This is a genomic window from Achromobacter sp. 1011811831 (genome assembly GCF_059760905.1).
Map to the genome: position 1 here is coordinate 1 of NZ_JCBANG010000048.1, position 46272 is coordinate 46272.

The window sequence follows — 46272 nt, forward strand, 5'->3', positions numbered from 1 at the left end:
TCAGTTTAATCGCCGGAAAGGTCAGAGCTGTAAAAGAAACGGCGCGTCCCTCTCCGCCCGCCTCCAGGTAGCCGCGCCGCCACTCGCTGGGCGACATGCCCAGCCAGCGGTGAAAGGCGCGGGAAAACGCGCTGATCTCGGAATAGCCGAGCAGGAAGGCCAGTTCGGAAATCTGGATCTCGCGATCCTTCAGGTAATTGAGCGCCAGCTCGCGGCGCACCTCGAGCAGCAGCTCCTGGTAGGTGCAGCCGTGATTGCGCAGGCGCCGCTGCAGCGTCCAGTTCGGGATGTTCAGCGCCCGCGCCACGTCATCGAGCGAAGGCTCGCCGTCGGCCAGCTGGCGGCGGATGGCGGCTGCGGCGCGCTCGACCAGCGATTCGCCCGGCATGCCCGCCAGCCCCAGCTGGGCCAGGTTGTGCCGCAGCAGCGCCAGCAGATGCGCATCGGCGCCGGGCATGGGTGCGTCCAGCTGCCGCGTCGGCAGCACGATGGCGTTGCAGGGCTGGGCGAACAGCGCCGGCGCGCCGAAGCTGCGCTCGTGCTCGGGCCAGGACTCCGGACGCGCGTGCTCGAACAGCACGGCCTCGGGCGACCATCGGCTGCCCAGCGCGTGGCGCAGGATGTTGAAGAACATGCCCAGCGACAGCTCGGCGTCCTGGCGCCTCGCGGCGATGCTGCGATCCAGGATCTGGTATTCGATGCGGCTCAGCTCGGGTTGTCGCACCACGCGCAGGATGGAGCGCTGCTGATGGTGATGGAACAGTCCGCTGATGTTCTCGAAGGCCGCGCCCACTGTCGGCGAGGCCAGCGCGACATAGCCCAGCAGGCCCAGCTGGCCCGGCTCGAACTGCTGCCCGTAGCGCAGGCCGAAGTTGCCGTTACAGGTATCGGCTGCCGCCTGCTCCATGACCCGGCAATATAGGTCGAGTCCGAGGCTGCTGGCGGGCTGCCCCAGCGCCGTGGCGCTCACGCCGGCCAGCCCGAGCACGCGGTCCGGATCGCCGCCCTCGAGCAGGATGAAGCTCACCAGGCCGGTCGCGGCCGCCGAGAGGATGCTCGACGCCTGCGGCCGCGCCGCGGGCGTGGCGCGCAAGCGCGGGGACGTGTCACGCATGCTCCAATTCCTCGATTCCGGTAAGGCTGGAGGTCTTCCAATTCCGGCGGATCATCTCCCCGGACGCACGGGCCGTCAACCCATCTTCCGGATGTAGTCCGCCCCCAATTCCGCCGTCGCCGCGACCCAGGCGCCGCCCAGGCTGCGGGCCAGGTCGGTCTCGCTGTGAGAGCCCATCCAGGCCAATAGCTGCAGGCGGCGCTGCATCAGGAACGTCGGAAACTCGTCACGCTCCGCCTGGGACAGGCTGCCGGCCTGGCAGTAGCCCTCGGCCCAGGCATCCATCAGCCGGTCCCGGTCGTCGCGGTGCTCGATGAAGCTGAGCGTCGAAGCCATATCATGCAGAAACCAGCCCAGGCCGCAATCATCGAAATCGATAACATGGGTGCGCTCGCCGTCCACCAGCAGGTTGGCGCTGCGCAGGTCGGCATGGATCAGGCCGAAGCGCTCCGGTCCCGTGCCGAAGGCGTCCAGCCGCAGGCCCAGCAGGCGCTCGGTGCGGCCCAGCGTCTCGCGCTGCGCCGGCGTCAGGCCCGGCGCGCATTCCCACTGTCCCCAATGCGCGGCCGGGCCCACTGTGCCTGCGTGGTCCCAGACCATGCGCTCGAAATGGCCGGGACGCTGCCAGGCGCGCGACTGCGCGTGCATGCGGGCGCTGAGCCAGCCCAGGTGGCGCTGCGAGGCGTCCAGCCTGTCCGGGTCGGGAAAGCCGCCGTCGATCCAGCGGAACAGCGCCACATAGCGCGTGCCCGCCGGCTCGCGCGTGACGCGCTGCAGCACCGTGCCGTCCAGCGCGGGCAAGGCTTGCGGCGTGCCGATGCCGGCCTCGTTCAGCGCGCGCATCCAGTCCAGCTCGGTCTGGATGGCGTTGCGCGTCTGGTAGTTCGGACGGTGGATCCGCATCGCGGCCTTCAAGCCGGCGCGCCGGTCCTCGATCCGGAACACCGTGTTCTCGGAATGGCTGAGCAGGCCGATATCGGCGCGGGCGTCCATGCCATACAGCGGCAGCGCGCTGCGCGCCAGGTCGGACAGCTGATCGATGTATCGCCGATAGGCGGCGTCGTTGCGTTCTGCCATAGGGGGCTCCGGGCTGGGCTGCGTGGTGGCCCCATCTTCAGCCGGGCCGGGCGCCGGCCGTTAGGCCGTGGCGCGCAGAACTTTGACCGAGGACGGCAAGGCGGCTCAGGGTCAACCCGGGGACCGCGACGATCGCCATGGCCGCGCCCCATGGCCGCTCAGGGTAGACCCTAGGCGTCGCGCCCGATCAAGCAACTGTCCCGGCAGGTCAAGCGCGCGCGGCGGCGCCGGCGCAAGATGGGGCTCCATCCAACAAGGAGCCCGCCATGTTTGCTTCCATCCAGGGAAAAGTCGCCGTGGTGACCGGCGCCAGCCGGGGCATCGGCAAGGGCATCGCCGAAGTCCTGGCCGAACATGGCGCCCGCGTGGCCGTGATGGCGCGCTCGCGCGACGCGGCCCAGGCCTGCGCCGACGCGCTCGTCGCCGCCGGCGGCCAGGCGCGCGGCTATGCCGCGGACGTCGGCGACCGCACCTCGATGGATGCCGCCGCGCGCGCCGTGGCGCAGGACCATGGCGGCATCGACATCGTCTGCGCCAACGCCGGCATCTTCCCCAGCGCGTCGCTGGAAGAGATCGACGGGCCGGCCTGGGACCTGGTGCTGAACACCAATGCGCGCGGCGCGCTCTACACCGTGCAGGCCTGTCTGCCCTGGCTGAAGCAGGCCGAAGCGGGCCGCGTGATCCTGACCTCGTCGATCACCGGCCCCGTCACCGGCTATCCGGGCTGGGCGCACTACGCAGCCAGCAAGGCGGCGCAGCTGGGTTTCATGCGCACCGCCGCGCTGGAACTGGCGCGCCACGGCATCACGATCAACGCGGTCCTGCCCGGCAACGTACTCACCGAGGGCCTGAACGAGATGGGCGCGGACTACCTGGAACAGATGACGCGCTCGGTGCCGCTGCGGCGCCTGGGCAGCGTGCGCGACATCGGCTGGGCGACGCTGTTCCTGGCCTCGAGCGAGGCCGGTTTCATCACCGGGCAGACGCTGGTGGTCGATGGCGGCCAGACCCTGCCCGAAAGCGTGGCGGCGCTGTAGCCCGCCGTCCTTGCCAGACCCGGCAGCCGCTCATCGCCCCCTGGCGCCCTCCCTATCCGCATCCGCACGGAGATCCCATGCCGCCCACCATGGATCCGGCGTCCGCCGACGCCGAGCACGATGTCTCGAAGTACGGTTATGTGCAAGAGCTGGACCGCAGCATGAACGTCTGGCAGCTCACCGCGTTCGGCCTGAACTACATGGTGCCGATCGCGCCGGCGATCATATTCGGCATCCTGCTCAAGCTGTCCGGCGGCACCGTCGCCCTGCCCTATCTGCTGGCCGGCGTGGCCATGCTGTTCACCGCCTTCAGCTACGCGGTGATGGTGCGCAACTTCCCGCTGGCCGGCTCGGTCTACAACTACGTCGGCCGGGGCTGCAACCCGTACTTCGGCTTCCTGTCCGGCTGGGTGCTGACGCTGGACTACATCCTCATCCCCACCGTCACCGCGTCCAGCTCCGCCTATTTCGCACAGCAGTACCTGCCGGGCGTGCCCTACTGGGTGCTGCTGGGCGTGTTCTCCGTCGGCACCGGCATGGTCAACCTGTTCGGCGTGCAGCTCATGTCCCGGCTCGGACTGGGGCTGCTGGTGTTCGGCGAACTGGTGGTCTGGTCCTCCATCGTGGTGTGGGGCCGCGCGGTGGCCGTGGACGGCGCCGGCGCGGGCACGCTGCTGAGCGCGCAGCCGTTCCAGTTCGACAGCGTCTCCAGCCTGGCGGCCGCCACCTCGCTGGCCATCTTCAGCTTCCTGGGCTTTGACGCCATCACCACGCTGGCCGAGGAAACCCGTCGGCCCAAGCGCGACATTCCCCGCGCCATCTACTGGTGCGTGGGCATCGGCACGCTGACGATGTTCGCCTGCGGCTACGTGGCCATGCTGGCCATCCCCGACTGGCGCCAGCACATCGGCGACGAGGCCTGGCTCAATACCACGCTGTTCCAGGTGTCGCGCGCCACCGGCGGCGAAGCGTTCAGCGTGTTCTTCACGGTCGGCTACCTGACCGCGCTGGGCGTGTTCAACGTGGTCGCCACCGCCGCCGGCGCCCGCCTGCTGTTTGGCATGGGCCGGGACGAGCTGCTGCCGCGCGCGGTCTTCGCCCGCGTCAACCGGCGCTGGCGCACGCCGCACTGGAGCATCCTGCTGATCTGCGCCATCGAGTTCGCGCTCGGCAACTTCGCCAACATGGAAACGCTGTCCAACCTGGTCAACTACGGCGCGATGTTCGCCTTTGCCGCGCTCAACATCTCGGTCGTCTGGCTGTACTACGTGCGCGGCGGCGGCGAGCTGGCCGACGGCAGCCGCGTCCGGCCGCAAGGCGCGCAGCACCTGCGCTACCTGCTGCTGCCCGCCGTCGGGCTGGTCATCATCCTCTACGTGTGGGCGCACATGGACACGCTGGCCCAGATCCTCGGCACCGTCTGGCTGGCCGCCGGCATCGCTTACCTGCTGGCCAAGACGCGCGTCTTCCAGCGGCTGCCTCCGGCGCTCGACCTGTGAACCCCCGCCCTTCTTCCCCGCTGCTTCCCCTCATTGTGGAGACCTGGCATGTCCGCTGACAGCATGCTCGCGCTGAACACCTACGACCCCGCCTCGGCCGCCGTCGCCGACCCGACCATCCGAGGCCTGATCGAACGCCGCCAGCGGATCTTCGGCGCCGCGGTGCCGCTCTTCTACGAAGACCCGGTCCACATCACCCGCGCCGAAGGCGTCTGGCTGTACGACCACGAAGGCCGCGCCTACCTGGACGCCTACAACAACGTGCCCTCGGTCGGACATTGCCATCCGCGCGTCGTCGACGCCGTGGCGCGCCAGGCCGCGCAGCTGAACACGCACACGCGCTACCTGTCCGAAGTGGTCTACGCCTATGCCGAAAGGCTGCTGGCGACCTTTCCCGAGGCCCTGTCCAACCTGCTCTTCACCAGCAGCGGCACCGAAAGCGTGGACCTGGCCCTGCGCATGGCGCGCTATCACACGGGCGGCGCCGGCTTCATCGTGACGCGTTTCGCCTATCACGGCCATTCCACCGCCGTGGCCGAGATCACGCCCGCCTTCGGCCCCGGCGTGCCGCTGGGCATCCATGTGCGCACGGTGCCCGCGCCCCTGCCGGGCCGCAACGGCGAAGACGTGGGCCAGGCCTTCGCCGCCGGCATCGAGCAGGCCATCGCCGACCTGCGCCGGCACGGCATCCGCTTCGCCGGCGCGATCTTCGATTCGATCTTTTCCAGCGACGGGCTGTACGCCGACCCGCCCGGCTTCCTGCGCGCGGCGGCCGAGACCGTGCGGCGCCATGGCGGCGTCTACATCGCCGACGAAGTGCAGCCGGGCTTCGGCCGCACCGGCGCCGGCATGTGGGGCTTCAGCCGCCACGGCATCACGCCCGACCTGGTGGTGATGGGCAAGCCCATGGGCAACGGCATGCCGATAGCGGCCGTGGTCGCGCGGCCCGAGCTGATGGCCTCGTTCTCCGAGCGCTCGGGCTACTTCAACACCTTCGGCGGCAACACGGTCTGCTGCGCCGCCGCCTCGGCGGTGCTGGATGTGCTCCGGGACGAGCGGCTGGTCGAGCGTTCCGCCCAGGTCGGCCAGTATTTGAAAGACGGCTTCGAACGCTTGCAACGCGCCGACGCGCGCATTGGCGACGTGCGCGGCGCGGGCCTGTACCTGGGCGTCGAAATCGTCGACCAGGCGGGCGCGCCCGACACGCGCGAGGCGCTGCGCCTGGTGAACGGCCTGCGCCAGCGCCGCATCCTGGTCAGCACCTGCGCCGCCGCCGGCAACGTGCTGAAGATCCGCCCGCCCCTGCCGTTCTCGACCGAGCATTGCGACCTGCTGCTGGACGCGGCCGGACAGCTGCTGGCCGCCGGCTGAACCCTCACGCAATGGCGCCGGGCGGCCACACGCGCGGACGCCAGACACCAGGAGATCGGACATGAAGCACGCCACCGCCCGCGACAGCGGCCCCGATGCAGTCCCGGCCTCGCCCGCCGGCGCCAGCGCGGCGCAGGCACTGATCGCGCCCGCGCCCCGCGTCGCGGCCGCCGCCAACGTCGCCGGCATGGATGCCTACCACGCGCTGGTCGACGAGGCCGAACGGGACAACCAGGGATTCTGGGCGCGCCTGGCGCGCGAGACGCTGGCTTGGCGCAAGCCGTTCACCCAGGTGCTGGACGATACCCATGCGCCCTTCTACCGCTGGTTCGGCGACGGCCGGCTCAATGCGTCCTTCAATTGCCTGGATCGGCACGTCGCCAGCGGCCTGGGCGAGCGCGTCGCCATACGCTTCGAGGCCGACGACGGCGCGGTCACCCCGATCAGCTACCGCGCCCTGCTGGCGCGCGTCTGCCAGTTGGCCAACGCCATGAAGGCCTGCGGCATCCAGCGCGGCGACCGGGTGGCGATCTACCTGCCCATGTCGGTCGAGGCCATCGTCGCGATGCAGGCCTGCAACCGGATCGGCGCGATCCACTCGGTGGTCTTCGGCGGCTTCTCGGCCAAGTCGCTGAACGAGCGCATCGTCGACATCGGCGCCAGCCTGCTGATCACCGCGGACGAGCAGGTGCGCGGCGGCAAGACGCTGCCGCTCAAGCGCATCGCCGACGAAGCCCTGGCCCTGGGCGGCTGCGATGGCGTGCGCCGCGTGTTCGTGTACCGCCGCACCGGCGCCGGGATCGACTGGGACGCGGCGCGCGACGCCTGGCTGCACGAGGCCGCCGGCGCCCAGCCCGAACACTGCGAGCCCGAATGGGTGGACGCGGAGCATCCGCTGTTCGTGCTCTATACCTCCGGCTCCACCGGCAAGCCCAAGGGCGTGCAGCACGCCACGGCCGGCTATCTGCTGTGGGCCGCGCAGACCTTGCGCTGGACCTTCGACCTGAAGCCCGACGACGTATTCTGGTGCACCGCCGACATCGGCTGGATTACCGGCCACACCTACGTCGCCTACGCCCCGCTGCTCTGCGGCACGACCCAGGTCGTCTATGAAGGCCTGCCCACGCACCCCGATCCGGGCCGCTTCTGGCGCATGATCGACCGGCACCGGGTGTCCATCTTCTACACCGCGCCGACCGCGATCCGCGCGCTGATCAAGGGCGCGCACGAACATCCGCAGGCGCATCCCCGGCACTACAGCCTGGACACATTGCGCGTGCTCGGCACGGCCGGCGAGCCCATCAATCCGACGGTCTGGCGCTGGTATCACGAGGAAGTCGGCAAGGGCCGCTGCGCGGTCGTCGACACCTGGTGGCAGACCGAGACCGGCGGCCCGCTGATCGCCCCGCTACCCGGCGCCACCCCGCTCGCGCCCGGATCCTGCACGCTGCCCCTGCCCGGCATCGGCGCGCGCATCGTCGACGAGACCGGCCGCGAGACGCCGGACGGACAAGGCGGCTCGCTGGTATTCACGCGTCCCTGGCCCTCCATGCTGCGCACCCTCTGGGGCGACGACGCGCGTTTCCTGCAGACCTACTTCCCGGCCGAGCTCGGCGGCAAGACCTACCTGGCCGGCGACGGCGCGCTGCGAGACCCGGCCACCGGCTACTACACGATCACGGGCCGGATCGACGACGTGCTGAACGTGTCCGGGCACCGCCTGGGCACCATGGCGGTCGAGTCGGCGCTGGTCGCGCACCCTGAAGTGGCCGAGGCCGCCGTGGTCGGCCGCCACGACGAGCTGACCGGCGAGGCCATCGTCGCCTTCGTCGTGCCCAAGGGCGGCCCGCCCGACGACGCGGCCGCCGCGCGGATCTCCGCCGAGCTGCGCGCCTGGATCGCGCGCGAGATCGGCCCCATCGCCAAGCCCAGGGAGATCCGCTACGCCGGCAGCCTGCCCAAGACGCGCTCCGGCAAGATCATGCGCCGCCTGCTGCGCGCGATCGCCAACGGCGATCCGATCACGCAGGACATTTCCACGCTGGAGAATCCGGCGGCGATCGAACAGCTCAGGAGGATCGGATAGGGGCGCGTCAGTAAATAGAGACGCGTCAGGAAAGTTCGTCCGGCCCCGGCAAATCTGCCAGCAGCGCCGGCAACGCCGTCCGCACGGTTTCCCAGACCACATCCAGATTGATATCGAAATAACCGTGCGCGATACGGTTGCGCATCCCACGCATGCTGCGCCAAGGCACATCCGGCTGGGCCAGGACGAAATCGGCGTGACGGTCCATGATCTTCGTGGCCGCCTCGCCAATGATGACCAGGCTCATGATGACGGCTTGCTGGGTGCGTCTGTCCGCAAGGAAATCGCTCTTGGTCATTCCCTGTACGAAACTACGGGCGTCGACCGCAGCCTGGCGGATATGTTCCAGGTAGTCGGACAGGCGATTCACGCTCATACCGGCCGCGCTTCCGCAAGCACCTGTTCGCGGAATGCCACAGGCAAATCCGCCGGCGTCAGGAGATCGACGTGGATGCCGAGCAACATCTCCAGCTCATCCTGCAGGCCGCCCAGGTCAAACAGCGTGGCGCCGGGCAACGCGTCGACCAGTAAATCCAGATCGCTGCCTTCCTGGTCGGTGCCGTACAACGCCGAGCCGAAGACGCGCACGTTCTCGGTGCGGTAGCGGCTTGCCGCCTCGCGTACCGCGCTTCGCTTCAAATCGAGCACTAGGGATGGTCGCATGGTCTGTTACTCGTCGGATTCCTAGGGATCATAGGCAATCGGCCATCCAGATTCAATCGCATCAGGTTACGTCTGGCCGGCGCCATATGCTGTATATTTATACAGTAATAAACAGCAACCCGCCACGCCCCCTCGGCCACCCCGCCATGCAGTCCCCCGAACGCATCCATCCCGCCCTGTGGCGCGCCACCCAGCTGGCGCGCGGGGCGGCGCGCTGCCTGCCAACCGGACATGCGGCGCTGTCGGCCGAGTTGCCGGATGGCGGCTGGCCGATGGGCAGCCTGGTCGAACTGCTGTCCCCGCATCCCGGCGTGGGAGAGATCCGCCTGCTGCGCCCGGCCCTGTCCCAGCTGGAGACGCGGCGTCCGATCGCGCTGGTGCAGCCGCCGCACGCGCCCAATATCGTCAGCTGGATGAGCTGGCGGCTGGATCCCCGGCAACTGCTCTGGGTCTGTCCTGAAAAGCCGGCGGACGCGCTCTGGGCCGCCGAGCAGATCCTCAGGAACGGCAGCTGCGGCGCCCTGCTCTGCTGGCTGCCCCAGGTCCGCCCCGAATCGCTGCGCCGGCTGCACCTGGCGGCCCAGGCCAGCGACCTGCTGTTCGTCGCCCTGCGTCCGTCCGCCGCCGCCGCCCACGCCACGCCCGCCCCCTTGCGGCTGGCGCTGGCGCCCGCGCCGGGCGGGCTGTCCGTCCATATCCTCAAGCGCCGGGGGCCTGCCTGCGACACGCCGCTGCACGTGGGCCTGGAGCCCGGCGCCTTCGAAACACCCGCCCGCCATGCGCCTCTGGATCGCCGTCTGCCTGCGCTGCCTGCCGCTGGACGCCATACGCCCGCACTGGCCTGACGACGCCCAGGCGTACGCCGTGCTGGAGCAGGAGCGCGTGATCGCCCTGACCCCGGCCGCGCGCCTTGCGGGCGTGCGGATGGACATGCGCCGCGCCGGCGCCGCCGCCATCGCGCCCCAGGTCGAGCTGCTGCCGCGCAGTCCGCAGGCCGAGGCCGACGCGCTGCAGGGCGCCTCGCTGGCCCTGCTGCAATACACGCCCGAGGTCGCGCTGGCCGACGAGGCCACCGTGCTGCTGGGCGTGGGCGCCAGCCTGCAATTCTTCCGGGGCCCGCGCGCGCTGGCGCGCCGGGTCGCCGCCACGTTGCGGGCGCTGGACTTGCGGGTCTCGCTGGGCATGGCGCCCACCGCCGCCGGCGCCTGGCTGCTGGCGCAGCGCCGCGAACGGCGCGCCTGCAGGCGGGTGCTGACCCTGCCCACGCTCGTTCGCAGGCTCGACGCGCTGCCGCTGGCCCTGCTGCCTCCGGCGCGGCCGCGCCTGGACTGGCTGCAGGACATCGGCTGCGCCACGCTGGGCGACCTGCGCGCCCTGCCGCGCGCCGGCCTGCAGCGGCGCAGCGCGCCCGAACTGCTGGCGGCGCTGGACGCCGCCTATGGCCTGGCGCCCGAGCCGCAACGCTGGATCGAGCCGCCGGCGCGCTTCGCCCGCCGCATCGAGCTGATGGAATACCTGGAGCACACCGACGCGGTGCTGGCCGTGGCCCGCCGGCTGGCCGAACAGCTGGGCGGCTGGCTGGCCGCGAGCCAGCTGGCGGTGCGCAAGATCACGCTCAGCCTGGAACACGAGCGCGGCCGCCGCGCGCGCCCGCCCACCGAGCTGGAACTGGCGCTATCGCAACCGGCCTGGCAGCCGGCGCAGATCCTCGGCCTGCTGCGCGAGAAGCTGGGCCGCATGACGCTGACCGATCCCGTCATCGCCGTGGCCCTGCTGGCGCCCGAGACCGTGGCCCAGCCCGCCGCCAGCGCCACGCTGTTTCCCGAACCCGGCGGCACCGCCGAGGACCAGGCGCGGCTGCTGGACCTGCTCAGTGCGCGGCTGGGCCGCGAGCGCGTGCGCCGCGCCCGGCCCCAGGCCGATCACCGGCCCGAAGCCGCCAATGCCTGGGGCGACGCGCTGCAAGCGCCCGCCGGCGCCGAGCCGCTGCCGGCGCAGCTGGACCGTCCCTTCTGGCTGCTGGATCCGCCGCAGCCGCTGCGCCTGGCCGGCGACCGCCCGCAGTATCGGGGCCAGGCGCTGCGGCTGATGCGCGGCCCCGAGCGCATCGAAAGCGGCTGGTGGGATCCGCAGCTGACCGTGCGCGACTACTTCGTCGCCGAGGACGAGGCCGCCGCGCGCTACTGGATCTACCGCGAGCGCGACGCCGAGCACGCGCGCTGGTTCCTGCACGGGCTGTACGCCTGACGCCGGCCCGCGGCTCCGCCCCACCGTTACCCCATCATGCGCCCGCCCGACGATCCCGCCGACGCCCCGGAACTCCTGGCCCTGCTGCCCGGCTACGCCGAGCTGCACTGCCAGAGCAATTTCTCGTTCCTGCAAGGCGCCTCGCACCCGGAAGAGCTGGCCGCCCGCGCCGCCGAACTGGGCTACGCCGCCCTGGCCATCACCGACGAGTGCAGCCTGGCCGGCGTGGTGCGCGCGCACATGGAGGCCAAGAAGCTCAACCTGCCGCTGCTCATCGGCGCCTGCTTCCAGCTGCGCGCCGCGCCCGACGCCGCGCCGCTGGGCCTGACCCTGCTGGCGCAGACGCGCGAGGGCTACGGCAACCTGTCCGAGCTGATCACGCTGGCGCGCTCGCGCGCGCCCAAGGGCGAGTACCGGCTGGCGCCCGAGGACTTCACCGATCCGCCGCCCGGCTGCGAACATCTGCGCGGCCTGCCCGAATGCCTGGCCATCCTGACGCCCGAGTACGGCGCCGACGCCGCCCGCGTCGCCGAGCAGGCGCGCTGGCTGGCGCGCGTGTTCCCGCGCCGCGCCTGGGTCGGCCTGACCCTGCTGCACCGTTCCCGCGAGGACCTGCACCGCGACGCCACCGTGGCGGCCGCGCGGGAAGCCGGGCTGCCGCTGGTGGCGCTGGGCCAGGTCCAGATGCACCTGCGCTCGCGCCAGCCCCTGCACGACACGCTGGCCGGCATCCGCAGTCACCAGCCGGTGTCGCGCTGCGGCTATGCGCTGGCCGGCAACGCCGAGCGCCACCTGCGCACGCGCATGCGCCTGGCCAGCCTGTACCCGCCCGAGGCGCTGGCGCAGACGCTGGCGGTGGCGCGGCGCTGCGGCTTCTCGCTGGACGAGCTGCGCTACGAATATCCGGACGAGATCGTGCCTCCGGGCCACACGCCCGCCACCTACCTGCGCCAGGAGACGCAGGCCGGCGCCGCGCGCCGCTTCCCGCAGGGCGTGCCCGAGGCGATCGCCGCGCAGATCGAGAAAGAGCTGGGCCTGATCCGCGACCTGCAATACGAGGCATATTTCCTGACCGTCTACGACATCGTCCAGTTCGCGCGCGGCCAGGGCATCCTGTGCCAGGGCCGCGGCTCGGCCGCCAACTCGGCCGTCTGCTATTGCCTGGGCATCACCGAGGTCGACCCGATACGCGGCCACGCGCTGTTCGAGCGCTTCATCAGCAAGGAACGCAACGAGCCGCCCGACATCGACGTGGACTTCGAGCACCAGCGCCGCGAGGAAGTGATCCAGTACATCTACGACAAGTACGGCCGCGACCGCGCCGCGCTGACCGCGGTGGTCATCTCCTATCGACCGCGCAGCGTGCTGCGCGACACCGGCCGCGCGCTGGGCGTGGACAACGGCGTGATCGACGCGGTGGCGCGCGCGCACCAGTGGTGGGATGGCAAGAAGGAAATGCTGCGCACGCTGGGCGCCTGCGGGTTGGACCCGGACTCGCGCGTGGCGCGGCAATGGGCCTGGCTGGCGCAGACGCTGATGGGCTTTCCGCGCCACCTGTCGCAGCACCCGGGCGGCTTCGTGATCTCGCGCGGCAAGCTCTCGCGCCTGGTGCCGATCGAGAACGCCGCCATGCCCGACCGCAGCGTGGTGCAGTGGGACAAGGACGACCTGGACGCGCTCAAGCTGCTGAAGGTCGACGTGCTGGCGCTGGGCATGCTGTCGGCGCTGCGCCGCACGCTGGAGCTGGCCGGCCAGCGTCGCGGCGCGCCGCTGCGGCTGCAGGACATCCCGCCGGGCGACGATCCTACCTACGACATGATCTGCGACGCCGACACCATCGGCGTATTCCAGATCGAGTCGCGCGCGCAGATGAGCATGCTGCCCAGGCTGCGGCCGCGCAAGTACTACGACCTGGTGGTGCAGGTGGCCATCGTGCGGCCGGGGCCGATCCAGGGCGGCATGGTGCATCCCTACCTGCGCCGGCGCCAGGGCAAGGAAGACGAAACCTATCCCAGCGAAAAGGTGCGCGACGTGCTCTCGCGCACCATGGGCGTGCCGATCTTCCAGGAACAGGTCATGCAGATCGCCGTGGTGGCGGCCGGCTTCACGCCCGGCGACGCGGATCAGCTGCGCCGCTCCATGGCCGCCTGGAAGCGCAAGGGCGGCGTCGACAAATACCGCGTCAAGCTGGTCGGCGGCCTGCTGGCCCACGGCTACACGCTGGACTTCGCCGAAGCGCTGTTCCGCCAGATCGAAGGCTTCGGCGAATACGGCTTTCCCGAAAGCCACGCCGCCAGCTTCGCGCTGCTGGCCTACGCCAGCTCCTGGCTCAAGCGCCACGAGCCCGAGGCCTTCCTGGCCGCCCTGCTCAATTCCCAGCCCATGGGCTTCTACGCGCCGGCCCAGCTGGTGCAGGACGCCCGCCGCCACGGCGTGCGCGTGCTGCCGCCCGACGTGGTGCACAGCGGCTGGGACTCGGCGCTGGAAGCGCCACCGCCCGAGGCCCTCGCCACCCCGCGCCGGGCCCATCCCCACGCGCCGCCCGCCGGCGAGCCGCGCCCCGCCGTGCGCCTGGGCCTGAGCCTGGTCCAGGGCCTGCGCGAGGAAGCAGCCCGGCGCATCGAGGCCGCGCGCGCGCAGGCGCCCTATGCCGACACCGGCGACCTGGCGCGCCGCGCCGCGCTCACGCGCCACGAGCTGAACGCGCTGGCCGCCGGCGACGCGCTGCGCACGCTGGCCGGCCACCGCCGCCAGGCCAGCTGGGAAGCCGCCGCCAGCGCCAGCAGCCGCGACCTGCTCAGGCACGCCGCCATCCATGACGTACAGGCCCCGGCGCTCAACGCGCCGGACGAAGGCCAATCGGTGGCCGCCGACTACCGCAGCGTCGGACTGACCCTGCGCAGCCATCCGGTGGCCCTGCTGCGCCCGCAACTGGCCGCGCGCAACTTCCAGCCCGCCGCCGTGCTCAACACCTATCCGCACCGGCGCGTGGCGCGCGCCTGCGGCATCGTCACCGTGCGGCAGCGGCCGCAGACCGCCAAGGGCGTGATCTTCGTGACGCTGGAGGACGAGACCGGCCCGGTCAACGTGGTGGTGCGCACCGAGCTGATCGAACGCCAGCGCCGCGAGCTGCTCGGCTCCAGCCTGCTGGGCGTCTATGGCGCCTGGCAGAACGTGGACGGCGTGCGCCACCTGATCGCGCAGCGGCTGGTGGATATGTCCGAGCTGCTGGGCGGGTTGAGCACGCAGAGCCGGAACTTCCATTGAGGCCCGCTTGCGGCCGGCCTCTCAACCGCACACGGCGAGCACCAGGTTCCGGTAGATATCGCGGGCGCCTTCCAGCTGCTCCAACGCAATCGACTCATCGATCGTGTGGGCGTCCTCTTCGTTGCCCGGCCCCAGGCCGATCGTTGGAATGCCGCGCCGTCCGGCGGATTCCGAGCCGTTGGTGCAGAACGGCCAGGCGCCCACCAGCGGCTCCCTGCCACTGGCGCTGACGGCCGCGCGCGCGGCGGCCAGCAGTGCCGTATCGCCATCGCAGCGCCACCCCGGCAACCAGCGCGGCGGCGTGGCATGCTGGCCCGTATAGGTTTCCACCCGGCCCTCGCTCACCGCCAGGGTGAAATCAAACAGGCCATGCCCGGCCAGGTGCCCGCGGATCTGCGCCAGCACGTCCTCCAGGCACTCGCCCGAGACGGTGCGCCGGTCGAAGCGGATCGTCACCGCACCCGGGATCATGGAAATCGACGGATAGGGATCAGACACGATGTCGGTAGGAACCAGCAGCGCCTGCCCCAGCACATCGTCATGCGGCAGGGGCAGCGTTTCCAGCACGGTCAGCGCCTTGGCGGCCGCATGCAGGGGATTGACGCCAACATGCGGCGTCGCGGCGTGCGCCGGCTTGCCGTGGAAGGTCAGCAGCAGTTCCACCCGCCCTTTCTGCCCAGCCTTGATCTGGAGTTTCGACGGCTCGCAGATCACGACGGCCTGCGGCGTGCAGACGTCGAGCACCGAGGCCAGCGCATGGCCTTCGATGATCTCTTCCAGCACGCTGGCCGACACGGCCACGCGGCGTTTCAAGCCCGAGCGCGCCGCCGCCACGACGCCACAGATCGCCGCGGCAATGCCGCCCTTCATGTCGGTGCTGCCGCGCCCATGCAGCCGGCCGTCGCGGATCTCGCCGCCGAACGGATCCGAGCGCCAGCTGCCCGTGACCGGCACCACATCCATGTGCCCGTCGAACAGCAAGGCCACTTCCGCATCGCGCGGACCGATCAGGCCCAGCACCGATCCATTTCGGTCGATCGTGACCGGGTCGAACCCCGCCTCGCGCATGACCGCGCCCATCAAGGCCGCCATCTCGCTTTCCTGGCCGGAAAGGCTGGGAATGCGCACCATCGCCTGCGTCAACGCCACTACATCCAATGTCATCATGATTCCTGTCGAAGTAGCGGATGGGCCAACCGCGCCCATCCTTGAGAAAACAGCACACTAGCGATTCACCAGCGCCTTGGGCACGCGATACACCAGCACCGCGCCGATCAGCGTGAAACTGGCCAGGAAGTACATGCCACAGTCGGTGGAGCCGGTCAGATCCTTGATCCAGCCGATCGCATAGGGACTGACGAAAGCCGCCAGTCCGGCGAACGAATTGATGCCGGCGATGCCCGCGGCGGCGCTCTTGCCTTCCAGAAAGGCGGTCGGCAGGCTCCAGAACAGCGGCGAACACACCATGCAGCCGGCGGCCGCCACGGACAGCATCACCACCGCCAGCATCGGGTTGTGACTGAACAGCGTGCTCAGCGCCAGGCCGGTCCCGCCGATCAGGAAGGGCACGATCATGTGCCAGCGGCGCTCCCGCGTCGCGTCCGAATGGCGGCACACCAGCACCATGGAAATCACCGCGCACACGTTCGGCACCGCCGTCAGCAGCCCCACATCCAGCAGGGACACGACGCCGGTGGAGCGGATTACCGACGGCACCCAGAACGCCAGGCCGGACAGGCTGGACACGGTGCAATAGCAGATCAGCGCCATATGAACCACCCGCCGGTCCCGCAACAGCCGCAGCAGCGATACATGCTCGCCACGGGCGGCCTGCTCGCTCGACAGGTTATGGTTCAGCCGCGCCTTCTCCGCCTCCGACAGCCAGCGCGCATCGCCGATGCGATCGTCCAGGTACCAGAGCACCGCCACGCCCAGCAGCACGGACGGAATCGCCTCGATGATGAACATCCATTGCCAGCCGGCCAGGCCGCTGGTCTGGTGGAATGCCTCCATGACCCAGCCGGACAACGGCCCGCCCAGGATGCCCGCGAACGGCACCGCCGTCATGAACACGGCCACGATCTGGCCGCGCCGGCTCGACGGAAACCAATAGGTCAGATAGAGAATGATGCCCGGATAGAAGCCGGCCTCGGCCGCGCCCAACAGGAAACGCAGCAGGTAGAACTGCGTAGGTGTCTGCGTCAGCGCCATGGCCGCGGAAATCAGGCCCCACAGGATCATGATGCGCGCCAGCGTCTTCCTGGCGCCGATGCGGTGCATCAGCACATTGCTTGGCACTTCGAACAGGAAGTAGCCGATGAAGAAAATTCCCGCGCCCAACCCATATACGGCCTCGCTGAACTTGAGGTCGTCCAGCATCTGCAACTTGGCGAAACCGACATTCACGCGGTCCAGGAATGCCGCGATGTAGCACACCATCAAGAACGGCAGCAAGCGCCACGCCACCTTCCGATACAGCGCATTGTCCCGCTCCGCCGCCGGGGACGCGCCCCCGGCAACCGGGGAAGCCGCGACGGGCTTGATTGACTGATCCATGTTTTCCACCTTGGGGTCTGTATTTTCAGGCCGCACGCTCCCCTGCAGGCGCGCGTGGCGCCCGCATGTTTTTGTGTGGGAAGGAAACGTCCGGCCGGGTCTTGCGGACGGCCCTGGGGCTGTCCGCGTTGGCCGCGCCGCGGGCTAGGCGATAATCGCCGCCCCCGGCGCGGGTTCCATCGCGCCTCTGCGTTGCGTGATCAGGCCGTACGCCTCGGGACGCCGGTGCCGATCGAAGTTGAAGGTCGTTTTCTTGTAGGACAGGCAAAGATCCAGGTCGCAACGCGCGATCGCCAGCTCATCGCCCTTGGTCGAGCAGGCGGCCACGATCTCGCCCGACGGCGCGATGATGCAGCTGCCGCCGATCATTTCGCAGCCCTCTTCCTTGCCTGCCTTGGCCACGCCAACCACCCAGGTGCCGTTCTGATAGGCGCCCGACTGCATGACCAGGTGGTTGTGGAACATGGACAGGTCGTCATGTTCTGGCGCGGGGGGGTTGTGCACCGGCGTGTTGTAGCCGAGCAGGATCATCTCGGCCCCTTGCAGGCCCATCACACGATAGGTTTCCGACCAGCGGCGGTCATTGCACAAGGCCATGCCCATCACACCGCCAAAGCCCCGCCAGACGCCGAATTCGCCGCCCGGCTCGAAGTAGCGCTTCTCCAGATGCTGGAAGGCGCGCCACGGCTCATGCTCGTCATGTCCGGGCAGATGGACCTTGCGGTACTTCCCGATCATGGCGCCGTCCTGCCCCACCAGGATCGAGGTATTGAAACGGCGCTTGACGCCGCCCTGGACCACCAGCTCGGCATAGCCCAGGTAGAACCCGATGCCCAGCTTGCGCGCCGTGTCGAACAAGACCTGGGTCTGCGGACCCGGCATCTCGCTTTCATAGAAGGCATCCAGTTCGGCCGGATCCTCCATGTACCAGCGCGGAAAGAAAGTCGTGAGCGCCAACTCAGGAAAGACCACCAGCTGACACCCCATGGCGTGCGCCTGGCGCAGATGCGCCAGCAAACGCTCGACGACATCGCGGCGGCTATCGCTGCGCTGGATCGGCCCGAGTTGCGCGGCCGCGACGTTGATGATGCGTGACATGTTGCTTCTCCTACGGTTTCATTGTTCTGCGAGTTCGAGCATCATGGCCAGCAACACGCCGGCGCCCGCCTCGATATCGTGGTCATGGGTGAATTCCGCGACGTTGTGCGACAGGCCGCCGACGCTGGGCACGAACACCATGCCTGTCGGGCACATGCGCGCCAGCATCTGGGCATCGTGGCCCGCGCCGCTGGGCAGCCGCCGCACGCGGTGGCCGTGCTCGCGCGCGATCGACTCGACCCGGCCGACGATGGCCGGGTCGAACGCGACCGGCTCGAAATCCGCCAGCACCCGATGGGTCAGCGCCACGCCCTCCTCGGCCGCGGCCTGCTCCGCATACGCCATGCAGCGGTCAATCGCTTGCCGCAAGGCTGTCCCGTCCGTGTTGCGCAGATCCAGCGTGAAGGTCGCGCGATTGGGAATGACGTTGATCAGATTGGGGAACAGCTCCACCTGCCCGACCGTCGCCAGCTGCCCCTCGCCCATCTCGCGCGTCAGGTCGCGGGCGAAGCAGGCGATGCGGGCGGCCACGATGCCGGCATCGTGGCGCAAGGCCATCGGCGTGGTCCCGGCATGATTGGACACGCCGCGCAGCGTGAACTCGATCCAGTGGATGCCCTGCACTCCCGTCACCGCGCCGATGGTGTATTCCTCATGCTCCAGCACCGGCCCCTGCTCCACATGCAGCTCGACAAAGGCATGCACGCGGTTGTTGCCGGTGGCCGCCGTGCCGGCGTAGCCGATGCGCGCCAGGTTCTCGCCCACCGAAGTGCCGTCGATGCCCACGGTGGCCAGCGCCTGCGCCAGCGGCAGGTCACCCTGAAAGACCAGGCTGCCCATCATGTCGGGCGCGAAGCGCGCGCCTTCCTCGTTGGTGAAGAAGGCCACCGCGACCGGCCGTCGCGTCACCACGCCGGCATCGTTCAAGGCCGCGATCACTTCCAGCCCGGCCAGCACGCCCAGGTTGCCGTCGTAGCGGCCGCCAGTACGCACCGTGTCGATATGCGAGCCGGTCATCACGGGCGGCCCGTCCTGCTGGCCGGCGCGCAGGCCCACCACGTTGCCGATCCCGTCTATCGTCACGGCCAGGCCTGCCTCGCGCATCCATCGCACCACCAGATCGCGCCCTTGCCGATCGGCCTCGGTCAGCGCCAGGCGGCACACGCCGCCGCCCTCGATGGCGCCGACCTGCGCCAGCTCGGCGATGCGTCCGAGCAGGCGGGGCGCGTTGATGCGCGCCGCGCCACCGCCCGTCGCCCCCGCCGCGCCCGTCACGCTGCGGCTCCAGCGGCGACCTGCTCGGCGCTGCGGCCCACGATGCGCTGGTAGAGTTCCGGGTCGGTCGCGCCCTCGCTGCCGAACACCAGCACACGGCTGCCGGCGTCCAGACCCAGCGCATCACGCAAGGCCGGATCGGCCAGCGCCGCCAGGCAACCGGTCAGCCCCGCGACCGCCGACTCGCCGGCCACGACCGGCCCGTCGCCGTAGCGCCCGCTGGCCAGCAGGCGCACGGTCTGGAGCGCGGCCTCGTCGTCGACCGTCAGGAAAGCCTGCGCGCCCGGATGCAGCACTTCCCATGCCAGCAGCGAGACTTCGCCGCAGGCCAGGCCAGCCATCACGGTGTCCAGATCGCCATGCACCGCCACCGGCTCGCCGGCGCGGGCGCTCTCGTACAGGCAGGCCGCCTTGTCCGGCTCCACCACGATGAAACGCGGACGGCGCTCGCCCAGCTGCTCCCAGAAATGCGCGCATACCGCGGCCGCCAAGCCGCCCACGCCCCCTTGCAGGAAGACATGCGTCGGCAGCTCGCCGGCTTCGCGGCATTGGCGCAGCGCTTCGTCGGCCATCACCGCATAGCCCTGCATCACATCCTTGGGCACTTCCATATAGCCCGGATAGGACGTGTCCGACACCACATGACGCCCGAACCGCGCGGCGTCTTCAGCGGCCTGCCGCACTGAATCGTCATAATTGCCGGCGGTGCGTACGACTTGCGCGCCGTACTGCTCGATCGCGTGCTTGCGACCTTCGCTGACGGTGGCGTGGATGTAGATCACGCACTGGCAGCCGAAACGCTGCGCGCCCCAGGCCACCGAACGGCCATGGTTGCCGTCGGTGGCGCAGGTCACTGTGATCGACTGTGTCAGTTCGCGATAGCGGCCGGACAGCAGATCGTCCACGGACAGGTCGTCCCGGCCCAGCCGGGCCGCCAGCTCTCGCAGCAACTGCCGGCTGACCGCGTAGGCGCCGCCCAGGGCCTTGAAGCTGCCCAGTCCGAAGCGGCCGCCCTCATCCTTGTAGCGGATGCCGGCCACGCCGACGGCCCGCGCCAGACCGGACAGATCGCGCAGCGGCGTGGGCTGGTAGCCGGGCCAGTTGCGGATCTGCGCCTCGGCGCTCGCGTAGGCCTGCCCGCCCAGCACGTCGAGCTGACGCTGGCCATAGGGCGCAGCCGCCTCGAAGGCGGGGTTGAGCGCGTATCGCAACCGGATATTCGAAATCGGGGGGGTCAAGTCAGTCTCCTCTTGAGGTTCAGCGATGCAAGTCGCCGTAGTGTTCATGTAGTTGTTCGATGTGCTGCAGGCGTTCGCGCGCGGCCGGTCCGAGCTTGCGGGCCAGGGCCGAGCACAGATGATTGATCAGGCTGATGGCGGCGACGTAGGAGTCGAACACCGCTGAGCCGTTGTTGACGCAGCGCAGGACCAGGTCCGAACGCGCCGGCAGTTCGGTCGCGGTGGGATCGGTCAGCACCACGACCTTTGCGTCCACCCGGTTGGCGTGTTCGACGATGGGTTTGAGCAAGGTGACGCGGCGGCGGAAATCCATCACCAGCAACACGTCGTCCGGTCCCAGGTCGGCCAGATCCTCGGCAAGGTTCAGCCCCGCACCGGGCACCAGCACGACGCCGTCGCGCAACTGCGTCAGTAACGCCCAGGCATACTGCGCCAGCACCCGGCCATTGCGAAATCCCGCGATGCAGATGCGACGCCCGCCAGCAAGCAGGGACAGCGCGCGCTCGACGTCCCGGCTGTCCAGCCGCTCGAACGTCTGCGCCAGGTTCTGCAGGTCCATGGCCAGATGCGCGGCGAGCGCATCGCCGGTGGCGTCGGGCGGACGCACGCCGGCCATTTCGTACAGCGGCGATCCGCGCGCGCCCTCGTCGCGCGCCTGGGCGCGCACCTCATTGAAATTCTCGTAGCCCAGGCGCCGGAAGAAGCGCCCCGCCGTGGCCTTGGACACGCCGGCCTTCTGCGCCAGCTCGGCGCCCGAATAGGCCGCGATATTGCCCAGGCATTCGAGGGTGACATGGGCGAGGCGCTGCTCGCTGTCCGTGAAAGTATCCTGCTGCGCCAGGATCCGCTCTTGCAACGTCGAGCTCATGGTGATCAGATCTATGAAACTATGGTTTCACAAATATATTCTCATGAAACTTTAGTGTCAACGATTCAAAGCACCATGGAAACCCGCATTGGCGCCTGCCCGGCCAGATCAACGCCGGTCCTCACCGAGCCAGCCGGATCGCCAACTCTCCCCTCATCGCCCCGGGACCGAGGAGTCGCCCCGCGCGGCGCTGTCCCTCCCGCTCTGGTCTATCATGTTTTCCTGCGCGCGACGGGCAGGCGTCCCAGCCCGCGCGGCATTTTCATGTAGTCCACGTAGTAGCAAGGAGCCCTCTATGATCCGCAAGCTGATTCCCGTCCTGCTGGCCGCCACGCTGAGCGCCTGCGCCAATACCGGCGCGCCCCGCTCGTCCAGCCCGTCCTCGGATACCAGCTCAAGCGCGCCCGCCGCCAGCAGCGGAACCTCGTCCGGCTCCAGCTACAGCCCGACGGCCAGCGGCCCGTCCGGCAAGACCTGCGACGCCAGCGCCCTGCAATCCGAGATCGGCAAGAAAGCCACCCCCGCCGTGCTGGAAGACCTGCGCTCGCGCAGCGGCAGCCAGACCGCCCGCATGCTGCGGCCCGGCCAGCTGGTCACGATGGAATACAACGACACCCGGTTGAACCTGATCGTCGATGGCAAGGATGTGATGACGGCGATCCGTTGTGGGTGAGATGCCGGGGATGGTCATGCCGAGGAACAGCCGTTACTCGGCATGACTGAACTGCCTGTTCGGCGGAGGACAATTGGGACTCAAAACCCCCTGCCGCAAGGCCCGCCGGTTCGATTCCGGCCCCGAGCACCATCTCTAAAGATCACCGTTGCTTACAAGCATCGAGTTTGGTTCTTTGCCTTGCCCCCGCACCCCAAGGGGTTTTCCAAATCGATAGATAAATGCCGCACCCGTCCAATGGCGAAGTCCCGGCGGCCAGCCCACGTCCGCCCAAGACATGGCGTCGTCCCGACGCCAATAACCCTCAAGGGTGCGATTCGATAGATCGGGCAAGCGTTCTCATACGGGGCATTTCAACAAATGACTCGCCATAAGTGCAACTGAACGCCAAGCCGTCTATCATGCATTCCAACAATCCCACGTCCGCAAAGACAAGAAATGGAAGAAGTCATTCAGCGGTTGCGCCAATTCCGCGACGAACGAAACTGGCAGCAGTTCCATAACCCTAAAGACCTGGCGCTGGCCCTCAGCATAGAAGCCAGCGAGCTGCTGGAGGTTTTCCTATGGAAGCCCCCGGAAGCCGCCGATCGCGAAAAGGTGAAAGAAGAGCTTGCCGATGTCCTGGCTTATGCGTTGCTGCTGTCCGACGCGTACAACTTCGACGTAAAGAAAATCGTCCTGGAAAAGATCGAAAAGAACAAACAGAAGTACCCCGTCCACAAGGCAAAGGGAACCGCGAAAAAATACAACGAGCTATGACCCAGCCGCACCTCGTCGAAGTGAACCGCTACCGGTTCTCCACAGAAACACTGACCGACATCGAGACCAACTCATACGCAGCGGGCAATTGGCCGCTCGTCTATATCCTCAGCGATGGAACGACACGTTGCGCCTATATCGGCGAGACAACAGACACGCTGACCCGTCTGAGTACGCATCTCAAACACCCTCAGAAGAAATCGTTGACGACGGTACACCTCGTCAGCAGTGAACGCTTCAACAAGTCGGCGACGCTCGATATAGAGTCCTCCCTCATAAAGTACATGTCTGCCGACGGTCGTTTCAGCATCTTGAACGGCAACCTCGGCCTGAGCGACCACAACTACTATCAGCGGAATGAACTCTATTCCAGGATATTCCGCGAGACCTGGGACAGGCTGCGCGAGCACGGAATCGCCCAAAGATCAATCGAGGCCATCGACAATTCCGATGTTTTCAAATACTCGCCGTACAAATCTCTGTCGGCGGATCAACGACAAGGCCTGATCGAGATAATGCGGTCGCTAGTCGACCCCGGGTTGAAAAACGTCGTGGTCCAAGGGGGCGCCGGAACCGGAAAGTCAATCTTGGCGACATTCCTTTTCAAGCTCGTTCATTCCGACCTTGAAGAACTGGATCTGCGCGATTTTTCCGACGAAGAAAAGCAAGTCCGGGAGCTGCTGCAGCAGATAAAGCAATCGTTTCCAAACCCGCGCATGGCCTTGGTAGTACCTATGAACTCGTTCAGGAGTACGCTGAAGAACGCGTTCAAGAACGTGGCAGGCCTGCGTCCCAATATGGTCATCAGCCCATCCGAGCTGACGAAGCAGCGCTACGACATCGTCTTGGTCGATGAGTCACACCGACTGCGCAAGCGCGTCAACCTGGGAGCCTATTACAGAAGCTTCGACACAGCTTGTGCGGCTCTTGGAATGGACAAGAATACGTGCAGCGAGGTGGACTGGGTCACGCGCCAATCGGATAAGGCTGTCTTCTTCTACGACCCTGACCAGAGCATCAAACCATCCGATGCCAACGCATCCGACTTCAAGAAGATCAAGTCTTCGGCGGACAGCACGGTCATAACACTGACGTCCCAGTTCCGGGCCCGCGGCGGGCAGCACTACGTGCGGTTCGTCGATGATCTACTGCATTTGCGGCTATCGGCTGACCAGAAGTTCAGTTCTGGCAAGTACGAGTTTCTTGTGTTTGATGAACTCCCCAACATGATAAGGGAGATACAGCAGAGAAACGCCAGCTTTGGTTTGACGCGACTTGTCGCCGGTTATGCCTGGCCCTGGATTTCCAAGAAATCCCCCGAACTGCATGACATCGAAATCGGTGACGTTCGACTGCGGTGGAACAGCACGAACGCAGATTGGATCAACACGAAGGGCGCCGAGGACGAGGTGGGCTGCATTCACACCACCCAAGGCTATGACCTGAACTACACCGGTGTAATCTTCGGCCGCGAAATCCGCTATGACGAAAAACTCGACCAAATCGTCATTGACCGGCACAACTACCATGACCGGAACGGAAAGCAGACCATCGAAGATCCGAATGAACTCAAGAAGTTCATACTGAATATCTACCGGACCATGATGCTGCGCGGCATACGCGGTACGTTTCTCTATGCGTGCGACGACAGTTTGAGGCGTTATCTGAAGCGACATGTGGAGAGCTATAGATCCAACGTCATCGCGTTCCCGACGCCTGGCAAGCCTTTGGAACCTTACGTCAACGCAGTGCCTCTCTATGACCTGCGAGCAGCGGCAGGCGGCTTCAGCGAGCTCCAGCACGTCGAGCATGAAAACTGGGTGGCGGTCCCCGAGGACATGCCCGTGGGAAAGAATATTTTTGCTTGCCATGTAGTCGGCGAATCCATGAACATGGTCATCCCCGACGGCGCCATCTGCCTGTTTCGCTTGAACCCGGGCGGCAGCCGCAATGGAAAAATCGTGCTGGTGGAATGCGCCGATACGCAGGACGGCGACGCCGGTTCGCGATTCACGGTCAAGGAATATCAGAGCTTCAAGGTGCGCACCGAAGACGGCTCTGAGAATCAGAAGATCCTATTGAAACCGCGATCTACCAATCCCGCACTGGATCCCATTGAGCTCAGCAAGGACGATGACGAACATCGCTATCGGGTGGTCGGCGAGTTTTTGGGCGTGATCAGTTAGCGAGGTCCGTACGCGGATACCGCCGACCGATGGGCTGACCCTTGCCCGCTGCCATCGACATTACGGTTCACTAGCCTCGCCCCAGGCGAGGCTTCTTCCTTCCGCGTTCGATCTTGCCGGAGGGGCGGCTGGGATAGGTCCGACAGCTCTGTATTGACCCTGCATAACCTGAGCAGGTTCTGCAGGGTCAATACACCCCTGCCCCCGGGGCTCCCCCTGAAATCCCACCCCGCTCAATCGTCCCCGCCGCCCGCCTTGCGGGCCTCGGACAGCGCCACCGTCAGGTTGGCGACCTTCTTCTTCAACTGATCGCGTTCCTCGGTCACGCGCGCCAGCACCGCGCGCAGGCGCGTGACTTCGGCGGGCAGATCCTCGATCTCTTCCACGGGCACCTCGGGCGGGGCCTCGCGCGGCGGCGGGGCCTTGGCCTGGCGGGCTTCGCGGGCGGCCTCGCGCAGTTCCTTGCGGCCAGCCGTGGCGGCTGCCGCCTGGCGTTCCTGCGGCAGCGAGGCCACGGCGGCGGCCGCGTTGATGGAGATCTCGCCGGCCTTGACCGCCCGCACCAGTTCCGGCGCGGCTTCCTTCTGGATCTTCTCGATCTGGCCCAGCGTGCTGCTGCTGATGCGCGCCGCGCGCGCCAGCGCCTGGCGCGACAGCTCGGCGCGGCCCTGGGCCTGGGACATCACGACGGGCTTGGGGCCCGCGCCGTCGCCCTCGGCGTCACCGCCGGCATCGCTCGCGGCGGCCGGCATGGGTTCGTCGCCTTCCGCCCGCGCGCCCTCGTCCCAGGGCGGCGTGCTACGCGATTGCAGGATCTCGCGCTTGCGCAGCGCCAGCACCCCGCGCTGGAAGTCCGACACGCTGCGCCGGCCCAGGTGATTCTCGATCATCCAGAGATACACGTCATCGATGGACTTGAAGCTGGTGTTCTGGCGCGTCTCGAACGGAATATTGTGTTTCCTGCACAGCGCGTAGCGGTTGTGCCCGTCGATCAGCAGGTCGCCCCACAGCACCAGCGCGTCGCGGCAGCCTTCGGCCAGCAGGCTGCGTTCCAGCGCGGCTGACTCGTCTTCGGTCAAGGGGTCGATATAGGCCCGCAGGCCTTCGTCAATTCTGATTTCCATAACATCCAAGAAAAATTTCAGCTCGCGTCCCGCAGCGCCTGCCGCACGGCGGCCAGGCGCGCCACGGGGTCGGGCAACGCCAGCAGCCGGGTCTGCTCGGCCGCCGGCAGCGGCAGCAGCTCGCACCAGCGGTCGGCCACCCAGCCGCAGTCGTCCAGCCGGAACGGCGGCTCCAGCGGCATGTGCTCGGCCGGCACGCCCTCGCGCTGCCAACCCGCGATCAGCTTGCCCAGCGCGTCGGCGCAATCCTGCAGGTCCGCCGGCACCTCGGCCGGCTGGTCGTCGGCGATGGCCTCGGCCTCGCCCATCCAAAGCCCGTATTTTGCCAGCTGGCTGGCATGCAGCCGGAATCGGCCCGCGCCCACACAGCGCAGCGCCAGCAGCGCGGGCATCGGCGCGTCCCAAGATTCGATGCGCGCCATCGTGCCCACCGGCGCCAGCGTCTCCTGGCCCTCGGGGCTGCGGACCTCGCTGCCCGACAGCAGCGCCACCACGCCAAAGCCGCTGCCGTCGGCGATGCAGCGGCGCACCATGTCCAGGTAGCGCACCTCGAACACGCGCAAGTGCAGCACGCCGCCCGGAAACAGCGCGCGCGATAGCGGAAACAGCGGGATCAGCGCCATGACGCCGCCTACTTGACCAGGAAGGCCTCGTCCACCGGCACCTGCATGGACGTGACCAGCGCATTGGTCTGGGCCGCCATGCCGATCACGGCCAGCAGCTCGGCGTGCTGGCCGTCGGTCATGCCCTTGGCCCTGGCCGCCGCCGTGTGGGAATGGATGCAGTAGCCGCAGCCATTGGCCGTGGACACGGCGATGTAGATCAGTTCGCGCACCAGCGGCGACAGTTCGCCGTCCGCCATCATGACCTGCTTGAGCTGTTCCCAGACCCGCCGCAGCTGCGGCGGATCATTGGCCAGGGCGCGCCAGAAGTTGTTGACGAAATCGGATTTGCGCGTGGCGCGGATGTCCTCGAACACCGCCCACGCCTCGGGAATCGCGCGGACTTCCTCGTCCGACAGCAAGCGCACCGTGGCCATGGCCCTTCCTCCCAGTATGGCGACCGGGGCGCGGCCGGACGCCGCGCCCGCAAGCCGCCATTGGACAGGATAGCGGCCCGCGGTTCAAGCCTGGGCGCGATAGTCCTGCTGCGCCATCGGCTCCAGCGGATACAGCGGCCGCTGGCGGCGCTGGTAGGCAAACAGGCCGTAGTCCGAGCTGGTGACGCCCGGGCTGTCGCACTCGACCAGCGCGCCGGAGATGGGCACGAACACCGGCCGGCAATACATGCGCGACTTGACCAGGACGAAGCGCGCGGCGCGCGGGTCCAGGCCCAGGCTTTCGAACACGCCCAGGTCCCAGGGCTCGTGCGTGCGGCTGGTCAGCACCAGCTGCGCCGCGCCCAGGTCCAGCACCGCGCTGGGACCCATGCAGGCGGTCTGCCCGGTGTAGGTCGGGCCGGTGATCACGTACTCGCCATTGGTCAGCGCGCGCACCACGCCGCGCAGCGTCACCGGCGCGGCGGCGCGGCCGATGGCGTCGATGGGCCGCTTGTTGCCCACCGGCAGCTCCACCGTGGCGCCCACGCCCGCGCGCGCCATGGCCGCGACGGCCTCGGGATCGCAATACAGCCCGGCCTGGATGCCGGCGAGCCCGGCATCCAGCGCCGCCATCAACACGTCCATGGTGTCGCAGGTGCCGCCCGACATGCAGTTGTCGCCATGATCCAGCAGCAGCACCGGCTTGTCCGCGCCTTCGGCCAGCCGGGCCGCGCGCGCCAGCGAGTCGGCCAGCGGCTCGCTGCGGTAGTAGAAACCGTCGCGGTTGGCCCAGATGGCGTCGGCCAGCGCCGCCACGGCGCGCTCGGCGGCCGCGCGTCCGGCCTCGCCCGCGCCCACCGCCACCACGCTCAGGCAGGGCGCCGGGATGTCGGCCAGCGCGAAGCCGGCCAGCACCGACACGCCCAGCACCGCGCCCTGCTCGGCCTGGCGGGCGGCCTGCACCGCCTCGCGCATCGCGCCCTCGGCCGTGGCGCTGCGCAGCGTGTGGGTCATCAGCGGCAGGCGGCGCCAGGCCAGCGCCGGACGCGGTCCGCCCGCCAGCCAGTCGAACAGGATGCGGCCGGCGTGCTCGCCGGTCTCGTACATGTCGACGTGGGGATAGGTCTTGAAGCTGATGATGACGTCGGCGTTGTCCACCATCTTCTGCGTGACGTTGCCGTGCAGGTCCAGCGCCACGGCCACCGGCACGCCCGGCGCGGCCCGGCGCAGCCGTTCCAGCAGGTCGCCCTCGCCGTCGTCGGTGGTCTCGACCGCCATGGCGCCATGCAGGTCCAGCAGCAGCGCGTCGCAGCCGGGCGCGGCGGCGACGATGCGGTCGCATAGTTCCCGGTAGGCCGCGCCGTCCACCCGCCCGCTGGGGTAGGCCGTGGCCGACACCGGCGTGACCAGCTCGGCGCCGCGCGCCTCGGCCAGCTCGATGAAGGCGGACATGGCGGTGCGCTTGCCCTTGTTCTCTTCGTAGGCGGCGGCGTCGTAGGTCGGGCCGTCGTTGCCGAAGGCGGACAGCGGCGTGGGCACCGGCGAGAACGTGTTGGTCTCGTGGTTCATGCGCGCGATCAGGACTTTCATGTGGGGTCTCCCTTGGTTTTTTCTGCCGTGCCCGGTGCGCGCGCCGACGCGCCGCCCAGGCCGAGTTTTTCCATGGCCTCGCTGGCCTCGACGATCATGGCGGCCACCTCGGCCACGCTGACCCGCAGGCGGGTGGCGCGCGAACGCATGTGCTCGTAGGCCTCGCGCTCGTCCACCCGCTGGTTGTCCATCAGCGCGCGGATCGCCTTCTCGATCACGCGGCGCGCCTTGATGGTGCCTTCGAGCTTGTCGATCTTGTTCTGCTGGCGGTTCTGGAACAGCTTGGCCGAGCGCGCCAGCACCAACGTGCTGAGGATGCCGGCCGAGCGGAACGGCCGCGTCAACACGCCGTGGGCATTGGTCTTGAGCAGCTGCTTGAGCGTGGTCGGCGTCTCGTAGTCCGACAGCGCGATCAGCGTGGCCTCGGCCTCGCTGGCCGACCAGGCGGCGCTGTTCTGCCCGCACTGCGACACCAGGAAGAACACCACGTCGGCGCCCGCCGGCGGGCAATCCGGGAATGGCCAGTGCAGGTGGATGCGGCAGCCGATGCGCTTGAGCTGCTCGACCAGCAGGTCGCGATCCTCGCCGGGCGGATAGACGACGGCCACCGCGATGCTGCGCAGGTCCTCGTAGAGGCGGCGTAGGCTATGGTCCATGTCAGGATTTCTTGGTCGCCAGCACGCCACCCTCGCCGCATGGAAGGAGCGTCTCGCCTTCGGGGCCGCACGGAGCCGGTTTCACCGGTCCGTGGCGGCGCCCCCTGGAAGGGGGAGCGCGCAGCGCGTCGGGGGTGGGCCTCATCTCATTCCAGCCAGAAGGCGTCCAGGCCCAGCGACGTCATGTACGGGTCCGGCCGGACCGCCGCGTCGCTCTGCCAGACCACGTCGAAGCCGCCGTCGGGCCGGCACACGCCGATGCGCGGCGTCAGGGCGCAGTGATTGTTCTCGGGCAGCACCGCCAGCGGACCGCCCGGCGCGTCGAAGGCCACCTGGTGCACCGCCTGCATCAGCTTGCGGGTGTCCTGGCTGCCCGCGCGCTGCAAGGCGCGGGCGTACAGGTGCACCTGGCTGTAGGACGCCTCGGCGTAGACGCTGGCAGGCCGCTCGCCGAAGCGCTGCCGCCAGCGCGCCAGGAAATGCACGTTGGCCGGCGTGTCCACCGAATTGAAATACGTGGCCGCGGTGATGTGCCCGGCGCACAGGGCCGGGCCGACCTGGGCCACCTCGGCCTCGGTCATGGTCAGGCTGGCGATGGGCATGCGCGCGGCCGACAGGCCCATCTCGTGGTAGCGGCGGTAGAAGCGCTCGGCGTCCGAGCCGATCAGCGTCGAGAACACCACGTCCGGCTGGATGCGGCGGATGTCCTCGACCACCTCGTTGATGTCGGCCTGGTCGCAGCCCAGCCGCAGGTAGGTTTCGTCGAGGATCTCGCCGCCGTGCTGCTCGACGGTGTCGCGCATGATGCGGTTGGTCTCGCGCGGATAGATGTAGTCGGCGCCCACCAGGAAAATGCGCGAGCCGCAATGCCGGATCAGGTAGGCCGCCAGCTGCATGCTGCCCTGGTTGGGCGCGGCGCCCGTGTAGATGACATTGGGCGAATACTCGAAACCTTCGTAGACCGAGGCGTACCACAGCAGCGAGTTGCTGCGCTCGACCACCGGCAGCATGGCCTTGCGGCAATGCGAGGTGCAACCGCCGAAGATCACATTGACCTCGTCATCCAGCAGCAGCCGGCCGGCCAGCCGGCGGTATTCCTCGCTCTCGCTGCGCGGGTCGTAGACCACCGGCTCCAGCGGCCGGCCCAGCACGCCGCCCAGCGCGTTGATTTCTTCCACCGCCAGCACCGTGCCGAAGAAATGCTGCGACTCGGTGGTGCCGCTGACGCCGCTGCGCGAGTACAGCACGCCGATGCGCCAGCCGGGCACGGCCGGGGCCGGCGGCGTTGCGGAATTCGGGATCGGCGCGGTGCCGTCATTGGCCTGCGTCATGGCGTCGGGATTCGGGTTCATGCCTGCCGGTTCATACCTTCAGATGATCAATGATATGGCCTGCGGCCCCGGCCGCGCCAGCCTCGCCCTGGTCGACGATGGCGCCTTGTTTCAGGATCAGGTAGCGGTCGGCCACCTTGAGCGCGAAGGCCACGTTCTGCTCGACGATGAACATGCTGGTGCCGCGCCGCTCGCGCTCCCAGGCCAGCGCGCCGGCCAGCCGGTCGATCACCGAGGGCTGCAGGCCTTCGGTGATCTCGTCCAGCAGCAGCAAGGCGGGCCGTTGCATCAGCCCGCGCGCCACCAGCAGCATCTTCTGCTCGCCGCCCGACAGGGTGCCGGCATGCTGGCGCAGCCGGCTGGCGAACACCGGAAACAGTTCCCGCACATCGGCGAAGCGCTCGTCGAACAGCCGGTCGGACGGCAGGCCCAGCCGCAGGTTGTCGCGGATGCTCAGGTCCGGGAACAGCGCCTGCTCCTGCGCGGCATAGGCCACGCCGTGGCGCGCCACGTCCTGCGGCCGCATGCGCGTGGCGTCCGCGCCGCCCAGCCGCACCCGGCCGCCGGCCTTGGGCAGATAGCCCATCACCGTCTTGAGCAGCGTGCTCTTGCCCATGCCGTTCTTGCCCAGCAGCGCCACGCAGGCCCCGGGCTCCACCGCCAGCGACACGTCGCGCAGCACCAGCGCCGACTTGTAGCCGCTGGACACGCCCTCCAGGGCCAGGGCCGGCTGCCCGCCCTGCCCGCCCGCGCCGACGCGTCCGTCCGCCTTCGCATGTCCATTCGCCTGCATGCTCATTGCCGTGCCTCCTCTGCCACCGCCTGCGCGCTGCCGGCGTAGATGGCGCGCACCAGCGCCGACTCCACCACTTCCTGGAAACTGCCGTCCATCACGATGCGCCCCTGGTGCAGCACCACGATGCGCGTGGCCACCTCGGCCACGAAATCCAGGTCGTGCTCGACCAGCAGGCAGCACAGCCCGTAGCGCCGCGACAGCGAGGACAGCACCTCGCCGATGCGGGTGCGCTCGGCCTTGCTCAGGCCCGCCGTGGGCTCGTCCAGCAACACCACGCGCGGCTCTAGCGCCAGCACCATGGCCAGTTCCAGCGCCTGCTGCTGGCCGTGCGACAGGTCGCGCGCGGGCCGCTCCAGGCACTGGTCCAGTTCCGTCATGCGCAGCACCTCCAGCGCGTAGGGCGGCAGCGCCAGCTCGGGCGCGCGCCGCAGCCAGGACGGACGCTCGCGGATGGCCGAGGCGATGCGCAGGCTTTCCGCCACGGTCATGCTGTCGAAGATGTTGGCGTTCTGGAACTTGCGGCCCAGCCCGGCGCGCACGCAGAACGCCGGCCCCTCGCGCCGTATGGTCCGGCCGCACAGCTCGACCTCGCCGGCCGAGCGCTCGGCGCCATCGGCGATGCAGCGCATCAGCGTGGTCTTGCCCGCGCCGTTCGGGCCGATCAGTCCCAGCAGCTCGCCGCCGCCGGCCTTCAGGTCGATGCCTTCCAGCACCTGCAGGCTGCCGAAGCGCTTGGCCACGCCGCGCAGGCTCAAGGCGGCCGCGCCTTCCGGCGCCGGCGGCCTGGCCGTCAGCGCCGGCGCCGGCGCGGCGGCCGCGCGCCGCTTCGGCCCCAGCAGCAACGGCAGCAGCCCGCGCGGCAGCAGCAGGATGACCACGATGAAGGTCACGCCCAGCAGCAATTGCCACACAAAGGGCATGTAGCCGCTCAGGTACGAGGCCGCCAGGTTGATCAGGATCGCGCCCAGCACCGGCCCCCAGATCGTGCCTCGTCCGCCCAGCGCCACCCAGATGATCAGCTCGGTGCCGAACACGAAGCCGGTCAGCTCCGGCGCCACCACGCCGCTGAAGGCGCCGTAGCCGAAGCCCGCCAGCGCCGCCACCACGCCGCAGGCGACCAGCAGCGCGATGCGCCAGCGCGCCGTGTCCAGGCCCAGGTAGCTGCAACGCGATTCGTTGTCGCGCAGCGCCGCCAGGATGCGGCCGGCGTCGCTGCGCGTCACCGTCCAGGCCAGCAGCGCCACCGCCGACAGCGCGCCCGCCGCCACCACGTACCAGGCCTGCAGCGACAGGTCGAAGCTGTCGTAGCCGGTCAGCCCCGAGGACGAGCCGGTATAGGTGCCGCCGGACAGCGCCACCTGGGTCAGCACGATGGGCAGCACCAGCGATATCACCGTGGCGAAGAACGGCGAGGCGCCCCGGTAGAAGGACAACCAGCCCGTCACCAGCGCCAGCGCCGCCGAGGCCAGCGCCGCCGCCAGCACGGCCAGCGCCGCCACTCCGGGCGAGAAGCCGAAATGCGTGAAGGCCAGCCCGGCCGCATAGGCGCCCACGCCGAAGAACGCCGACTGCCCGAAGGTCAGGTAGCCGGTATAGCCCCACAGCAGGTCCACCGTCACCGCGGCGATGGCGAAGAACAGCGCCTTGATCAGCACGTTCAGCAGATAGGTGTCGAACAGCCAGGGGCCGGCCACGGTCAGCGCCAGGCACAGCGCCGCCAGCGCGCCCAGGTCGCGGCCGCTGCGGCGCGCGCGGCCCGCTGGCGCTTCGCGTTCCAACAAGGTGTCAGTCATCATGAATTCTCCGTGGCGCGCGCCACTACCGCGTCAGTCATGGGAAAAGCCCTGCGGACGGATGCGCAGCGTCAGCGCCGCCAGCACGGCGATCGTGACGCCGCCCAGGATCGGGCTGAGGTACACGCTCACCAGCACCTGGCAGGCGCCGTACACCAGGCAGGTCAGCAGCAGCGCGCCGATCGAATGGCCGGACACCATCACCAGCATGAAGGCGCTGACGAGCCAGGGCAGGCCCATGTTCGGATCGACGCTGGACAGCGGCGTGATCAGCGCGCCGGCCAGCGCGCCCAGGCCCGCGCCCAGGCCGAAGGTCGCCAGGCGGATGCGCTCGGCCTGGATGCCCAGCCCGCGCGCCAGGTTCTCGTTCATGATGACGGCGCGCGTGCGCACGCCGAAGCGCGTGCGGTTCAACAGCAGCGTCAGCAACAGGTACAGCAGCAGCGCCGCCGGGATCAGGAACAGCCGGTAGGCCGAATACTCCGTGCCCAGCAAGCTCGCCGCGCCCTGCACCGGCGAATCGACGAACTGCACCTCGCGGCCGAAGGCCATGGTGATGAGCTGGCCGATCACGATGCCCAGGCCCCAGGTCGCCAGGATGGCGTCCAGCGGCCGCTTGTACAGCGGCTGCACGATCAGCCGCTCGACCAGCAATCCGGTGGCCACGCCCGCCGCCAGCGCGGCCGGCAACGCCAGCCAGGGGTTCAGCCCCAGCTGCGTCACCACCAGGCTGGCGTAGCTGCCCAGCGTGATGATGGCGCCATGGGCGAAGTTCACGATCTTCATCACCCCGAAAATGATCATCAGGCCGGCGGTCACGATGAACAGCATGGCCGCGGTGCTCAGGATGTCCAGCAACAATCCCATCGTCTTCTCCGGCGGCCGCCCGACTGGCGAGCGGCGCGCATCCAACATAGTTTGCCGCGCCCCGGCAATGCGCCTGGCGGGGCCGCACGGAGCCGGCTTTGCCGGTCCGTGGCGGCGCCCCCTTTCGAGGGGGGAGCGCGCAGCGCTTCGGGGGTGGGCCTCACCTCACTTGAGATCCGGACACTGGGCGCCGGGGTCCACGTTCTCGAAGGTCTGCAGGATCTTGATGGACCCGTCCTGCTGCACCTGACCCAGCCGCATGGTCAGCGCGGCATGGCGCTGGCGGTCCATCTTCACCACCCCGCGCGGGCCGTCGAACGACACCTGGCTCAACGCCGCCACGATCTTCTGCGCGTCCATGCCGCCGGCCTGCTCCACCGCCGCCTTGTACAGGTAGAACCCCTCGTACTGCGGCTCGGACAGGTCATTGGCGGTCTTGGCCTGGTCGCCGAACTTGGCTTTCAGCGCGGCCAGGAATTTGTGGTTCTGGGCGTTGTCGATGCTGGTCAGGTAGGACGCCGACATGTACATGCCCGCCGCCGTGTCGCCCATGGTCCTGGCCGTGCCCTCGTCGATGGCCAGGTTGCCATAGGGCATGGACAGTCCGGCCGCGCGGATCTGCTTGGCCAGGCCCACGTTGGGGCTGCCGCCGGCGGTGGAGCTGATCAGCGCGCCGGGCTGGGCCGAGCGGATCTTCGAGACGATGGGCGTCCAGTCGGTGCCGTCCATGGGCAGGTATTCCTCTCCCACCACCTTGCCGCCCTGCTTCTCGATGTACTCGCGGCTGAACTTGAGCATGCCCCGGCCGAAGGCGTAATCGCTGCCGACCAGGAAGAAGGTCTTGACGCCGCGCTCCTTCATGAAATGGTCGACGATGGGCGCGACCTGCTGCTCCGGCACCCAGCCGTTGACGTGCATCCAGCGGTTGCAGGAACGACCTTCGTAGAACGAGCTGTAGATGTACGGGATCTTGCCCCGGTTGATGATGGGCAGCGCGGCGTTGCGCGCCGCGCTGGTTTCCATGGCGATCACGGCGTCCACTTTCTTCTGGAACACCAGCGTGTCGTAGGCCTTTTGCGCGCCCACCGCTGACGAGGCGTCGTCGGCGATCTCCAACACCACCTGGCGGCCCAGGATGCCGCCGGCGGCGTTGATCTCGTCGGCGGCCAGCTGCGAGGCCTGCACCACGGCCGGCGCGATCACGCTGTTGGCGCCGGACAGGCCCACCGGCACGCCGATGCGCAAGGGTTCGGCGGCCTGCGCGGACGCGGCCGCGCCCAGCAGGGCGACCACCGACAGGCGCAGCAGGAAGCTGCAATACGGAAGACGGCGTTGCGGAATGCTCATGGTTTTCTCCTTGGGGGCCGGCGGTGGTCCGCCATTTGAATGTGCTGCATGAATGTGCTGCGTGGATATGCCGCGATTCGCTGCTCGATTCCTGGTTCAGTTCGCCGCCCGGTCCACCGCCGGCGACGGGCCGGCGCCCAGCATTTCGTCGTACACGTCGCGACGCCGGTCGCGCAGCACGTGATTGAAGGCGTTGAGCTGGCGCGCGCGGCGCGCGGCCTTCAGGTCCACCGCCGCGACCAGGATCTCCTCCCGGTCATGGCTGGCCGGCCCGGCCACGGTCCAGCCCTGCGCGCCGACGATCAGGCTGCGGCCGACGAAGGGCTGGCCGCGCTCGGTGCCCACGCGATCGGCGCAGGCCACCGTCAGGCCGTTGCTATGAGCGCCGGCGATCGCCAGCGCGTGCGCCATCGCCGGGCCGTCGGGCGTTTGCCCCGGCATGGGCACCCAGTTGGTGGGCACCGCCACGATGTCCGCGCCGCGCATCGCCAGCAGCCGGTAGACCTCGGGGAACCAGCCGTCGTAGCAGATGGCCACGCCCAGCCGGCCGAACTCGGTGTGGAACACCGGCAGGCCCAGGTCGCCCGGTTCGAAATACAGGTTCTCGTCGCCCCACAGGTGCAGCTTGCGGTAGGTGCCCAGATAGCCTTGCGGGCCGGCGACCAGCGCCGAGTTGTAGAGCCGGCCGCCGTCGCGCTCGGCGATGCCGGCCACCAGATGAATGCCCAGCCGTTGCGCCAGCGCGATCCAGGCGCGCGCGCTGGGGCCGTCCGGCACCGTCTCGGCCAGTGCGCAGGCTTCCTCGCGGCTGTCAAACATGTAACCGGTATTGGCCAGCTCGGGCAGCACCACCAGCCGTGCGCCCTGGGCGGCGGCCTGTTCGACCAGCGCCTCGGCGCGCGCCACGTTGGCGGCAACCTCGCCCATCGCCGGTGCCATCTGCACGCAGGCGATCCGCAACTCGGCGGCGGTCGGATGCTGCGGGAAAGACTCTTGCATGCCATCTCCTTCATTTCTGGAACACAACGCGACGCACGATCCGACGATGAAAACAAAAAGCCCCCGACCACGCGTTGCGTGCATATCGGGGGCTTTCATAGCCAGAAGGTGAATTCAGGCGGCAATCATTGCCGCGGGTACCGCCACTGCCGGCGCGCCGTGCGCGCCGCGGTCGAAGCTGACCTTGGCTCGCATGATAGAAAGGCCGGCAGCGGCGCGGCAATAAGAGATTTCCCGGACAAATCGTCTCGAAATGACACCACAGCCGGCATCGCCGGCGTTACTATCGCGCTCCGGAAAATTCCGCGGACCGCGCCTTGCCCGCGCGCCGCGCCTGGACGATCGCGCACGCAGGGGGCTCATGCGCGACGGCTTCCGGTGTCCGTCGGCCCCTGGGAGCAACAATCGATGACGCATGACCTGCATGGCAAGCAACGATGGTGGGCGCTGATGGTGCTCTGCCTGGGCGTGTTGATGATCGTCCTGGACACCACCATCGTCAACGTCGCCCTGCCCTCGATCCGCGAAGACCTGCAATTCTCCGAGACCGCGCTGGTCTGGGTGGTCAACGCCTACATGCTGACCTTCGGCGGCTTCCTGCTGCTGGGCGGGCGGCTGGGCGACCTGTACGGCTCGCGCCGCATGTTCCTGGCCGGCCTGACGCTGTTCACCGCCGCGTCGCTGGCATGTGGACTGGCCCAGGGACAGACGCTGCTGATCGTGGCGCGCGCCGCGCAAGGCCTGGGCGGCGCCGTGGTCTCGGCGGTGTCGCTGTCGCTGATCATGAACCTCTTCACCGAGCCGGGCGAACGCGCCCGCGCCATGGGCGTGTACGGCTTCGTCTGCGCCGGCGGCGGCAGCATCGGCGTGCTGCTGGGCGGCCTCCTGACCAGCGCGCTGAGCTGGCACTGGATCTTCCTGGTCAACATCCCGATTGGCGTGCTGGTCTACGCGCTGTGCCTGCGGCTGCTGCCGGCGTCCCGGCCCGCCCCGGCCGGCACCCGGCTGGACGCGGGCGGCGCGCTGACCGTGACCGCCTCGCTGCTGCTGGCGGTCTTTGCGGTGGTCAACGGCAACGAGGCCGGCTGGACCTCGACGCAGTCGCTGTCGCTGCTGGGCGCGGCGGCGCTGTTGATGGCGCTGTTCCTGGCGATCGAGGCGCGCTCGTCCGACCCGCTGATGCCGCTGTCCATGTTCCGCCTGCGCAACCTGGCCACCGCCAACGTGGTGGCGGTGCTGTGGGCCGCCGCGATGTTCGCGTGGTTCTTCGTGTCGGCGCTCTACATGCAGCGCGTGCTGGGCTATGACGCCATGCAGGTGGGCCTGGCCTTCCTGCCCGGCAACCTGATCATGGCCGTGTTCTCGCTGGGCCTGTCGGCCAAGCTGGTGATGCGCTTCGGCATCCGCGGGCCGCTGGCCTGGGGGCTGGCGCTGGCGGCCCTGGGCCTGGCGCTGTTCGCGCGCGCGCCCATCGATGGCAGCTTCACGCTCGACGTGCTGCCCGCGATGGTGCTGCTGGGACTGGGCGCGGGCGTGGCCTTCAATCCCATGCTGCTGGCCGCCATGAGCGACGTCGAGCCGTCGCGCTCCGGCCTGGCCTCGGGCCTGGTCAACACCGCCTTCATGATGGGCGGCGCGCTGGGACTGGCGGCGCTGGCCAGCCTGGCCGCCGCGCGCAGCGCCGGACTGGCGGCGGCCGGGGCCGTCCCGCAAGCCGCGTTGAACGCCGGCTACCAGGCCACCTTCCTGGCCGGCGCCCTCATCGCCGGCGTTGCGGCGCTGCTCAGCGCCGCGCTGGTGCGCACGCGCAACCACGAGCTGGCGCGGCCGGCCGGCGACACACCGCCCATGCACTGATCTGGAACGGGCGTGGCGCCGCCGCCACGCCCGCCCGGACTTTGCAGAGCTTGACGGTCCGGCGCGGACGGGCTTGCGCTAATCTGGCTGCGCCACCACAGCCAGGCAGCCACCTCATGACCTTTCTCGCAAGCGCCAACCTGCTGCGCCGCCGCGACGGCCACGAAGCCCGCGTCACCTTCGTCGAGCTGTTCTTCGACCTGGTGTACGTCTTCGCGGTCACCCAGATCTCCCACAGCCTGCTGCACGACCTGACCCTGATGGGCGCGCTGCACGCGCTGGTCTTGTGGTTCGCCGTGTGGCTGGGCTGGCAGTACACCTGCTGGGTCACCAACTGGTTCGACCCCGACGCCGTGCCCATGCGCGTCATGCTGTTCGCCGTGATGCTGGCCGGCCTGGTCTCGGGCGCCGCCCTGCCCGGCGCCTTCGGCGCCACCGGGCTGGTGTTCGCCATCAGCTACGTGGTGATCCAGGTGGGCCGCACGCTGTTCATCGTGCTGCACCTGGGGTCCTCGCATCCGCTCTCGCCCAACTTCCGCCGCATGCTGGCCTGGCTGTGCGTGTCGGCGGTCCTTTGGATCGCCGGCGGCCTGTCACAGGACGGCACGCGGCTGGCGCTGTGGGCGCTGGCGGTGGCCTGCGAATACCTGTCGCCCATGATCGGCTTCCGCTTCCCCGGCCTGGGCCGTTCCGCCACGAGCGAATGGACCATCGAGGGCGGCCACCTGGCCGAGCGCTGCCAGCTCTTCGTCATCGTGGCGCTGGGCGAGACCCTGCTGATCACCGGCGCCACGCTGGCCGGCCTGGACAACTGGCACGCGCCGGCGCTGATCGCGCTGCTGGCCGCCTTCCTGGGCACCGCCGCGATGTGGTGGGTGTATTTCGACACCAGCAGCCATGACGGCACCGAGGCCATCGTGCATTCGGACGATCCGGGCCGCATCGGCGCCTGGTTCCACTACGTGCACGTGATCCTGATCGCCGGCGTGATCGTCTCGGCCGTGGCCAACGAACTGGTCATCCTGCATCCGGACGGCCGCATCTCCATGCCGGCCGCCGCCGCGCTGATCGGCGGCCCGGCGCTGTACCTGGCCGGCAACGGCATCTACAAGACCGTCGTCTATGGCCGCTTCCCGCTGTCGCACGTGGTCGGCCTGCTGTTGCTGGCCGTGCTGGCGCCCATCGCCTTCGTCACCGACAACCTGATGGTGGGCGGCCTGACCACGCTGATCATGATCCTGGTAGCGGCCTGGGAAAGCGTGGCGCGGCGCAAGGCGCGCGCCGCCGCCCCGCACTGAGCCAGGGCGCGCGCCGCGATCAGCCGGCAGCCGGCCGCTGCGAGAACACCTCGCGCATGGCCTCGGCCGCGCGCTGCATCACCGGCACGGCGCGCAGCAGATCGTCCAGCATCACCCGCGCCGTCGGCGCATGGCAGGCCACGGCCGCCACCACGCGATCTTCCTCGTCGCGCACCGGCACCGCCACCGCGCTCATGCCGCGCACGAATTCCTCGTTGTCGATGCCGATGCCGCGCGCGGCCAGGCGCTCCAGCTCTTCCTCCAACTGCTCGGGCCGGGTCAGCGTGCGCGGCGTGTTGCGCGTGAGCGGCAATCGCGCCACCACGCGCGCGCGTTCCAGCCGGCTCATCGAGGCCAGGAACAGCTTGCCGCTGGCGGTGCAGTGCATGGGCACGTGGCTGCCCACCGCGAAGATCAGCCGCAGCGGCTCGGCGGTTTCGACGCGCTCCATGTAGATGACGCGGTCGCCGTCGGGCGCGGTCAGGTTGCAGGTTTCTCCCAGCGTGCCGGCCAGCTGCGCCAGCACCGCGCGGCAGGCGCGCGTGTAGGCCGAGGCGCGCAGCGTGGCCAGCGCCAGCGCGCCGGCCTGCGGCCCCGGCACATAGCCGCGCTCGACCGGCGTGGCGGCGACGAAGCCGGCGCGCTGCATCGCGGCCAGCAGCCGCATCAGGGTGGTCTTGGGCATGGCCAGGCGCTGCGCCAGCTGGGCCAGCGTGGGCGGATGCTGGGCGCGGGCCAGATGGTCCAGCACATGCAGGGCGCGCAGGCTGCGCGCCTCTTCCAGCCGCGACCCGGCGTCCTCGTCCTGGCCGCCCTGGATGCCGCCATCGGCGCCATCCCGCGATGCTGCACTGCGATTTTGAAACCGAAGCCCCATGTTCTGTTCCATTTCCCGCCCCGCGCGCCGATTGCGCTTGGCCCGGCGCGCGCGCTTCCTAGAATCGCCTCAAGCCTCGCGGGCCGTGCTCGCGCCGCGAGGAACCCGGCCAGTATATAAGCGCCCCGGCCTCCGCAAGCAGGAAACACGCGTCGTGGCGGACGCGCGGCTTGCGCGGGTCCAGGCGCCAGGGAGACAGGCGGCATGTCGGACACAGTGGACTACATCGTGGTGGGCGCCGGCTCGGCCGGATGCGTGCTGGCCAACCGGCTGAGCGAGGACGGCGCGCATGCCGTCTGCCTGCTGGAGGCCGGTCCGCGCGACCGCTATCCGTGGATACACATCCCCATCGGCTACGGCAAGACCATGTTCCACAGGGAAGTGAACTGGGGCTACTACACCGATCCCGATCCCAACATGCTGGGCCGCCGCATCTACTGGCCGCGCGGCCGCACGCTGGGCGGCTCCAGCGCCATCAACGGCCTGATCTACATCCGCGGCCAGCGCGCCGACTACGACGCCTGGGCCGCCGCCGGCAATCCCGGCTGGCGCTGGGAAGACTGCCTGCCCTACTTCCGCCGGCTGGAGGACAACGACCTGGGCGAGAGCGCCACGCGCGGCGTGGGCGGCCCGCTGAGCGCCACCTCGATCAAGACGCCGCATCCACTGGTCGAGGCCATGATCGAGGCCGCCGCCGGCCTGGGCGTGCCGCGCGTGCGCGACTTCAACACCGGCGAACAGGAAGGCGCGGGCTATTACCAGCTCACCACGCGCCACGGCCGGCGCTGCTCCACCGCCGTGGCCTACCTGCGTCCGGCCGAGGGCCGGCCCAACCTGCGCGTGCAGACCGGCGCCCACGCCATGGCCGTGCTGTTCGAGGGCCGCCGTGCCTGCGGCGTGCGCTACCGCGTCGACGGCGAGGTGCGCACGCTGCGCGCCCGGCGCGAGGTGCTGCTGTGCGCCGGCGCGCTGCAATCGCCGCAACTGCTGCAGCTGTCCGGCGTCGGCCCGGCGGCGCTGCTGCGCCAGCATGGCATCGACGTGGTGCGCGACCTGCCGGGCGTGGGCGAGAACCTGCAGGACCATCTGCAGATCCGGCTGATCTACGAAACCAGCCGCCCCATCACCACCAACGACCAGCTGCGTACGCTGGCCGGGCGCGCGCGCATCGGCCTGCAATGGCTGCTGTTCCGCGACGGGCCGCTGGCGGTCGGCATCAACCAGGGCGGCCTGTTCTGCCGCGTGGATCCGGCCAGCGTTACGCCAGACACCCAGTTCCATTTCGCCACCCTGTCGGCCGACATGGCCGGCGGCAAGGTGCATCCGTTCTCGGGCTGCACCTACTCGGTGTGCCAGCTGCGGCCCAGCTCGCGCGGCCATGTGCGGCTGCGCAGCGCCGATCCTTTCGAGGCACCGTCCATGCAGCCCAACTACCTGTCCACCGAGCTGGACCGCCGCATGGCGGTGGCGGCGGTCAAGTACGCGCGCCGGCTGGCGGCCGCCGAGCCGCTGGCCGGGCTGATGAAGCGCGAGTTCCGGCCCGGCCCCGAGGTCCGCGACGATGACGAGATCCTGCACTTCTGCCGCGAGTACGGCGCCACCATCTTCCATCCCTCGAGCACGGCCAAAATGGGGCCGGCCGACGATCCCCTGGCGGTGGTGGACGAGCAGCTGCGCGTGCGCGGCGTGGCCGGGCTGCGCGTGGTCGACTGCTCGGTCATGCCGACGCTGGTGTCGGGCAACACGAATGCGCCCGTGATCATGCTGGCCGAGCGCGCGGCCGAATTCATCTTGCGGGAACGGTCCCTGCCCGCAACGCCAGGCGCCGACTCGCTGGAGGCATGCCCGCGTACCGGCAATGCCGGCATCGCGGCAGCCCGATGATGCGGCATCCGCCAGTCCAACCGTAGCACCCCCACGGCCAGGCGCGGCGCAGACCGTCCGGCCATCCACCAGAGGAGAGCAGACATGGCCAAGCAGAACGTAGCGGCGGTGCGCAGAGTCGTCACCGCCTCGCTGATCGGCGCCACCATCGAGTGGTACGACTTCTTCCTGTACGGCGTCGTCGCCGGCATCGTGTTCAACAAGCTGTACTTCCCCACGGACGACCCGCTGGTGTCGACCATGCTGGCCTACACCACCTTCGCGGTCGGCTTCATCACGCGTCCGCTGGGCGGCCTGATCTTCGGCCACTTCGGCGACCGCATCGGCCGCAAGAGCATGCTGGTGATGACGCTGATGATCATGGGCGTGTCGACCTTCCTGATCGGCCTGGTGCCCACCTACGACAGCATCGGCATCTGGGCGCCCGTGCTGCTGCTGCTCTTGCGCGTGTTCCAGGGCATCGGGCTGGGCGGCGAATGGGGCGGCGCGGTGCTGATGGCCTATGAATACGCGCCGCCGGAGAAAAAGGGCTTCTACGCCTCGCTGCCGCAGATCGGGCTGGCCATCGGCCTGTGCCTGGCCTCGGGCACGGTGGCGCTGCTGTCCACCCTGCTCACCGACGCGCAGTTCATGGCCTGGGGCTGGCGCGTCGCCTTCCTGGCCTCGGCCGCGATGGTGCTGGTGGGCATGTACATCCGGCTCAACATCAAGGAGACGCCCGAGTTCTCCCAGGTCAAGGCGCGCAACGCCGAGAGCCGCATTCCCTTCTTCGACATGCTGCGGCGCTATCCGGGCAATGTGCTCAAAGGCATGGGCGCGCGCTACATCGACGGCGTGTTCTTCAATGTGTTCGGGGTGTTCTCGATCTCGTACCTGACCCAGACCGTGCAGATCACGCGCACGCAGGCGCTGACCGGCGTGATGGCGGCGGCGCTGGTGATGTGCGTGTTCATCCCCTTCTTCGGCCGGCTGTCGGACCGCGTCGGCCGCACCCGCGTGTATTTCTGGGGCTCGCTGATCACGGCGGCGGCGTCCTTCCCGGGCTTCTGGCTGATGCTCAACAGCCAGGGCAGCGTGATGCTGGTGTGGCTGGCCATCATCGTGCCCTTCGGCATCTTCTACGCCGCCGTCTACGGGCCGGAGGCCGCGCTGTTCTGCGAGCTGTTCGACGCCAAGGTGCGCTACACCGGCATCTCCTTCGTCTACCAGTTCTCGGGCATCTTCGCCTCGGGCATCACGCCCATCATCGCCACCGCCCTGCTCAAGAGCGGCGGCGGCCAGCCCTGGCTGATCTGCCTGTACGTGCTGTTCGCGGGCCTGGTGTCAGCGCTGTGCGCATGGCTGATCGGACGCGGCGGGCAGCCGGCGGGCCAGGCGGGCGGCGCGGCCTTGCCCCGCGCCGGCCTGCGCAAGGCCTGAGCCGGGATGCGGGACGGATCGCTTGCGGGCCGCCCGATGCCAGGCCCCCCAAGCCGGCCGCCCCGCGCGGCCGGATCAGGCGCGGACGGCGGGCCGGCCGTGGAACGGGTAGTTGGGATCGTTGTAGCCGTGGGTGGAGGCGTGGCCCGGCGTGACCCAGCCATCCACCAGCGTCTCGTCCTCGGGCGTGATGCGCAGGTCCAGCGCGGCGTAGTAGTCCTGCATCTGCGCCAGCGTGCGCGGGCCGGCGATCACCGAGCTGACCAGCGGATTGGCCAGCACCCAGGCGGTGGCGAAAGGGCCGGGCTGCACGCCGCGCGCGGCGGCATGCTCGACCAGCCGCTGCGCGATCCGCAGCGATTCCTCGCGGAACTCGGTGGCCAGGATGCGGCGGTCGCCACGACCGGCGCGCGTGTCCGCCCCGGGGGCCTGGCCCGGCAGGTACTTGCCCGTGAGCACGCCGCGCGCGATCGGGCTGTACGGCACCACGCCCAGCCCATAGTGGCCGCAGGCGGGCAGGATCTCGACCTCGGGGCCGCGATTGAGCATGTTGTAGTACGGCTGGCAGACCACCGGCTGCGGCACGCCCAGCTGCGCGCACAAGCGCATGACCTCGGCGATGCGCCAGCCGCGGAAGTTCGACAGGCCGAAGCCGCGCAGCTTGCCGGCGCGGATCAGGTCGCCCAGCGCCCACACGGCCTCTTCCAGGTTTTCCTCGTGGTAGTCGCGGTGCAGGTACAGGATGTCCAGGAAATCGGTGTCCAGTCGCGCCAGGCTGGCCTCGACCCCGCGCACCAGCCACTGGCGCGAATAGTGCGCCTGGTTGGGGCCCTGGCCCATGGCGTTGCCGATCTTGCTGGCCAGCACCCAGTCATGGCGCTGGCCCTTGAGCAGCCTGCCCAGCACCTGTTCGGAACGGCCGTCGTTGTAGACGTCGGCCGTGTCGATGAAATTCACACCCTGTTCGCGCGCCGACGCGACGATGCGCGCGGCCTCGTCGTCCGGCGTCTGTTCGCCGAACATCATGGTGCCCAGGCACAGCGGCGATACGCGGAGGTTGCTGTTTCCCAGTCTGCGGTAATTCATGGCGGTTCCCTTGTGGCGTTGCGGGCGGCGTCTGCGCCGGACGGCACATATTGCCAGAAGCCCGCGCCATGGGACGCGCCGGCGCCGCGGCCGTGCCGCGCGCCATGCCTGCGTTCAGGGATCCGTCAGTGCGGGCGAAGCGTCAGGCGGGCATGCCCGCCGGCGCCGCGCGGCGGCGCGCGCCGTCCAGCAGCAGGTCCGAGATGAAGCCCGACAGCGTCGAGGACTCCTGCCCCGGCGCCTGGCGCACGAAACGTTCGATGATGCCCATCAGCGCATGCGCGAACAGCTCGGCCGAAACCTCGGCGCGAAACAGGCCGGCCTGCTGCTCCAGGCGCACCCTGGCCGCGATCATGCGCGCCAGTTCGTCCTTGAGATCCTCGGCCGAATCGGCCTGGAAGAAGCCGATGCGGGTCAGGTCGGGATTCTCGCGCAGGATGGCCAGCAGGCCACCGACGCTGGCGCGCACGCGCTCGTCCAGCCCCGAGCCCGGCGCGCCGGGCTCGCGTTCCTGGCCGATGATGCCTCGCAGGCGCTCGGCGAACATGCCGACGAGTTCGTCATAGGCCGCCTGCTTGCTGGTGAAGTATTGATAGAAGACCGGCTGCGTCACGCCGGCGCGGGCGACAATGTCGCTGATCCGGGTATGCTGGAAGCCGCGTTCGGCGAATTCCGCCGCGGCCACTTCCAAAAGCTGCAATCTGGTGCGTTCGCCTTTCGTCAGGCGCGGGTCTTGCGATAAAGATGGGGGTCGTGCCGTACTCATGAATGGTCTTGCCTTGCTAGTCGCGAGAAAATACTACCTTCGTATTCTTTTGACCACTGTTTCCCTGTATTGCCACACCGCCAATATGTATCGACTGTTGCGTCGACCGTTCTGTCTCCCATTTTTTTCGCTGCGCGCGGCCCTGCTGGCCGCGCCCTTGTTGCTGGGCGGCTGCATTCCGTACCCGGCGTACAAGACGCTGCAGCCGCAGGCCCGCGCCACCGTGGTCGACGAGCAGTCCAGGCCCTTGGCGGACGCCCGCGTGATCCTGATCACCTCCTCCTATCCCTATGGCCGGGAACGCTGGCGCGATGAACAGCGCAGCGGCGAGGAGGGCGTCGCCTCATTCGAGAATCACAGCGAATGGCGTGCCGAATCGCTGATGATCCATGGCCGGACGATCTTTTTCTGGAACTGGTGCGTGGAGAAACCGGGCTATGCGACCTATCGCACGCTGCTGACGTCGTCGGACGACTTCGACGCGCGGCCGACGATCACGCTGACGCCCGGATCGTCGCAAACTTGCGAC

The 46272-nt window shown here is 68.9% G+C and carries 39 protein-coding genes; 15 read left to right on the forward strand and 24 right to left on the reverse strand.

Annotated elements, in window-relative coordinates; genetic code table 11:
• The coding region (gene qhpR, locus AC6LJ9_RS18155) for an AraC-like transcriptional regulator QhpR (RefSeq protein ID WP_498148646.1) at positions 1-1114 on the reverse strand (1114 nt) is incomplete at its 3' end.
• Positions 1115-1189: 75 nt separating this feature from the next.
• Positions 1190-2191 (reverse strand): phosphotransferase enzyme family protein, encoded by a 1002-nt coding sequence (locus AC6LJ9_RS18160; RefSeq protein WP_498148647.1) that lies wholly within the window; start codon positions 2189-2191, stop codon positions 1190-1192.
• Positions 2192-2457: 266 nt separating this feature from the next.
• On the opposite strand from AC6LJ9_RS18160, the gene fabG reads away from it, so the two are divergent.
• The 4 genes from fabG to acs all read left to right on the forward strand — a co-directional run bounded on the left by fabG (position 2458) and on the right by acs (position 8184).
• On the forward strand, positions 2458-3228 hold the full coding sequence (gene fabG, locus AC6LJ9_RS18165) for a 3-oxoacyl-ACP reductase FabG (RefSeq protein ID WP_498148648.1): 771 nt from the start codon (positions 2458-2460) through the stop codon (positions 3226-3228).
• A gap of 77 nt (positions 3229-3305) precedes the next feature.
• Positions 3306-4727, forward strand: a complete 1422-nt coding sequence (locus tag AC6LJ9_RS18170) for an APC family permease (protein ID WP_498148649.1) — start codon at positions 3306-3308, stop codon at positions 4725-4727.
• 48 nt (positions 4728-4775) lie between these two features.
• On the forward strand, positions 4776-6098 hold the full coding sequence (locus tag AC6LJ9_RS18175; protein ID WP_498148650.1) for an aspartate aminotransferase family protein: 1323 nt from the start codon (positions 4776-4778) through the stop codon (positions 6096-6098).
• Between the two features lie 187 nt (positions 6099-6285).
• A complete protein-coding gene (acs, locus tag AC6LJ9_RS18180) occupies positions 6286-8184 on the forward strand; it encodes an acetate--CoA ligase (protein WP_498148673.1) in 1899 nt (632 codons plus the stop codon).
• Positions 8185-8209: 25 nt separating this feature from the next.
• Here the strand turns inward: acs and AC6LJ9_RS18185 are convergent, their stop codons facing one another.
• Complete coding sequence (locus AC6LJ9_RS18185; protein ID WP_498148651.1) at positions 8210-8560, reverse strand: HepT-like ribonuclease domain-containing protein; 351 nt, start codon at positions 8558-8560, stop codon at positions 8210-8212.
• Complete coding sequence (locus AC6LJ9_RS18190; protein WP_212317387.1) at positions 8557-8847, reverse strand: nucleotidyltransferase family protein; 291 nt, start codon at positions 8845-8847, stop codon at positions 8557-8559. Before AC6LJ9_RS18190 ends, AC6LJ9_RS18185 begins: the two co-directional genes overlap by 4 nt.
• A gap of 146 nt (positions 8848-8993) precedes the next feature.
• Between AC6LJ9_RS18190 and imuA the strand changes: the two genes are divergently transcribed.
• The 3 genes from imuA to AC6LJ9_RS18205 are packed head-to-tail and all read left to right on the forward strand — an operon-like array spanning position 8994 to position 14361.
• Entirely contained in the window at positions 8994-9692 is a 699-nt protein-coding gene (gene imuA, locus AC6LJ9_RS18195; RefSeq protein WP_103274685.1) for a translesion DNA synthesis-associated protein ImuA, read from the forward strand.
• A complete protein-coding gene (locus tag AC6LJ9_RS18200) occupies positions 9625-11094 on the forward strand; it encodes a Y-family DNA polymerase (protein WP_498148652.1) in 1470 nt (489 codons plus the stop codon). The genes imuA and AC6LJ9_RS18200 overlap by 68 nt, the downstream gene beginning before the upstream one ends.
• 36 nt (positions 11095-11130) lie before the next feature.
• Positions 11131-14361 (forward strand): error-prone DNA polymerase, encoded by a 3231-nt coding sequence (locus AC6LJ9_RS18205; RefSeq protein ID WP_498148653.1) that lies wholly within the window; start codon positions 11131-11133, stop codon positions 14359-14361.
• Between the two features lie 21 nt (positions 14362-14382).
• On the opposite strand, the gene AC6LJ9_RS18210 is transcribed toward AC6LJ9_RS18205, so the two are convergent.
• The 6 genes from AC6LJ9_RS18210 to AC6LJ9_RS18235 all read right to left on the reverse strand — a co-directional run bounded on the left by AC6LJ9_RS18210 (position 14383) and on the right by AC6LJ9_RS18235 (position 21396).
• Positions 14383-15528 carry a YgeY family selenium metabolism-linked hydrolase gene (locus tag AC6LJ9_RS18210; protein WP_498148654.1) on the reverse strand — a complete coding sequence of 382 codons (1146 nt, stop codon included), beginning with the start codon at positions 15526-15528 and terminating at the stop codon, positions 14383-14385.
• Positions 15529-15585: 57 nt separating this feature from the next.
• A complete protein-coding gene (locus tag AC6LJ9_RS18215; protein WP_498148655.1) occupies positions 15586-16917 on the reverse strand; it encodes an MFS transporter in 1332 nt (443 codons plus the stop codon).
• A gap of 144 nt (positions 16918-17061) precedes the next feature.
• Positions 17062-18015 carry an N-carbamoyl-D-amino-acid hydrolase gene (locus tag AC6LJ9_RS18220; RefSeq protein WP_498148656.1) on the reverse strand — a complete coding sequence of 318 codons (954 nt, stop codon included), beginning with the start codon at positions 18013-18015 and terminating at the stop codon, positions 17062-17064.
• An 18-nt stretch (positions 18016-18033) separates the two neighbouring features.
• Positions 18034-19290 carry a M20 family metallo-hydrolase gene (locus AC6LJ9_RS18225; protein WP_498148657.1) on the reverse strand — a complete coding sequence of 419 codons (1257 nt, stop codon included), beginning with the start codon at positions 19288-19290 and terminating at the stop codon, positions 18034-18036.
• On the reverse strand, positions 19287-20528 hold the full coding sequence (locus tag AC6LJ9_RS18230) for a diaminopropionate ammonia-lyase (protein WP_498148658.1): 1242 nt from the start codon (positions 20526-20528) through the stop codon (positions 19287-19289). Before AC6LJ9_RS18230 ends, AC6LJ9_RS18225 begins: the two co-directional genes overlap by 4 nt.
• A gap of 19 nt (positions 20529-20547) precedes the next feature.
• On the reverse strand, positions 20548-21396 hold the full coding sequence (locus AC6LJ9_RS18235; RefSeq protein WP_212315415.1) for a MurR/RpiR family transcriptional regulator: 849 nt from the start codon (positions 21394-21396) through the stop codon (positions 20548-20550).
• Positions 21397-21691: 295 nt separating this feature from the next.
• Between AC6LJ9_RS18235 and AC6LJ9_RS18240 the strand changes: the two genes are divergently transcribed.
• From AC6LJ9_RS18240 to AC6LJ9_RS18250, 3 genes are all read left to right on the forward strand, one after another.
• On the forward strand, positions 21692-22069 hold the full coding sequence (locus AC6LJ9_RS18240) for an I78 family peptidase inhibitor (protein WP_498148659.1): 378 nt from the start codon (positions 21692-21694) through the stop codon (positions 22067-22069).
• A 438-nt stretch (positions 22070-22507) separates the two neighbouring features.
• The gene (locus tag AC6LJ9_RS18245; RefSeq protein ID WP_103274689.1) at positions 22508-22828 is read left to right on the forward strand and encodes a nucleotide pyrophosphohydrolase; all 321 of its coding nucleotides are present in this window, start codon (positions 22508-22510) and stop codon (positions 22826-22828) included.
• A complete protein-coding gene (locus AC6LJ9_RS18250; protein WP_498148660.1) occupies positions 22825-25014 on the forward strand; it encodes a DNA/RNA helicase domain-containing protein in 2190 nt (729 codons plus the stop codon). The genes AC6LJ9_RS18245 and AC6LJ9_RS18250 overlap by 4 nt, the downstream gene beginning before the upstream one ends.
• A 233-nt stretch (positions 25015-25247) precedes the next feature.
• Here AC6LJ9_RS18250 and AC6LJ9_RS18255 read toward each other — a convergent pair whose 3' ends face one another.
• The 11 genes from AC6LJ9_RS18255 to AC6LJ9_RS18305 all read right to left on the reverse strand — a co-directional run bounded on the left by AC6LJ9_RS18255 (position 25248) and on the right by AC6LJ9_RS18305 (position 36556).
• The gene (locus AC6LJ9_RS18255) at positions 25248-26138 is read right to left on the reverse strand and encodes a ParB N-terminal domain-containing protein (protein WP_498148661.1); all 891 of its coding nucleotides are present in this window, start codon (positions 26136-26138) and stop codon (positions 25248-25250) included.
• A 17-nt stretch (positions 26139-26155) separates the two neighbouring features.
• Positions 26156-26761, reverse strand: a complete 606-nt coding sequence (locus AC6LJ9_RS18260; RefSeq protein WP_498148662.1) for an LON peptidase substrate-binding domain-containing protein — start codon at positions 26759-26761, stop codon at positions 26156-26158.
• An 8-nt stretch (positions 26762-26769) separates the two neighbouring features.
• Entirely contained in the window at positions 26770-27177 is a 408-nt protein-coding gene (locus tag AC6LJ9_RS18265; protein WP_212315445.1) for a carboxymuconolactone decarboxylase family protein, read from the reverse strand.
• Positions 27178-27261: 84 nt separating this feature from the next.
• Positions 27262-28767 (reverse strand): M81 family metallopeptidase, encoded by a 1506-nt coding sequence (locus AC6LJ9_RS18270; RefSeq protein ID WP_498148663.1) that lies wholly within the window; start codon positions 28765-28767, stop codon positions 27262-27264.
• Positions 28764-29423, reverse strand: coding sequence for an ANTAR domain-containing response regulator (locus AC6LJ9_RS18275; protein WP_212315449.1), 660 nt, complete (start codon positions 29421-29423; stop codon positions 28764-28766). Before AC6LJ9_RS18275 ends, AC6LJ9_RS18270 begins: the two co-directional genes overlap by 4 nt.
• 146 nt (positions 29424-29569) lie before the next feature.
• A complete protein-coding gene (locus AC6LJ9_RS18280; protein ID WP_498148664.1) occupies positions 29570-30775 on the reverse strand; it encodes a transporter substrate-binding domain-containing protein in 1206 nt (401 codons plus the stop codon).
• Positions 30776-30785: 10 nt separating this feature from the next.
• Entirely contained in the window at positions 30786-31547 is a 762-nt protein-coding gene (locus tag AC6LJ9_RS18285; RefSeq protein WP_498148674.1) for an ABC transporter ATP-binding protein, read from the reverse strand.
• A 2-nt stretch (positions 31548-31549) separates the two neighbouring features.
• On the reverse strand, positions 31550-33343 hold the full coding sequence (locus AC6LJ9_RS18290; RefSeq protein WP_498148675.1) for an ABC transporter permease subunit: 1794 nt from the start codon (positions 33341-33343) through the stop codon (positions 31550-31552).
• 33 nt (positions 33344-33376) lie between these two features.
• Positions 33377-34210 (reverse strand): branched-chain amino acid ABC transporter permease, encoded by an 834-nt coding sequence (locus tag AC6LJ9_RS18295; protein ID WP_103274696.1) that lies wholly within the window; start codon positions 34208-34210, stop codon positions 33377-33379.
• Positions 34211-34375: 165 nt separating this feature from the next.
• The gene (locus AC6LJ9_RS18300) at positions 34376-35557 is read right to left on the reverse strand and encodes a substrate-binding protein (RefSeq protein ID WP_498148665.1); all 1182 of its coding nucleotides are present in this window, start codon (positions 35555-35557) and stop codon (positions 34376-34378) included.
• A gap of 96 nt (positions 35558-35653) precedes the next feature.
• Entirely contained in the window at positions 35654-36556 is a 903-nt protein-coding gene (locus AC6LJ9_RS18305; RefSeq protein WP_212315453.1) for a nitrilase family protein, read from the reverse strand.
• Between the two features lie 408 nt (positions 36557-36964).
• Here AC6LJ9_RS18305 and AC6LJ9_RS18310 point away from each other — a divergent pair, with 408 nt between their 5' ends.
• Entirely contained in the window at positions 36965-38413 is a 1449-nt protein-coding gene (locus AC6LJ9_RS18310) for an MFS transporter (RefSeq protein ID WP_498148666.1), read from the forward strand.
• 116 nt (positions 38414-38529) lie between these two features.
• A complete protein-coding gene (locus AC6LJ9_RS18315; protein ID WP_498148667.1) occupies positions 38530-39711 on the forward strand; it encodes a low temperature requirement protein A in 1182 nt (393 codons plus the stop codon).
• A gap of 19 nt (positions 39712-39730) precedes the next feature.
• Here AC6LJ9_RS18315 and AC6LJ9_RS18320 read toward each other — a convergent pair whose 3' ends face one another.
• Positions 39731-40600, reverse strand: coding sequence for an IclR family transcriptional regulator (locus tag AC6LJ9_RS18320; protein ID WP_498148668.1), 870 nt, complete (start codon positions 40598-40600; stop codon positions 39731-39733).
• Between the two features lie 192 nt (positions 40601-40792).
• Between AC6LJ9_RS18320 and AC6LJ9_RS18325 the strand changes: the two genes are divergently transcribed.
• On the forward strand, positions 40793-42472 hold the full coding sequence (locus tag AC6LJ9_RS18325; protein ID WP_498148669.1) for a GMC family oxidoreductase: 1680 nt from the start codon (positions 40793-40795) through the stop codon (positions 42470-42472).
• Positions 42473-42556: 84 nt separating this feature from the next.
• Complete coding sequence (locus AC6LJ9_RS18330) at positions 42557-43891, forward strand: MFS transporter (RefSeq protein WP_498148670.1); 1335 nt, start codon at positions 42557-42559, stop codon at positions 43889-43891.
• Between the two features lie 75 nt (positions 43892-43966).
• Here the strand turns inward: AC6LJ9_RS18330 and AC6LJ9_RS18335 are convergent, their stop codons facing one another.
• Both AC6LJ9_RS18335 and AC6LJ9_RS18340 read right to left on the reverse strand, forming a co-directional pair.
• On the reverse strand, positions 43967-44977 hold the full coding sequence (locus AC6LJ9_RS18335) for an aldo/keto reductase (protein WP_498148671.1): 1011 nt from the start codon (positions 44975-44977) through the stop codon (positions 43967-43969).
• A gap of 142 nt (positions 44978-45119) precedes the next feature.
• Positions 45120-45677 carry a TetR/AcrR family transcriptional regulator gene (locus AC6LJ9_RS18340; RefSeq protein WP_349291618.1) on the reverse strand — a complete coding sequence of 186 codons (558 nt, stop codon included), beginning with the start codon at positions 45675-45677 and terminating at the stop codon, positions 45120-45122.
• Between the two features lie 64 nt (positions 45678-45741).
• Here AC6LJ9_RS18340 and AC6LJ9_RS18345 point away from each other — a divergent pair.
• Positions 45742-46272 (forward strand): hypothetical protein (locus AC6LJ9_RS18345; RefSeq protein WP_498148672.1); only part of this gene is annotated, 531 nt, incomplete at its 3' end.

Excerpts from the sequence above, each read along its gene's own strand:
- AC6LJ9_RS18160 (WP_498148647.1), bottom strand. The coding sequence starts at position 2,191 with ATGGCAGAACGCAACGACGCCGCCTATCGGCGATACATCGATCAGCTG.
- fabG (WP_498148648.1), top strand. The coding sequence starts at position 2,458 with ATGTTTGCTTCCATCCAGGGAAAAGTCGCCGTGGTGACCGGCGCCAGC.
- AC6LJ9_RS18170 (WP_498148649.1), top strand. The coding sequence starts at position 3,306 with ATGCCGCCCACCATGGATCCGGCGTCCGCCGACGCCGAGCACGATGTC.
- AC6LJ9_RS18175 (WP_498148650.1), top strand. The coding sequence starts at position 4,776 with ATGTCCGCTGACAGCATGCTCGCGCTGAACACCTACGACCCCGCCTCG.
- acs (WP_498148673.1), top strand. The coding sequence starts at position 6,286 with ATGGATGCCTACCACGCGCTGGTCGACGAGGCCGAACGGGACAACCAG.
- AC6LJ9_RS18185 (WP_498148651.1), bottom strand. The coding sequence starts at position 8,560 with ATGAGCGTGAATCGCCTGTCCGACTACCTGGAACATATCCGCCAGGCT.
- AC6LJ9_RS18190 (WP_212317387.1), bottom strand. The coding sequence starts at position 8,847 with ATGCGACCATCCCTAGTGCTCGATTTGAAGCGAAGCGCGGTACGCGAG.
- imuA (WP_103274685.1), top strand. The coding sequence starts at position 8,994 with ATGCAGTCCCCCGAACGCATCCATCCCGCCCTGTGGCGCGCCACCCAG.
- AC6LJ9_RS18200 (WP_498148652.1), top strand. The coding sequence starts at position 9,625 with ATGCGCCTCTGGATCGCCGTCTGCCTGCGCTGCCTGCCGCTGGACGCC.
- AC6LJ9_RS18205 (WP_498148653.1), top strand. The coding sequence starts at position 11,131 with ATGCGCCCGCCCGACGATCCCGCCGACGCCCCGGAACTCCTGGCCCTG.
- AC6LJ9_RS18210 (WP_498148654.1), bottom strand. The coding sequence starts at position 15,528 with ATGATGACATTGGATGTAGTGGCGTTGACGCAGGCGATGGTGCGCATT.
- AC6LJ9_RS18215 (WP_498148655.1), bottom strand. The coding sequence starts at position 16,917 with ATGGATCAGTCAATCAAGCCCGTCGCGGCTTCCCCGGTTGCCGGGGGC.
- AC6LJ9_RS18220 (WP_498148656.1), bottom strand. The coding sequence starts at position 18,015 with ATGTCACGCATCATCAACGTCGCGGCCGCGCAACTCGGGCCGATCCAG.
- AC6LJ9_RS18235 (WP_212315415.1), bottom strand. The coding sequence starts at position 21,396 with ATGAGCTCGACGTTGCAAGAGCGGATCCTGGCGCAGCAGGATACTTTC.
- AC6LJ9_RS18240 (WP_498148659.1), top strand. The coding sequence starts at position 21,692 with ATGATCCGCAAGCTGATTCCCGTCCTGCTGGCCGCCACGCTGAGCGCC.
- AC6LJ9_RS18245 (WP_103274689.1), top strand. The coding sequence starts at position 22,508 with ATGGAAGAAGTCATTCAGCGGTTGCGCCAATTCCGCGACGAACGAAAC.
- AC6LJ9_RS18250 (WP_498148660.1), top strand. The coding sequence starts at position 22,825 with ATGACCCAGCCGCACCTCGTCGAAGTGAACCGCTACCGGTTCTCCACA.
- AC6LJ9_RS18255 (WP_498148661.1), bottom strand. The coding sequence starts at position 26,138 with ATGGAAATCAGAATTGACGAAGGCCTGCGGGCCTATATCGACCCCTTG.
- AC6LJ9_RS18260 (WP_498148662.1), bottom strand. The coding sequence starts at position 26,761 with ATGGCGCTGATCCCGCTGTTTCCGCTATCGCGCGCGCTGTTTCCGGGC.
- AC6LJ9_RS18265 (WP_212315445.1), bottom strand. The coding sequence starts at position 27,177 with ATGGCCACGGTGCGCTTGCTGTCGGACGAGGAAGTCCGCGCGATTCCC.
- AC6LJ9_RS18270 (WP_498148663.1), bottom strand. The coding sequence starts at position 28,767 with ATGAAAGTCCTGATCGCGCGCATGAACCACGAGACCAACACGTTCTCG.
- AC6LJ9_RS18275 (WP_212315449.1), bottom strand. The coding sequence starts at position 29,423 with ATGGACCATAGCCTACGCCGCCTCTACGAGGACCTGCGCAGCATCGCG.
- AC6LJ9_RS18280 (WP_498148664.1), bottom strand. The coding sequence starts at position 30,775 with ATGAACCCGAATCCCGACGCCATGACGCAGGCCAATGACGGCACCGCG.
- AC6LJ9_RS18285 (WP_498148674.1), bottom strand. The coding sequence starts at position 31,547 with ATGCAGGCGAATGGACATGCGAAGGCGGACGGACGCGTCGGCGCGGGC.
- AC6LJ9_RS18290 (WP_498148675.1), bottom strand. The coding sequence starts at position 33,343 with ATGACTGACACCTTGTTGGAACGCGAAGCGCCAGCGGGCCGCGCGCGC.
- AC6LJ9_RS18295 (WP_103274696.1), bottom strand. The coding sequence starts at position 34,210 with ATGGGATTGTTGCTGGACATCCTGAGCACCGCGGCCATGCTGTTCATC.
- AC6LJ9_RS18300 (WP_498148665.1), bottom strand. The coding sequence starts at position 35,557 with ATGAGCATTCCGCAACGCCGTCTTCCGTATTGCAGCTTCCTGCTGCGC.
- AC6LJ9_RS18305 (WP_212315453.1), bottom strand. The coding sequence starts at position 36,556 with ATGCAAGAGTCTTTCCCGCAGCATCCGACCGCCGCCGAGTTGCGGATC.
- AC6LJ9_RS18310 (WP_498148666.1), top strand. The coding sequence starts at position 36,965 with ATGACGCATGACCTGCATGGCAAGCAACGATGGTGGGCGCTGATGGTG.
- AC6LJ9_RS18315 (WP_498148667.1), top strand. The coding sequence starts at position 38,530 with ATGACCTTTCTCGCAAGCGCCAACCTGCTGCGCCGCCGCGACGGCCAC.
- AC6LJ9_RS18320 (WP_498148668.1), bottom strand. The coding sequence starts at position 40,600 with ATGGAACAGAACATGGGGCTTCGGTTTCAAAATCGCAGTGCAGCATCG.
- AC6LJ9_RS18325 (WP_498148669.1), top strand. The coding sequence starts at position 40,793 with ATGTCGGACACAGTGGACTACATCGTGGTGGGCGCCGGCTCGGCCGGA.
- AC6LJ9_RS18330 (WP_498148670.1), top strand. The coding sequence starts at position 42,557 with ATGGCCAAGCAGAACGTAGCGGCGGTGCGCAGAGTCGTCACCGCCTCG.
- AC6LJ9_RS18335 (WP_498148671.1), bottom strand. The coding sequence starts at position 44,977 with ATGAATTACCGCAGACTGGGAAACAGCAACCTCCGCGTATCGCCGCTG.